The following is a 57,671-nucleotide window of genomic DNA, read 5'->3' as shown; positions in this document are numbered from 1 at the left end:
CAGCGCGCGGCCCTCGCCGACGAGCCATTCGTTGTCGGTGTGCTGGCCGGAATACCAGGTCGGATAGACGATGACGTTGTCCTTCGCGGCGTTCAGCGTGCCGAAGGTCTTGTAGGCGAGACGGCCGTTGCGGATGGTGGCGCCGTTCTGCAGAACGACGTTGCCGAGTTCGAGAATTTCATAGTCCATCGGCTTTTCCCTCCATTGTTGGGTGTCCCTGCACCCCGGGGAGCGGCATGGGTCCGTCCGGTCCTGCCGCCGCGGACGAAGCCGGGTCGCGGGCACCGTCGATTGGCTTATGGAACAAATCCAGCGATGGCGTGCCAGGCGCGCCAATCGCGTTATCGCCGGTCCGCACCGGCCGGGCAATCACAGTCATGGCGCGGCTGTTGACGTTCGCGTTGGTCCGCCGGGGAAATATCGGGTTGGCCTGCATTGTCCTGGCGGCCAGGCCGGAGCCGTCACAGGGGCTGCCGATTGGCGTCGAGCCGCTGGGATCGCAGGTCGCAACAAATCCTTCTCTGCGGGCTCTGCGCCCCGCTCTGCACACTCTGCGTTAAGAATCTGATGCCGTAACAAAGATCGGCGTCGCCAGCGAGCCGCCCAACCTGAAGCGCCGGTGGCGCCCCGGCCACCGCGATTCAACGCAGAGTTCGCAGAGCGGGGCGCAGAGTCCGCAGAGAAGGGATTGGGCCGCTTTGGCCTGACATCGACCACCGTGCCCTGGTCATCAAAGCCAGGGAAATCCCGCCCTATAAGCGAAACGAACGCCGTTGCCCTTTCCGGTTATCAGGATGACCCTCCTGCTGGTCCCTCGTGCTCCGGAACCCCTCGAGCATGATCATTCCTTTCGCGCAACACCGATTTCGTTCCGCTCATAGACCTCCACGCCCGAACCGCCCGCCACGCGGCGCCAGCCGGGACCTGCCACCGCCTCACGCAGAGCGGGCAGGGTGGCAGTGCTGTCGCGGTCGCGGCCGAGCAGCACCAGCGCCACCCGGCGCCCGGGAACCGCTACCGTCTCGCCGGGGCGCACCAGGCGCAGTTTCATCGCGGCCGGCGCCTCGATCCCGAAGGCGCCGACGAGGCCGACGCCGTCGTTGCCGCGCGGCAGCAGCACCACCCCGTCGCCGGCGAAACGCGCCGCCTCGGCCGCCGCGGCGCGCATCGGCTGCATGGTGCCCGGCGCGAGCAGCAGCCCGGCGACCCCGGCAAGCTGCAGGCCGAGCACCGCCGCCTGCAGCACCGGCGCGCCCGCCGTCGCACGAGCCAGCAGCAGCGCCAGGAACGGCAGCCCGAACGCCAGGTAGCGCAGCTCAATCGGCGTGGTGTTGAAGGTGACCCCTAGCAGCAGCAGCCCCGCCGCCGGCGCCACCACCGCGGCAAGCAGCAAACGGAACCCGCCGCCGGGCAGCGTCCGCGCCATCCGCACGGCCAGGGCCACCGCCACCAGCCCGATGGCGCCGCCGACCGCCAGCCGCGCAAGACCCTCGACATACAGTGGCAAGCCGCCGAACACCGCCGCCGCCTGGTAGCCCGCCAGGCGCAGCAGCGACGGCAGCAGGGCGAACGGCGGGAACTGGTCCGGCCGCGCGCCGTGCTGGGCGGCGAAGAACCAGGCATCCAGCGCCAGGAACGGCGCGGCGCCGAGCACCCCGCTCCAGGCTCCCGCCGCCGCGATCGCCGCCACGCCGACGAACACCGCCAGGTAATTGCAGCCGCAGGCGACGCCGAACGCCACCCCGGCCAGCACCGGCCGCCGCGCCAGCAGCAGCGCTATCCCCGCCAGGCACGCCGTCTCGGCCGGCGCGAAGCCGCGGGCGATGGCGTTGGTATAGACGAAGCCGTAGCACCCCAGTGCCAGCAGCATCGCCGCCGCCGCGCCGATGCGGCACTGCCGCGCGATCACGCCCACCAGTCTGAGCGACGCCACGCCGCACAGCACCGAGAACAGGCGGGCGGTGAGCAGGCCCGGCCCGAACGCCGCGCGCCACAGCGCCACTGCCCAGAAATACAGCGGCGGATGCACGTCGGTGGCCCGCAAATCGGCGGCGATTTGCGCGGCCGAGGCGTGCCCCGCCTGCGCCGCGGCGATCACCCCGGCCGGGAACAACCCGTCCGGCCACACCGGCCGCGGTATGCCGGCGGTCAGGAACAGCGTGTACTGCTCGTCATACTCGGCCCCGCGCAGCCAAGCGGCGGCAATCAGCACGGCCACGCCCAGCAGCAGCACGGCCCCGGGGGCGGAATTCTTCGATACGTTAACCAAATCGCAGCACTTTCCGGCTCATCCTGGCGCCGATGCTGCCATGGAATGGTTAACGGAGTGCTTATGCCCGACCTGTTTCCACAGCGGCCGGCCTGGCAGCCGGTGATCTCGGTGGTGGTGCCGGCGTGCAACGAGGCGGCCGGCCTGGACGCCTTCCACCAGCGCCTGGCGGCGGCGCTGGAGGGGCAGGAAAACTGGGAAGTCATCTACGTCGACGACGGCAGCACCGACGCCACGCTGACGGTGATGCGGGCCTTGCAGGCGGCGGACGACCGCGTCGGCGTACTCAGCCTGTCGCGCAACTTCGGCAAGGAGACGGCGATCACCGCCGGGCTCGACCATGCCGCCGGCGACGCGGTGGTGGTGATCGACGCCGATTTGCAGGACCCGCCGGAGCTGATCCCGGCGCTGGTCGCAGAGTGGCGCGCCGGCTACGACATGGTCGCCGCCCGCCGCCGCAGCCGCGCCGGCGAAACCTGGCTGAAGCGCTGGACCGCGCACGCCTTCTACCGCCTGGCGCGCGGCATGGGCGACGTGCGGCTGCCCGAGGACACCGGCGACTTCCGCCTGCTCAGCCGCCGCGCCGTCAACGCCGTAGGCCAGCTCCGGGAGCACCACCGCTTCATGAAGGGCGTGTTCGCCTGGGTGGGCTTTCCCACCACGTTCGTGCCGTACGACCGGGCGTGCCGCAGCACCGGGGTGAGCAAATGGACTTACTGGCGGCTGTGGAACCTGGCTCTGGAGGGCATCACCAGCTTCACCGTCATGCCGCTGAAGTGCGCGACCTATCTCGGGCTGGGCGTGGCGGCCCTCGCCGGCGTGTATGCGCTGCAGGTGATCGTCAAGACGCTGGTCATCGGCAACCCGGTCGCCGGCTATCCCAGCCTGATGACGGTGGTGCTGTTCCTGGGCGGGGTGCAACTGATGTTCCTGGGGGTCATCGGCGAGTACCTCGGCCGGGTGTTCAACGAGACCAAGCAGCGGCCACTCTACCTGGTGCAGCACTACGCCCCCAGCGCCGTCCGGATCGACCGGTGAGGCGGGCCCTGGCGGTTCTGCTGGCGGCGTGGTTGTGGCCCGTGGCTGCCATGACGGAGGGGGCGGTGGTGCCGTCGGCCGCCAGGACGATGGAGACGGCGCCACCGCCTTTGCCGACCACGTCGCAGATCCCCCTCCGCCTGTCCCGCGGCGTCAACCTGACCCATTGGTTCCGCTTCCCGCCCAGCCGCGACCCCGCGGCACTCGTCGCCTATCTCGGCGACGGCGCGCTGGCCGACGTGCGCGCCGCCGGGTTCGACTTCGTGCGGCTGGCGGTCGATCCGGCCGTCGTCGGCGACACCTCCGGCCGCGCCGCGCTGCTGCGCGCGATCCACCGCATCCAGCGCCAGGGGCTGGCGGTGGTGGTCGCGCCGCATCCGCAGGGCTGGCACCTGGAAGCCGATGCCGCGCCAATCCTCGCCTTCTGGCAGGCGCTGGCGCCGGCGCTGCGGCCGCTGGATCCGTTGCGGACCGTGCCCGAGGTGCTGAACGAGCCGGTCTTCCCCGGCGATCCCGCTGCCTGGGCCGCCCTGCAGCACCGCCTGCTGCTGATCATCCGCCGCGCGCTGCCCGACCCCACCGTGGTGCTGACCGGCGCCGACTGGGGCAGCATCGGCGGCCTGCTGGCGCTGGCGCCGGAGGCCGATCGCAATGTGCTGTACAGCTTCCACCTCTACGACCCGCCGGAACTGACGTCGCTGGCGGCCTGGCGTCCGGGGCTGGACCGCACCGCGCTGGCGCGCCTGCCGTTCCCCGCCTGCGACGCCGCCGCCTGCGACGCCACCACCGCCCGGGCGGCCGACACGGCGACGCGGGACGTCATGCGCGCCTATTGTCACTACGGCTGGACCGCAGCGCGGCTGGAGGCGCGCATCGGGCGGGCAACGGCCTGGGCGCGGCGGCACGGCGTCCGCCTGCTTGCCGGCGAGTTCGGCGCCAGCGCCGCGCTGAACGCGCCCGCGCGCCTCACCTGGCTGAAAACCGTGCGCCAGGCGCTGGAAACCGACGGCATTGGCTGGGCACTCTGGGGTTACGACGATAGTATGGGCTTCGCCATTACCCCACCGCCCCGCCTGCGCCCGGTCCTGGACCGTCCGGTCCTGGCGGCGCTGGGGCTTTCATTACGGATGTAATCCCACCGCATGGACAGCCTTGACCCCGCCGACTGGAGCGACCTGCGCGCCCTCGGACACCGCATGATCGACGACATGGTCGACCACCTGCAAACCCTGCGCGAGGGCCCGGTCTGGCAGCCAATGCCGGAATCCTTGCGCGCCGAGCTGCGGCAGCCGCTGCCGCGCGATCCGTCGCCGCTCGGGTCGGTGTATGCGGACTTCCGGCGCCTGGTGCAGCCCTACGCCACCGGCAACCTGCACCCGCGCTTCATGGGCTGGGTGCATGGCGGCGGCAATCCCGTTGGCATGCTGGCCGAGCTGCTGGCGGCCGGGCTGAACGCCAACCTCGGCGGCCGCGACCATGCCCCCATCGAGGTCGAGCGCCAGGTGATCGCCTGGGCGGCCGAGATGCTGGGCTTCCCGTCCGAGGCCGGTGGCGTGCTGGTCACCGGCAGCTCGATGGCCAACTTCATCGGCGTGCTGGTGGCGCGCACCGCCAGCGAGGGTCCGGCTGTGCGGCAGACCGGCGTGTCCGGCCGCGGACTGGTCGGCTATGCCTCGGCCGCCGCGCACGGCTGCCTGCCACGGGCGATGGAGATGGCCGGCCTGGGGCGCGAGGCGCTGCGCATGATCCCGTTCGACGCCGACGGCCGCATGCGGGTGGACCTGCTGCGGCAGCGCATCGCGCAGGACCGGGCAGCCGGGCTGAGGCCGTTCCTGGTCGTCGGCACTGCCGGCTCGGTGGATATCGGCGCGATCGACGACCTGGCGGCGCTGGCGGACGTGGCCGCGCACGAGTCGCTGTGGTTCCACGTCGACGGCGCGTTCGGTGCCACGGCGCTGCTGGCCCCGGCGCTGCGCCCGAAGCTGGCGGGCATCGAACGGGCGGATTCGGTCGCGTTCGATTTCCACAAATGGGCGCAGGTGCCGTACGACGCCGGCTGCGTGGTGGTGCGCGACCCCACCCGGCAGATCGAAACCTTCGGCGCCGAGGCGGCCTATCTGCGCCGCGAGCAGCGTGGCCTGGCCGGGGGCGGGGTATGGCCCTGCGACCTCGGCCCCGACCTGTCGCGCGGGTTCCGGGCGCTGAAGGTGTGGATGACGCTGTCGGTGTATGGCGCCGACGCGCTGGGGCAGGTGGTGCAGGCCGGCTGCGACCTGGCGGCGGCGCTGGCGGCGCGGGTGGACCGGGAGCCGGAACTGGAACGGCTGGCGCCGGTGGCGCTGAACATCGTCTGCTTCCGCTACCGCGCCGCCGCCGGTGACCTCGATCGGCTGAACGCGGACATCGTGGCGGATCTGCAGGAGGCCGGCATTGCCGCGCCCTCGACGACGCTGGTGAACGGCGTGCTGGCGATCCGCGCGGCGCTGGTGAACCACCGGACGACAGCGGACGATATCGCAATAATGGTGGATGCGGTGCTGCGCCTCGGCCGGGCGCGGGCGGCGGGATGAAAGAAAAATGCCCCCGGTCATGACCGGGGGCAAGTATACAGGGAGGCTTCACGTCTGGGAGACGCAGGGGCCAATGACCCCTTTCCAGCGGCCTGCGCTGGAACTCGAACAGCATTGCTGCCGTAACTCACAGGGACCATGTATCCCGCACCTGCGAAGGCGACTACCCCCTGAAACAGGCAGCCGATATGCTGAGTACGCATATCTACCGAACGGTACCGGCGTAGAGCGTATGGCTTTTGTGCGAACTTGCCAGTTTCATAACGAAACAAAAATTATATGCTGGAACCGGCGCGACCCTGCCGCCGTCATGATGGGCCTGACGCCCGAGGGGATTGCCGCCTGTCGCCCCCGGCGCGGCGGCGATCGGCCTGGGGCGGTTCGGCGGGGCGGCGCGGCGTGATCGCGGGCAAATCCGCTGTCCCCGGGCGTGGATCAAGCGCGGGATATTCGCTAGGTCATAACGATTGCGCCTCTGCCGGATCGGATCCGCGGCCAGCCGCGGTCCTGCGGCGCAAGGTCTTTGCCCTCTCCCATGAAAATGCGGTTTCGCCGGCGCCAATGGGCGCGGGGCGAGGTCCGTTGCCTCACCGTCATGGCCGGGCGTGTCCCGGCCATCTGCGCTTCGACGGTCGGGGGTAGATGGCCGGGACACGCCCGGCCATGACGATAGGGAGACGACCTTGCTCCGCCCGACGCCCTATCCTGATTCCATGGGGCGTGTCGCGGTCGTTGACGGTGAGGCCGCGCCGCTGCTCCGTCGCAGGCGACCTGCTTTGCCGTACCGTGGCGGGGCGCCGGTCCCGCCGCTAATGCCGCTCCGCCAGCCGGGCCAGCAGGAAATCGCGGAACACCGCCACCCGCTTCGAGTTCCGCAGCTCCTCGGGATAGACGAAGAACACGTCCACCTTCGGCCCCTTCAGCTCCGGCAGCACCTGCACCAGGTCGGGGTTCTCCGTGCTCGCGAAATCCGGCAGGGCGCCGATTCCCGTCCCGGCCCGGATCGCCAGCAGGATGGCGTTGATCGAGTTCACCTCCAGCAGCGCCCGCCGCGGGTTGCCGGGACGCCGCCCAGCCTCGGCCAGCCAGTTGATCTCCGGCACCGGCGGATGATGGTTGCCGAACAGGATCAGCCGGTGCGCGTCCAGCTCCTCGGCCCGCTGCGGCACGCCGTGCTTCTTCAGGTATTCGGGCGAGGCGCAGATGTTCCATTGCAGCGTCAACAGGTGCCGCTGCACCAGGTCGGGCTGCTTCGGCGCGTGCATGCGGATCGCCACGTCGGCCTCCCGCATTGCCAGGTCGAGGTCCTGGTCATCCAGCAGCAGCGAGACCGAGACGTCCGGATAGGCGTCCAGGAACGCATGCAGGCGTGGCGCCAGCCACATCGAGCCGAACCCGGCGGTGGTCGTCACCTTCAGCTTGCCCGCCGGCTTTTCCTTGCTTTCCGTCAGCAGCGCCTCGGTGATCGCCAGCTTGGCGAACACCTCCCGCACCGTGCGGTTGAGCGACTCGCCCTGCTCGGTCAGGATCAGGCCGCGGGCGTGGCGGTGGAACAGCGGCACCTGCAGCGCCTCTTCCAGCGCCGAGATTTGCCGGGACACCGCGGACTGGCTGAGGCTGAGGGTGTCGCCCGCATGCGTGAAACTGCCGGCCTCCGCGACGGCGTGAAAGACACGCAGCTTGTCCCAATCCATCACAGAACCTCTCCCCGCAGTCGGCATGATGCCTGCCGCATTCCGTCAGTCGTCCACATGGGGCCGGGGCAGCCGATCATTCCCGGGCACGATGTTCCGATTCACGAAGGGATCATTCAAGACCTTCGTGTACATTTTTCAATAGGCCGCCACGGACGGGGTTATTTCCTGCCCGGCCCCGGCGAGGAACCGCTCGGCCTCCAAAGCGGCCATGCAGCCGGTGCCGGCGGCGGTGACCGCCTGGCGGAACACCTTGTCCTGCACGTCGCCCGCGGCGAACACGCCCGCGACCGAGGTGCGGGTGCTGCCGGGCGTGGTGCGGATGTAGCCTTCGGCATCCATGTCGACCTGGCCCTTGAACACCGCGGTGTTTGGCGTGTGGCCGATGGCGATGAACACGCCGTCGAGCGGCAGGTCCGACTCGGCGCCGCTGACCGTGTCGCGCAGCCGCACGCCGGTCACGACCTCGGGCGTGCCGCCGCCCAGGATCGCCCGCACCCCGCTGTTCCAGATCACGCTGATCCTGGGATTGGCGAACAGGCGGTCCTGCAGGATCTTTTCCGCGCGCAGGCTGTCGCGGCGGTGCACCAGCGTCACGTGATCGGCATGGTGCGTCAGGTAGAGCGCTTCCTCGACCGCCGTGTTGCCGCCGCCGATGACCGCGACGGTCTTGCCGCGGTAGAAGAAGCCGTCGCAGGTGGCGCAGGCCGAGACGCCGCGGCCGCGCAGCGCCTGTTCCGACTCCAGGCCCAGCCAGCGGGCCTGCGCGCCGGTGGCGATGACCACGGCGTCGGCGGTATACAGGTCGCCCGAGTCGCCGCGGCAGCGGAACGGCCGGCGGGAGAAGTCCACCTCGGTGATCAGGTCGTGGACGATGCGGGTGCCGACATGCTCGGCCTGCGCCTGCATCTGCTCCATCAGCCAGGGGCCCTGGATGACGTCGGCGAAACCGGGATAGTTCTCGACGTCGGTGGTGATCATCAGCTGTCCGCCCGGCTGCATGCCGGCGACCAGCAGCGGCGCCATGGCGGCGCGCGCGGCGTAGATCGCCGCGGTATAGCCGGCCGGCCCGGCGCCGATGATCAGAAGCTTCGTGTGATGCGTTTCAGACATACCTGAACATATCGGCGCGCGGTCCAAAGGAGCAAGCGATGTGACTCATTTCGAGGCACGCAGGCGCTGTTTTTTGACGGATTGTCGCGGGACGAGCGCAGCGGCCCGCCGCCTGCCGGCGGGATGGGCTGTGTGATCCCCACCGACGCCAACTTGGCGGGCCGGCGGCACGGCCAATGCCACGTGTTGGCAGCACGGCCATTGCCTCCTCGTCATGGCCCGGCGTGTCCGGGCCACCTATTCCAGCACGTGTGCCGCGACAGGTGGCCCGGACGGGCCGGGCCATGACGGATAGACAACGTGCTCCGCCATGTTGGCGCCTGTGGGCGTCATCCCGCCTGCCTGCCATCCCGCCGTCTTGTTCTGTTGGCGAATCCTGTTCCCGATACCGCGCTCGCGGGGTTGTCACTCCTGCCGGTGCCGTTGCGGCGATACACCGGGGCAAACACAGGATCGACGTGACGAACCCGGAGCGTGAACTTCCGTTGATGTCACATGCAACAGCCGAACGGCGTGCATGCGGGCCTGGAGGAGCAGGGGCGGCAACCCCGGCAGTCCGTCGCGTCCGGTGGCGTCTCACCGGCCTGTTGCGGAGTCTGCGCGGTGTGCGCTGGCGCCGCCGGCAGCGCGTTGGCGCAGGCCGGGGCCGCCCTGCCGCGGCCGGCGGATACCCCGATGGATTTTGACCTCGCCGTCATCGGCGCCGGGTCCGCCGGGCTTTCGGTTGCGGCCGGGGCGGCGCAGCTTGGGGTGCGGGTGGCGCTGATCGAGCGCGGGCGGATGGGCGGCGACTGCCTCAACACCGGCTGCGTGCCCAGCAAGGCCCTGCTGGCCGCCGCGCACGCCGCGCGTGCCGTGCGTGAGGCCGGGCGGTTCGGCGTCATCGCCCTGGAGCCGATCATCGACTGGGATCGCCTGCGTGCGCATATCCGGGGAGTCGTCGCCGCCATTGCGCCGGCCGATTCCGAGGCCCGCTACCGTGCCCTCGGCGCCACGGTGCTGCGTGGCGAGGCGCGGTTCCTCGACTCCGCGACCCTGTCGGTGGATGGCCGGCGGCTCAGCGCGCGCCGCTTCGTCGTGGCGGCGGGCAGCCGCGCCGCGGTGCCGGCGATTCCGGGCCTGGACCAGGTTCCCTGTTGGACCAACGACACGCTGTTCGAGCTGGCCGAGCGGCCGGACCATTTGCTGATCCTCGGCGGCGGGCCGGTGGGCCTGGAGATGGCGGCTGCGTTCTGCGATCTGGGCTGCGCGGTGACCGTGGTGGAGGCGGCCCGCATCGCGCTGCGGGAGGACCCGGAACTCGCCGCCGGATTGCGGCGCGTGCTGGTGCGGCGCGGTGTGACCATCCGGGAAGGCGCCTCGGTGGCGCGCGTGGCCTCCGGCCCGGTGCTGGTGCTGTCCGACGGCAGCCGCATCAACGGGTCGCACCTGCTGGTTGCCGCCGGGCGGACGCCGAACACGGAGGCGCTGGACCTGCCGGCGGCCGGGATCCAGGCCGATGCGCACGGCATCGTGACCGACAGCGGCCTGCGCAGCGTCAGCAACCGGCATGTGTACGCCGCCGGCGACATCGCCAGCCCGGTCGGCTTGGGGCCGCGCGCCTTCACCCATGTTGGGTCGTACCATGCCGGCATCATCATCCGCCGCGTGCTGTTCCGCCTGCCGGCGCGCCTGGACTATACCGCGCTCCCGCGGGTCATCTACACCGACCCGGACCTGGCGCAGACCGGCCTGACCGAGGCCGAGGCGGCGGCGGCGGGGCTGCCCGTGCGGATTCTGCGCTGGACGCTGGCAGACAACGACCGCGCCGTGGCCGAACGCGACACCGACGGCCTGGTCAAGCTGGTGGCGGTGCGCGGCCGCATCGTCGGGGCCGGCATCCTGGCGCCGCAGGCCGGCGAAATGATCACCGCCTGGAGCCTGGCGATCGCCCGCCGCACCCGGCTGTCCGCCCTGGCCGGGCTGATCGTGCCCTACCCGACCCGGTCGGAGGCGGCCAAGCGCGCCGCGACCGGGGCTTTCATGGCAAGGCTGTTTTCGCCGGGGATGAAATCGTTGGTGCGGCTGCTCGGGCGGCTGCCCTGACAGCCTGCCCCGTCAGCGTGCTTCGCCGCGCCGCGTGCCGGCCAGTGGTTATCGAGCGGCCGGCATCAGCCGATGGTCAGCAGCGTGCAGATGTCGGCCTGGGTGTCGGCTGGCGACGGCTGCGGCGGGGCCGGAACGGCAAGCGGCGGCGTGGCCCTTGCCGCTGGGTGCCTGGCCGCCGGCGGCAGTGTCGTTTCCTGCGGCAGGCCGCGGGCCGGGAAGGGCAACACCACGGCACTGAAGCGGCTGGGCCGGGTGTCCACCGGGGGCTTCACGCCGGGCGTCGTCAGATCGATGATCGGGGCAGCCGCTCTGTTACCATCCGGTGCTGTCGCGCTGGCCTGTGCCGTCGCGCTGGCAGGGTGCCGATCGGCGGTGCGGGCCTGCTCGGCTTCGATCGCCTCGGCTTCCGCATCCAGATCGATGGCGAGTTCCAAGAGCATGTGCGCCAGGCGGCGATCCTCGCCCGCCTGGGCCAGCTCCCGGGCGATTGCTGCCCGCTGCCTGAAGTGTGAAGCGTCCAAAGCCAGCCTCCTGTTCTGCAACCAGAATAGGGATGAAAAAGTAAGGAAAGATATCACGTCACAGAGAGCAGTTGGCCTGCTTCGAGATCCCGTCGGTGCATTTGCAACGAAAGAGCGCACCGGGCAACCGCCGTGAGCGAATGGCCGAAGTGATTTGATGAATTTCTCGGAACTGTGTGAAAAAAACACCAATAGTCCGGCACTGCGCCAATAATAAGACAAACCTTCGCTGATCAACTTTTAGTTGAACAACTTTCCGGCGGGATACAACCCGATGCCGACTCGGCTGCCGCCGGGCAACGCCAGCCGGCGACGGGCGCGCCAGAACGCCGCAAACAGCGGAAGCGGCAGGGGGGAGGATGTCCCCGTGGCCGCGCTTGCCGTTCCGGTCATCCGGGAAAGCCGTGGCGCCCCGCCGGTGGCTCCGGCGCGGCGCGGACGGTTGGGTCAGGCGGCGGCGGCGTCGGCCCGCTTGGCGCGCGCGCGCTCGATCCGGCGCTTCAGCAGCTTCGCCTCGCCGGTCAGCTTGCTGTTGGGGGTGGCCAGCAGGTAGGCGTCGATGCCGCCATTGTGCTCCACTGTGCGGATGCCGCGGGTGGACAGGCGCATGCGCACCTCGTGCCCGAGGCTTTCGGACAGCAGCGACGTCACCTGGAGGTTCGGCAGGAAGCGCCGACGGGTCTTGTTGTTGGCGTGGCTGACGTTGTTGCCACTGAGAACGCCTTTACCCGTGATTTCGCAGCGACGTGACATCGCACATGACCCTCAGAACAGATTGGAAGCGGCGGGTTATGACGATCCGGGCGGGCGGCGTCAAGCAAGACGGGCCGCCGGGTCGGCGGCGGCCCTCCCCCGGCCGCGGGCAGGCCGGATCAGGCTGGTGTCGCGGCTTTTTGATCTGTCACAATGCCGGCGCGCCAAGGAAGAGGTAGGCAACACCTGCAACCGGACATTCCCGGCTTCCGGCGTCCCGCCCGCGGTGGGCGCAGAAGGGATCTGCATGTCTTTTCGTCTGCGTTACAAGAGAGCAAGAAGTGTCTGTGCAGGCACGGCGCAAGGGCCGTGGCCGGCGTCGCGGGATTTTCAGCCCCGGCGCGGGCGGGATGGAAGCGGGCGGTTGTGGGACGCAGGCGCGGTCCAGTCACAGGGTCTCTCGCATTGATAATTCTTTATCGATAAAAGATAACTATTTGCGACTCGGAAGAACTTCTGAGACCCGAAGTTTCACTTGTTCACGCGTGTGTGAATTTATACAAATGCACGCGCAGATGGAGAAAGCCAGATGGGGTCATTTTTTCCTGTCACGGACCGTGATCTGACAGGGCCCTTGTCATTCGCCGCCAGCACCCCGGCTGCCGGCACCGGCAAGGCCGGACTGCGTATTCCCGATTACCTGAACGAGGTCTACTGGTGGACCTATGTCCATCCGCGGGCAGTCCGGTTCTTCGAGCGGCAGTGGCTGGTGAACCTGATCCTGTGGGGCAAGTACGTCACCATGCGCGACGCCACGCTGGCCGAGATGGGCGACAGCCTGCCCGGGCGCACGCTGCAGGTGGCCTGCGCCTACGGCAACCTGACGCCGCAACTCGCCGCCCGCGTGCCGGAGGGCTCGCAGCTGGACGTGGTGGACGTGTTGCCGATCCAGTTGGAGAATTTGCAGCGGAAGCTGCCGGCGGACGCGCGGGTGAGCCTGCTGGCGATGGACAGTTCGGACCTGCAGCTGCCGGACGCCAGCTATGACCGGGCGCTGCTGTTCTTCCTGCTGCACGAGATGCCGGTGCCCGTGCGCGAGGCGACGCTGCGCGAGGCGCTGCGGGTGGTGAAGCCGGGCGGCAAGCTGGTGGTCGTGGATTTCGCCCGGCCGGCGGCCTGGCATCCGCTGAAATACCTCTGGCACCCGGTGCTGACCCGGCTGGAGCCGTTCGCCCCGGACCTGTGGACCTGGCCGGTGGAGACCTGGCTGCCGGTGACGCACCGCAACCGGATCGTCTCGCGCAGCGGCTATTTCGGCGGCTTCTACCAGAAGCTGGTGATCACGGTCTGAAAGGGGGCGGGGCGGCGTGCCGGCAAGTGCGCCGCCCGCTGTCCAGCCGTTGCTGGCCGCAGGAGAAAGACGCAGGCGAAGAGTTTGCTTCGCGTGCTTTGTGGCCTTCGGAGTCATTCGTGTTGAAATGCGATACTGCGGGCAAAGACGGGTGGTGACAGTCGTACGCCCAACGTCAGTCGCCGGTGCCAGCGGCGAAATCGCTTCAACACAAAGACACTATAGCAAACAGCAGGTCGGTTGAGACGAATGTGCGGGATCGACAGCCCGTGGAGACACGGATGCCGTCCATCGGCGGCAAGGTTGCGCCCGCGCAGCAACGGGCTGCGGGGTCGGCGGCCGATCGGCGATGTTGTAATGGCGGAGAATCCGCGGATTTCACCACAGAGTTAGCCAGCCGGCGCGCCGGCACCGCAATGGCGGAAAATGGGCGAGGGGTCCATTGCCCCTCCGTCATGGCCGGGCGTGTCCCGGCCATCTGCGCTTCGACGGTGGGGGGTGGATGGCCGGGACACGCCCGGCCATGACGATAGAGAGACGATCGGCGCCTGCCAGAGGGCATTTTCATGGTAGATACAGAGCCACAGAGATCAGAACCGCCACACCGCCGGCGGCTTCGTTGCAATCTCTGTGGCTCTGTGGTGAACCATCGTCGGCCGCCGCAGGCTCCTACGGGATGCACACATCTCGGAAACGGTCCGCCGCTGCGTTTCCCTTTCGTCATGGCCCGGCTTGTCCGGGCCACCTATTCCAGCACTTGTGCCGCGACAGGTGGCCCGGACAAGCCGGGCCATGACGATGGGGGAACGCAGCGGCGCCCAGGCAAGCACTTGATTTTACGGTCATTTCCGACTCGTTTCCAGGATGTGTGCATTGCGTAGGGACATGCCCGGCCATGACGGTGAGGCAACGACGCCTGCCATTTTCATCCATCGTGGTGCCCGCGGGCGGGCTGGGCGACTACAACGCATATCGTGTTGCGACTCCGGACGGCCAGGGTCTTGAGGTGGCAAGGCCCTGGCCGGCATGGCGTTCAGGCAGATTGACTGCGGCCGGAGGCCAGGTCTGGCCACACCAGTCCGCAGGTAGTTGGGACGCAGAAGCGGCCTGTTCACGAGCATCGCCGCTATCCCACAGGCAGCAACACGCCGGTGATGCCGCTTGCGGCGCCTGACAGAAGAAAGGCCATCGCCTCGGCCACCTCGGACGGCTGGACCCAGAGCGACGTATCCGCCCCCGGCATGGCCGCCCTGTTCTGTGGCGTATCGATCGTGGTGGGCAGGACCGCATTGACCCGGATGCGGTCGCCGCGCAGCTCATCCGCGAGGCTTTCCGTCAGCCGCATCACCGCGCTCTTCGTTGCGCTATAGGCGGCCATCTGCGCACTGCCGCGCAACCCGGCCGCACTGGCGATCGCCACCAGGGCACCGCCACCTGCCTGCCGAATGGCCGGCACGGCTGCGCGATAGATGTTCCAGGTCGTCATGACGTTCAGGCGGAACATGGCCTCCCATTGCTCCGCCCCAGCATCCGCGAGCGTGGCCATGGAGAATCCGCCGACAGTCGTGGCGACGCCGTCGAGACGGCCGCAATCGGACTGGATCTTGCCGACCAGCGCCTCCGCGGCTGCGGACCTGGTCAGGTCGTAGTCCGGCAACGCCAGATGGCCGCTGCCCTCCAGCGCCCCGGCCACGGCGGCAAGCCGGCCGCGATCGGTATCGGCAAGGACCACGCGCGCCGCGCGCGGGGCCAGCAGCTTTGCGAGCGCCGTTCCCACGTTGCCGGCGGCCCCTGTGACGAGGATGACCTTGTTGGCGAACATCCAGCCTCTCCCTTCTGGCGATAAGCATCGCGGTCGGGCTTTGCGTCCGCTCCGCAAGCGCGCCGGCCGGGCCTGCCTGGCGCCGGGCGTCGGCTGTGACAGCCAAGAAGCGCGGGCGGCCACCCTTCCTGCTGCTCCGCAGGGTGCAGCGCGTCCGGCGGCACATCAAGGGGGGAGACAATACATGGTGGGACGTGGGGATTCGCAGGGCGACCCTCCGGAAAGGATATCGCCGCCGTCTGCCATTCAGGTGGCCATTGAACGGGTCCCGTGCCCTTCGATCCTACCGCGCCGGCCGCCTCGGCGACTCCGTCCGTACCAGCGGCGTGGCCTTTCCAATCGGCGGCGGGGCGGGATCGAACATCGGCCGCAGCACCATCGTCCCTTCCGGCCCGGCGACCGTCACACCGGCCTCGCTGATCGCTTTCACGTCATAGGCCCCGATCCGCACACCTTCATCGGCGATGACCGGCTTGCCGCCCGGTGAGGCGGCAAAAATCGCCGTCCGCCGCGAGCCCGTCACCACGATTCCGGCCAGGCGCGGCAAACCGCTCACGCTGCGTGCGCCGGACGCCGCCGGGCGGCGGTCCGGGCTGAACAGCGGCCGGCCCAGGATGGTGTTCAACGGATCCTCATGGCCGTCAGGCGGCTCGGCCGGCGCAGCCGGAGCGTCGGACGGCGTGACGGAAACGGGCCGCACCAGCGCTGTCCCCTCCGGCCTCGCCTGCCAGGCCAGAATCTCCAGGCCAATCGTCCCGGACAGCCCAAGGGCGAGAGCGGCCAAGCCAGCCAGCGCGCCTCCGTTCATGCGCCTTGCCCTCCCGCCGCTCGCCGGAAGCCATACAGCACCATCGACGCCTGGATGGGCCGGTTCGTCGAATGGACCAGGATCGCCGGGCTGTGGAAATGCACGTCGGCGATGAAAAGGCGGGATGGCGAGCGCTCGATCGCGTGCATCAGGCCGATCAGCACCGGCCAGGGGGCGTTCAGGCTGATCCGCAGCGACACCTTGCGCCACCGATCGGCCTCGGTCGCCGGCGGCAGCGTCTCCACCGCCGTCAGGCTGGCGCCGGCCGCGGTCGCCATCTTCTGCACGGCTTCCTGCAAGGCCGCCGCGGCAACGGCATCGGTTGCGCCCGGCAGCATGTCGTGCTCGGCTTCGACGCCATGCCGGCTCGCCGAGGCCGCCCGCAAGGCCGGTAGCCTGGCCGCCAACCCCTGCATGTGCGCAAGCATCATCTGCCGCCGCTCCAGCAACGCCTGCCGATCGGCGTACCATGACCAGAGCGGCGCAATCGCGCCGAGCCAGATCAGCGCCAGTCCCAGCAGGCCGCAGCCGACGGCCAGCGCCTGCCCGGGCCGGCCGGTGCGCCAGGCCACCGGACTCATGGCACGATATCCCCGCCAATGGAAAACGCATCGGCCGCGGTGCCCTCGATCCGCGTCACCGGCGCGGCGAAAGCCGCATTGCGGATCGTCTGGTCCGCCGCCAGCCCCGTGATCAGCCGCGGCGCCGAGGCCGATCGGCCGCTGATGGTGAAATGCCGGTCGCGCAGGACAAAGTCGGTCAGGAACGTGTCGTCCGGCAGGATTCGCGTCAGCGTCGCCAGGACTTGCAACACATCGGCCGTGTGCTCGGCTTCGCGCGCCAGCACCTCGCGCCCGGCGTTGCCGGCGACGATGCCCCGGCGCAATGCCTCGACCTGCGTCAGTGCCGGTTGCAGGTCCGCGATTTGCGTGTTCACGCTCTGCAACGCCACTGCCTGCAGGACAAACGGCAATATCAGCGCCACCACGGCCAGGCCGGCACATCCCCAGGCCAGCCCGCGCAGCAGCGCCGATCGGCTGGGATCCTGATCCGCCATCGGCAGCAGCAGGCAGTGCCCGCCGGCATCGACCTCGACGGCGCCCGGCGCGATGCCGGCGTCCGCCAGTGTTTCCAGCGCTGCCGCCACGGTCGTTTTCGGCACCATCGTCAGCACGATGTCCAACCGGCTGCGGTCTGCCGGCTTCGGCCGCCCATCCCACCGCCAGTACAACGCCTGGGCCGGGAACGGCGTCACCCGCGACAGATCGTGGCGCAGCATCTGGTCCAGGTCGCGCCGTGGCGCCGTGGGAACGGTGTAGCGCTTTTCCAGCACCATGCCGGCCGCCGGCCGCAGCACCACCGGCTCGCGCGCCGCCAGCCGGGCTGCCGCGCCGAGGCCGATGGGTTCCACACGACCCTTGTGGCGCCGCAAGGCCGTTACTTCACCATTCTGATACGCCTCGATGACGACGGCGTCGGCCGTGCCGGCGCTGCCGCGCATCCACGATGCCGGCAGCAACTCGGCGATCCGCGCGGTCCACCAGGCGATAAAGTCAGCGAGCATGCATCAGGCTCCCATCAGGAACCGTGATCCGCCCGGCGCCGCAGCGCCAGTCGCGCGTGTGGGCGTTCGGCGCCGGAGGACGGGCCTGGTACGGCATCCGTCAGTGCCCCTCCAGGGCGCTGGCACGCACGCGCCCGGTCAGCCAGTTGACGGTCATGGCGATTCTTTTCTGCCCCGCAGCAAGCACGATCGTTCCGCCGGAGGATCCGCCATCCGGCATGAAGACGATGCGCGATGCGCTCAGCGCCTCATGCGCCGGCAGCGCCCTGACTGGACCGCCGTCAACCGAAAAACCGGCGGCTCCGGTCAGGATTGAAACGTTCCGGCCTTGCGCGATGGCGCGCGAGCGGGCCAGGTGCAGGGCATCGGCCAGTGCGCGTTGCGTCGCCTGCCTTTCAAATCCGGCGCTCGTCCAGGGCTGCCGTATCAGTACCAGCCCGGCGACCAGGCCAACGATGGCAATCACCACGATCATTTCGATCAGGGTGAAACCGGCTTCGCCGCGCCTGGGGGGATGGGTCGTCATTGCAGATTGCGTACGACGAAGCCAGCCGGCACGATGCGCACCTCGAACGCGTGCGCCAGACATTGCGGGACCGGGCGGTCGCCGAAGCGGGTCATCTCGTACGGAGCGACCAGAACGCAGACCTGGCACCGCACCACATCGGCAACGGACGTGGCCTGTTCCGTCACCAGGCTCGGATCGACCCATGCGTAATAATTCTGATTTCGCATCTCACGCGCCATCTCGTCGATCACCGTCGGTTGCCGGCACACCGGTCCACGCTCCCACGCGGCAGCCGGCTGTGTCGCGGCGAGCGCAGCCGCCGCCGTTGCGAGCATCGCGATCCACCGTTCCATCCACTCCTCCCGGCCCCAATGCCCGCGCAAAGGTTGGGTTGCAACAGGTCTCACCGTCGTGCCATGTCCCGCCGGCAAGCTCGCCTGGGCCCATTGGTGGTGCATCCGGTCCGCAGGCAGGTCCCGGGAGCTGATGTAACGAAACCGGCCGCTGTCCGTTTCAGTACAACCACACCACCCAGAATGCCAAAGCGATACAGGTGCCAAACGGTATCCGCGTCCTGGATGTCACCGCGCGGCCCGTCAGCGCCAATCCCAAGACCGCGAGCAACCCCAGCGCCGCGCTGGCAAAGACGATCCAGGGCAACGCCTCCAGCCCGCACCAGGCGCCTGCCGCGGCGATCAGCCTGGCATCGCCGCCGCCCAGGCCTTCCCGGCCGCGCAGGCGGCGATACGCCAGCGCAATGCCGGCAAACGACAGATAGCCCAGGGCAGCCGCCAGGCAATGATCCGCCAGCGCCTCCGGCTGCAACATGACTGTAACAACAAGACCCGCGAGCAACAGCGGCAAGGTCAGCACGTCCGGCAACAGGAAGCTGTCCAGGTCGATCCAGCCGAGCGCCAGCAACGTCCAGCCCAGGCCGCAGGCGATCCAGAGCCACGCTGGATCCGTCTCCGCCCAGCCGGCCCAGGCGGCAACCGCCACGGCGGCCAGTTCCACCGCCGGATGGAACCAGTCGATGCGATGCCCGCAGTGGCGGCAGCGTCCGCGCAACGCCAGGAAACTCACCACCGGCACAAGCTCCGCCGCGCCCAGCCGCGTTCCGCACTGCGGACACGCCGATCGGCTGAGGACGACGGGTTGCCCCAGCGGCAGGCGCGTGATCAGGACGCCCAGGAAACTGCCGGCGAACGGTGCCGCCAGCAGCGGCCAGACCCAGGCCGGGATCAGGGATTGCATCATCGATGGCTCCGCGAGCCGGGCCTCATCGCTGACCTGTCATTTGCCTGTGATCGCTCGGGCGACCTATTCGACCAGTCCGTGCAGGGGGGCGGCAACGATGGGGACAACCGTCACCGATCAGCAGCTTGACGCGCTCGCCGGCATCCTGCGTCAGCTTGGCCATTGTGACCAGAGGACCCTCGACCGCGCCCGCCGTGCCGCGGCCGACGCCGATCGGCGGCTGGATGCGATCCTGATCCAGCTCGGCCTGGTGTCGGAACGCGGCCTTGCGGACGCCTATGCCCGGCTGCTGTCCGTGCCGATCGCCGCTGCCGACGGCTATCCGGTTTCCGAGCCGGTGCTGCCGGATGTTCTTGCCCCCGCCTTCCTCCGCCACGCACGCGCCATCCCGCTTGCGGCCGATGCCGAGACGCTGGTGCTGGCCGCGGCGGACCCGCTGGACCCGTTCACCCCCTCGGCCGTCGCCGCCGCCACCGGCCGCCGCGTGCAGGTGCAGGTCGCGGTGCCGATCGAACTGGAAGCGGCGATGAACCGGCTGTACCCGGACGGCGCCGAAGCCGCGCCCGCCACCGACCCCGACGTCCCCCTGGAAGACGACGCCGATCGGCTGAAGGACCTGGCGAGCGAGGCGCCGGTGATCCGGCTGGTCAACCTGCTGATCACCCGCGCGGTCGAGACCCAGGCGTCGGACATCCACATCGAGCCGTTCGAGGACCGCCTGCGCGTCCGCTACCGCTATGACGGCGTGCTGCACGAGGCGGAAACGCCGCCGCGCCACCTGGCCGCGGCGATCACCTCCCGCATCAAGATCATGGCCCGGCTGGACATCGCCGAGCGCCGCATGCCGCAGGACGGCCGCATCAGAATGGCGGTGCGCGGCCAGGACGTGGATTTCCGCGTCTCGACCATTCCGTCTCTGTATGGGGAGACGGTGGTGCTGCGCATCCTCGACCGCACCGCCGTCGTCTTCGACTATGGCCGCCTCGGCCTGTCGCCTGCCGTGATCCGCCGGTTCGGCGCGGCGTTGGATCTGCCCAACGGCATCGTGCTGGTCACCGGGCCGACTGGCAGCGGCAAGACCACCACGCTGTATACCGGGCTGCTGGCGCTGAACGCGGTAACGCGCAAGATCATCACCGTCGAGGACCCGATCGAATATCACCTGCATGGCATCAACCAGATCCAGGTCCGCTCCCAGATCGGCCTGAGCTTCGCCAGCCTGCTGCGCTCCATCCTGCGCCAGGACCCCGACGTCATCATGGTCGGCGAAATCCGCGATGGCGAGACCGCGCAGATCGCGGTGCAGGCGGCGCTGACCGGGCATCTGGTGCTCTCCACCCTGCACACCAATTCCGCCGCCGCCGCCGTGACAAGGCTGCGCGACATGGGGGTGGAGGACTACCTTCTCACCGCCGTGCTGCGCGGCGTCATGGCGCAGCGCCTGGTGCGCCGGCTGTGCCCGGAGTGCCGGCAGCAAGCCCCGGCGGCGCCGGAACTGGTCCAACGCTTCGGCCTCGATCGGCGGACCAGCGCCAGACCAATTACCCTCAGTTACGCCGTCGGCTGCCCCGCGTGCCGGCAGACCGGCTATCGCGGCCGGGCGGCGATCGCCGAGTTCCTGCCGATGGGGCCGGAGATCGAGCGGCTGATCTTCTCCCGTGCCGATCACAGCGCCATCGAGCGGGCCGCGGTCGCCGAGGGCATGGAAAGCATGTTCGACGCGGGCCTGGCCGCCGCTCTCGCCGGGGAAACCACTATCGAGGAAGTCACCCGCAGCATTCGGGCCGATCCGTGACCACGTTCCGCTACACCGCCATCGGCCCCGGCGGCGAGCGGCTGGCCGGGGTCATGGAAGCCGCCACCGCCGACGAGGTGATCGCCCGCCTGCAACGCCAGGGCAGCCTGCCGGTGCGGGCCGAACCGGCAGGGCAGGGGCGGCGCTGGTCCGGCTGGCTGACCCTCGACCTCGGCGCGCGGCGGGGGTTGCGCAAACAGGACGTCGCGGACCTGATCCGCGAACTGGCGACGATGCTGACCGCCGGCCAGGACCTCGACCGCGCGCTGCGCTACATGCAGGAGACCGCGCCCGCCCGGGTGCGGCCGACGGTGACCGGACTGCGCGACGCGGTGCGCGACGGTGCGCCGTTGTCGGTCGCCATGGGGCGCTATCCGGCCAGTTTCCCTGCCATGCATGTCGGCCTGGTGCGGGCGGGGGAGGCCGGCGGCAACCTGGGTCCGACGCTGGCGCGCCTGGCGGATCTGCTGGACCGCCAGCGGGCCCTGGCGTCCACCATCACCTCGGCCATGATCTATCCCATCGTGCTGCTGATCGCGATGGTTGGCGCGGTGACGCTGCTGCTGACCGAGGTGCTGCCGCAGTTCGTGCCGATGTTCGAGCAGAGCGGCGTCGCCCTGCCGGCCTCCACCCAGTTCCTGATCGATGCCGGCAATCTGGTGCAGGCAGACGGGCTGCCGATGCTGCTCGGCCTGCTGGTCATGCTGCTGCTGGCGCGGGCGGCGCTGCGGCAGGATGCGGTCCGGCTGGTGGTGGACCGCCTGCTGCTGCGCCTGCCGATGATCGGTGGCCTGACGCGGGAGGTGCTGGCGGCGCGGTTCAGCCGCGTGCTGGGGACGCTGCTGCTGAACGGCGTCGCGCTGATCCCGGCGCTGGGCATCGTGCGCGACGCCATGGGCAACCGCGCCGGCCGAGCCGCGGTGGAAAGCGCCAGCCTGGCCGCCCGCGGCGGCGGCGCGCTGAGCCCCGAACTGGAGGCCACTGGCATCTTCCCGCCGCGCACCATCCACCTGCTGCGCCTGGGCGAGGAAACCGCGCAGCTTGGCGCCATGGCCCTGCGTGCCGCGGATATCCACGAGAACAGCACCCGCCTGGCGACGCAGCGGCTGACCGCGCTGCTGGTGCCGGCCATCACCATCCTGATGGGCATTGCCGTCGGCGGGATCGTCGCCTCATTGATGACGGCGATGCTCAGCCTGAACGACCTGGCGTCAGGATGAGCCAACGTGGCTTCACCCTACTGGAGGTGATTGTCGCCCTGGTCATTGCCGGGCTGGCGGCGGTCGCGCTGATGCAGGCGGTAGGAACCGGTCTGCACGCGACTCGCACGGCGTCGATGGTCGATCAGGCCATTGTCCGGGCGAAGTCGCACCTGGCGGCCGCGGCCTACGGCACGCGCCTCGTCCCCGGCAACATGCGTGGGGACGACGGCGGCGGTTTCCGCTGGCGCCTGCGCATCGTGCCGGTGGCGAGCGCCGCGGTCCGTCCGCTGCTTGCCGGGCCACGCGCGCCCTCGGCGGTGGCGGTGACGCTGTACGGCATCAGCGTCTGGATCGCCTGGAACGAAGGCGGCCGGGAACGGGCGGTGCACCTGTATACCGAGCAGGTCGGCGGGTGAGATTGGCGGCCTGCTCCGTCGTCATGGCGGCTATCCGGGACAAGAGCCCGGGCACTGGCTCCGGGCCTGCACCCATGCGTATCATGATAAGGCGGCCAACGGGGAAGGGTTCGGCAGCTCGGTCCCCTCACCGTCATGGCCATGGCGCCTGCGCCCGATATGACGGTGGGACCAGGATGAGGCAGCACGGCTTCACGCTGCTGGAACTGCTGGTGGCCCTGGCCGTGTTCGGCCTGTTGCTGGTTAGCCTGAGCCAGACCATCCGCTTCGGCCTGACCGCGTGGCGGCAGGAGGCGCGGCTGTCGGACGGCCCGGACGACATGGAGGCGGTCGATCGCAGCCTGCGGTCGATCATCGAGAACCTGGCGCCGGGCGACGACACGGTCCGCGCCGCGATCACCGGCTCCGCCACCGAGCTTGCCGGCCGGACCCGGCTGCGGCTGCCGGGGGCGGACCTGGAGCCGGTACCGATCGAAGCCGGCCTGGCGGTGTCGGGCTCGCGCCTGGTGCTGCGCTGGCGGCCCTATCACCACGTCACCCTGCTGCGGCCGCCGCCACCGCCGCAGGAAACCGACCTGATGGAGGGTGTCGCGTCGCTGCAGATCGCCTACTGGCAGCCTTCGGGCACCTGGGTTTCGTCCTGGCAGCAGCCTGACCTGCCGCTGCTGATCCGCCTGCGGCTGCGCCTGACGGGCAACCGGCGCTGGCCCGACATCGTCGCCGCGCCGCTGCTGTCGCGGCCATGAGCAGGCTGCAGTCCGGCTATGCCCTGCTGATCGTCCTGTTGACGGTCGGCTTTCTCGCGCTGGTCGGCACCCGCCTGGTTGCCGCCAGCCGATCGGCGGTGCAGCTTGCGGATAACCTGAAGCAGGAGGCGGTGCTTCAGGCGGCGGCCGACGGCGCGGTGGCGCGGGCCATGTTCGCACTGCAGGCGGCGCACGACCCGGCGTTCCGTCCAGACGGCGTGGCCCGCATGGTGCGTATCGGCCAGACGCCGGTGCTGCTGCGGATCAGCAACGAATACGACCGGGTCAACCTCAACACCGCCTCGGTTGCTCTGCTGCGGGCCCTGCTGATCGCCACCGGCCTGGAGCCCGCCCGGGCCGGTGCCCTGGCGGGATCGATCGTGGCCTGGCGCTCGGCCGGGATGGCGGCACAGCGGGCCGGGGCGACGGCGCCGGACTATCAGGAGGCGGGACTCGGCTACGTGCCGCCGGGCGCACCGTTCGAAAGCGTGGATGAACTGCGCGACGTGCTGGGCATGACGCCCGCGCTGTTCGCGCGCCTGGAGCCGCATGTGACGGTGCTGACCGACAGCGATCCGGACCTGTCCACGCGCGACCCGGTCGTTGCCCTGGCCCTCACCGAAGCCGCCGGCATCGGCGACGACTCGGGCGGCGACCAGCGGGGGCTGAACGCGATCATGCGGATCACGGTGATCGCCACTGGGACGGGCGCAGCGCGCTATTCGGAAGTCGTCGTGGCATCGGCGGACTTCCAGACTCGCCCGCCACGGGTGGCGATCCTGTCGCGACAGCGCGTCACGCCGACGGCCGGCGCCATGGTGGTGGCGGGTGGTTCTTGAAGAATTTCGACTTCAGGTAGAAATTCTTTCGTTGAGCATTTATAAAACGAGTATTTTTGTGTCTTCTGGATCACTTTGTCACTCGATATAGGTGTCCTTGCCCTTATTTCAGCAATGTGAAGTTGTGGAAAAATCCAGCGCAGACCTGAACCACTCCGTTGCGGGCACGAATGAAAAACCGACTGATACGAGATGGCACAACAGCGTGAGTCTTCAAACTGCAATCCACCTGTCAGCCGCGCGACCCATAATGGGTGCAAGACGGCCACCGGCCCAATATGGCCGTCACCGGGGATAGGAAATGCAAAAAAGAACCCTTCGCATGAAACTGTTCTTGTGCTCGTCGCTTGTTGCGATGTCGAGCCAGGCGATCGCACCCGCGGCCATAGCCGGGGAGGTGCCGCTCGGCACGAACGACCTGAACACCAAGACGCCGATCAAGCATGTGATCGTCATCATTGGTGAGAACCGCAGCTTCGATCATCTCTTCGCGACCTATACGTCGCCTTCCGGCGACTCCGTCATGAACCTGCTGTCCGAGGGCATCATCAAGCAGGACGGCACGCCGGGGCCCAACTTCGCCAAGGCCATGCAGTACCAGGCGGACGGAACCGGCAGCTACAGCGTCAGCCCGCCGAAGGCCTCGGCCTACAAGACCCTGCCACCGCCGATTGTCGGGGGGGCGCAGTCCGCCAGCGACACCTCGCCGCCGCCGTTCGCAACGATCCAGGCGGCCGCCAATGCTGATTATGGCCTGCTGCCGCATGCCCTGCGCCTGCTGACGACTGGCGCGACAGGGCTGCCGAAAGGATCGGTCGATACCCGCATCGCCAATGTCTACTCACTGCCCAGCGGCCCGTTCCAGCTGACTCCCGGTGTGCCGTATGACGCCTACGCGGCGAGCCCGGTGCATCGCTACTACCAGGGGCGCCAGCAGGGCGACTGCGACGCCTCGAAGGCGACCGACCAGAATCCGTCGGGCTGCGCCAATGACCTGTATCCGTGGGTCGAGGTGACCATCGGTGCGGGCAGCAACGGCAAGCCACAGCCCAGCCCGTTCACGGACGCGACGACCGGCGAGGGGGCCGCGGCGATGGCGTTCTATAACGTCGCCGAGGGCGACATGCCGTACTTCAAGTCGCTGGCCGACGAGTACACGATCGATGACAACTACCACCAGCCTGGTTGGGGCGGCACCGGCCTGGACCACATCCTGGGCTTCTTCGGCGATGCGCTCTGGTACAGCGACGGCAAGGGCAATGCCACGACGCCGCCCACGGACCAGATCGAGAACCCCAACCCGCAGTCCGGCACCAACAACTGGTATACGCAGGATGGCTACTCCGGCGGCTCCTACAGTGAGTGCGCCGATACCAGCCAGCCCGGCGTCGCTTCGGTCGCCGCCTACCTGCAGGCGCTGCCGAAACCGGTGGCAATGAACTGCGAGGCCGGTCACTACTACCTGCTGAACAACTACAATCCCGGCTATTTCGGCGACGGGACGGTCGACACCAAGGACACCTACACCATCCCGCCGGTGCCCACCCCCAGCATCGGCAACGTGCTGCTGGCCGGCGCGGTCTCGTTCCGCTGGTATGGCGAGGGCTGGGACCAATATGTCCAGAATCCATCGGCCTCGACGAACGTGTATTGCAACATCTGCAATCCGTTCCAGTACCAGACCTCGATCATGACCAACGAAACGATACGGGAGCAGGTGATCGGGGACACGGCCGACCTGTACACGGCCTTGCAGTCCGGCGAGCTGCCGGCGGTGTCGTTCGTCAAGCCGGGCGGGCTGAACGACGGCCATCCGGCGTCCTCGAAATTCAGCATCTTCGAAGCTTTCACCAGGAAGATCATCGTGGAGCTTCAGAAGCACCCGAAGCTGTGGGCGGAGACGGCGGTGTTCATTACGGTGGATGAAGCCGGTGGCTACTACGACTCGGGCTACATTCAGCCGCTGGACTTCTTCGGCGACGGCCCGCGCATTCCGCTGATCGTGGTGTCGCCATACACCAAGGGTGGCCATGTCTCGCATGAGTATTCGGATCACGTTTCGATCGCCAAGTTCATCGAGGCCAACTGGGGCCTGCCGACGATCTCCAACCGCAGCCGAGACAACCTGCCCAATCCGGTGCAATCCGGAAGCAACCCGTATGTCCCGACCAACGGGCCGGCGATTGGCGACCTGACGTCGCTGTTCCACCAATAGGCGGTTTCGCAGCCGCTACCGCAACCGGGGCGCCCGCGGGCGCCCCGTCTTGCTGGCATTACTATTCTTCACGCAAACTCGCATTTCGATCACAACGGATTGCGTCGCGTCCGACGGATGCCCGGGTCCATCAGGGAGCGCGAAACCGATGGGGCAGGGCATAGCGTAGGAATGCAGTCGAACGTTGCTTGCGCAAGGCGGTTGGGCCTGTCGCGCCGATGCCTGGCGGTTTTTCTCAGCCTCGCGCCGCTCGTGGGCTGCAACCATCCGTCGCCGCCGGCCATTGCCGCGCTGCCGCCGCTGCCCGGGGGCGCCACGCGCGCGCCGCCGCGCATCAACGGCTCCGTCGGTTCACCGGAGGCCTTGCCGCCGCCGCAGGTGTCATACGGCACCGCTGCCGCGCCGGTAGCCTCGACAGTGGGGGGCAGAGGCGGCGCCGCACCCGCCGCCGGCGATATCACGCTGGACTTCGCCGACACCGACATACGGGAGGTGGCGGCGCAGATCCTGGGCTCCATCCTGAAGGTCAACTACACCATCGACCCGGCGGTGCGCGGCGCCGCGACGCTGCACACCGTCCGCCCGCTGGCCCGGTCGGAGCTGATTCCGACTCTGGAATCGTTGCTTGCACAGAATAGTGCCGCATTAGTTACGAATGGAGCATTATACCGCGTGGTTCCGATCGCCCAGGCGGTGGGAACCGCGGCCAGTGGCCCGGGAACCGCCGGCGCGGTCGTGGTCCCGCTGCGCTATGCCTCGGCCGAGGAACTGGTCAAGGTCCTGCAGCCCTATGTCGGCGACGGCGGCAAGATCACCGCCGATCCTGGCCGCAACGCCCTGCTGGTCTCCGGCGACCCGCAGGCCAGGGAGGGGCTGATCGGCCTGATCCAGGCGTTCGATGTCGATATGCTGGCGCACCAGTCCTACGCGCTGCTGCCGGTCAGCGCGGGCGACGTCAAGGACTTCGCCTCGGCCATGCAGGATGCGTTCCGCGGCCAGAACGGCGGCGCGCTGGCCGGCCTGGTGCGGGTGATCCCGCTGTCGCGGATCAACGCCGTGCTGGTGGTCTCGCCGCAGCCGCGGTACATCGACCAGGCGCGACGGGTCTATGCGATGATCGATCGCGGCCGGCGGATGACGTTACGGAGCTGGCACGTCTATTACCTGCAGGACAGCCATTCGGAGGACGTTGCCTATGTGTTGCAGCAGGCGTTCACGCCGAACAACGTGACCGCGCAGCCGTCGGGCCAGAACCGGTCCCAGCAGGGTTTCCTGGGGCAGCCGAACGGCGGCGGCATGCTCGGCGCCAATGCCGGGGCTGGTGGCATCGGCGGAAGCATGACTGGTATGCTTGGGCGATCCAGCCTGTCGGGCGGCATCACCGGCGGCGGCATGGGCCAGCCGCTCGGCGGCCAGCAGGCCGGAACAAATCTGCCGTCCGCCGGATCGCAGGCCGCTCCGGCCGCGGGGGGCGCCAATCCGCTGCTGGGCGGGCTTGAGCCGGGCGGCGGCGAGCAGCAGACCAATGCGCTGCGGGTCATCCCGGACGACCAGAACAACGCCATCCTGGTCTACGGCACCGAGCGCGAGCAGGGCACCGTCGAGGCGATGCTGCGCAAGATCGACATCCTGCCCTTGCAGGTTCGCATCGATGCGGTGATCGCCGAAGTGACGCTGAACGACGCGCTGCAGTACGGCACGCAGTTCTTCTTCAAGTCCGGCGGCATCAACGGTATCCTGAGCAACAACACCCAGACCGCGATCGCCAATCCAGCGGCGGCCAACCTGAACCTGAGCTTCCCGGGCTTCTTCCTGGGCGGCACCGGCGCCGGCGGCGCGCCGTTCGCGATCCAGGCGTTGCAGCAGGTCACCACGGTGCATGTGCTTTCCTCGCCGCAACTTCTGGTCCTGGACAACCAGCCGGCGCGGTTGCAGGTCGGCGCGGTGGTGCCGTACCTGAGCCAGACGTCGCAGAGCACGATCGTGTCCAATGCGCCGGTCGTCAACTCGATCAACTATCAGCAGACTGGCGTCATCATGGAGGTCACGCCGCGGGTGAACAGCGGCGGGCTGGTGACGCTGGACATCATGCAGGATGTCAGCAGCGTCGCCCAGGGCCTGACGACGCAGGGGATCACCTCGCCGACGTTCAACGAACGTAACATCAATTCCCGTGTCGTGGTGCAGGACGGGCAGACGGTCGGGCTGGCGGGGCTGATCACCGACTCGGCGTCCACCGGCAATAGCGGCATTCCCTGGCTGAAGGACGTGCCGATCCTGGGGCTGCTGGCGGGCGATCAGAACAACCAGCGGCAGCGGACGGAACTGCTGGTGCTGATCACGCCGCACGTGGTCCACGACCAGCGGGACGCGCGGGCGCTGACCAACGATCTGCGCGAGCAACTGATCAACGCGGCCGCCGTGCCGGAGTTGCTGAACAACCTGCGTCCTTCCGGCCAGTCGGATCCATCAGCCCGCCTGCGGAAGCAACTGCACTTGCAGCAGTAGGTTGTAACGACCAGATCTACTGGTTGCAGATCATATCACTGCCGCCACTGCCGGCCGGGCCGTTCGAGCACAGGTCAAAGTCATGGCCCGCCCGGGTGGAAGGCTCGCGGTAAACGTAGGCGTGGTTCCATGGATCGACCGGTACGTTGCCTTTCACATAGGGACCGTTCCAGCCGGTGACGCCCGTCGGCTGCTCGACGAGCGCGCGCAGGCCCTGGTCGCTGCTGGGATAGCTGCCGACGTCCAGCTTGTACATGTCCAGGATCGAGGAGATCCGCTCGATCGACTGCCGCGCGACCGAGGTCCGCGCGCTGCCAAGCTGGCGCAGCGCGGCGGGTGCCACGAGGCCGATCAGCAGGCCGAGGATGGCGATAACGACCAGCAGTTCAAGCAGCGTGAAGCCGCGCTCGTCACGGCGGGATTGATTGCTCATGAGGTAGCCTTTTTTTCGTGCGGGCGTACTGTGCTGATGGTTGTATCCAGAACGGATTGATCTGCATACCTCGGATCGGCAATTCCACGTTGATTTACACCGACGAGGCCGGGCGCCCGCGCGAGACCGTCTGGACTGCCGGCGGCACCCGCGGCGGGAGGTTGAGGGAAGCCGCTGCCGCTGTCATGCAGGCCAGATACGTCATGCTCATGGCGTGACCGCACTGCGGCTTGTTGCGGCCGCTGCCTGGGCGGGCCAATGTCAAGGGACCCGGCTGCTTCGAAAAATGCGGTTCCACAGGGTCATCGCCCTATCGTCATGGCCGGGCGTGTCCCGGCCATCTGCGCTGCGACGGCGGGGGGTGGATGGCCGGGATACGCCCGGCCATGACGGAAGGGCAACGGCGCCTGCCATTTTCATCCATGGTGGTGGCCGCGCGTGGCCAGAGGGACTGTGATGAAAAGGCATGACGAGGCTCGCCCCGGACCATATCCACCTGCGCTCACTCGATCGGGAGGCGACTGCAAGGTGTAAGGACAAGGCCGGCGCCCAGGTGGTCAAATCGCCGCGGCCGATGGATCGCCGTGTCTCGATCTTGGTTTCAGGGGGGCAGAAGATGTTCATTGCCAAGGCCCTGCTCCACAGCAAAATGGTCAAGAGGCGGCGGCTCGCTGGCGGTGGCCGTTACTTTCGCGTCGTGTAAACTGTGGGCAATTCAAGACAAATGCCGGGAATTCTTCTCCACTCGAAAAGCCGTGAAGTAAATGCCGGACAACACGTTGCAGGCCGCGAACTTCCGTAAGGTGTCACCCATCGCACATTACACACACTTTGACTTTCGGTTAATGTCACGACAGTCGTTTGGCGTATCGGCCGGTTCGCTCATGCAGCTTCGACGCGAAAATTCGAAAGGATTGCGTTCCGATGACCCATAAGAGACTGCTGGTGATGACAGGACTTGCCGTGAGTCTGCTCGTCATGCTTGGGCAGGCCGCGCCTTCGCTGGCCGATGATCAGGTTTCCTCCGAGCCGCGACTGACGCTCGCCGAGAAGGTGAACCTGCTGCGCAAGAAGGTGAAATACGTTTTCGTCATTTTCCATGAAAACGAATCGTTCGACCACTTCTTCGGCACGTTCCCGGGTACGAACGGATTGTTCACAGCGCCCGACGGCTTCAAGCCCGCCAAGAGAACGCGGAGCTTCGTCCAGACCTACCTCGACACCGGCCTCAACGTTGCAAAGATCTCGCCCTTCCTGATGCCGCAGGCCGTGACCACCGCGGGCGGGAACGTCGTGCCGATCTATCCGGCTGACGAGATCTCGGTTGACCACAGCCACCAGGGCATGGACAACGGCCTGCATGTCGACCCGGCGACCGGCGTTGCGGCCAACGACCGTTACGCGATGGACCAGGAGGGCCTGACCACCGACGACGTGGGCAATATCGTAACGCCCAGCGGCGCCGCTCCAACCTCGGTCACGCTGGCCCAGCGGCAGAAGGCCGAGACGGATATCGGCCACATCGACTGCGACACGATTCCGTTCATGTGGGCCTGGGCGAAGCGCTTCGTCCTGTTCGACAATTTCCACCAGACCATCGTCGGGCCGTCGACTCCCAACGCCATCGCGCTGATCGCCGGGCAATCCGGCGAGACGCAATGGGCGCTGCACAACGACCAGGGCGCAACCGTAACGTACACCAACACGAACTTTCCGAACCCGCTGGGCGCCAGCTACGGCTCCAACGTCACGCCGTCGAACAGCAACGCCTACGTCCCGGTGGTCAGCGATCCGGGGCCTTTCCCGGGATCCAATCTCGACAAGAGCACGGTGAAGCCGCCGTACAACTTCGACGAGGATGCGGCCACCCCGACGCTGAACCTGACATTCGCCACCCAGCCGCTGTCGTTCATGGGCGCGAACATCAAGCGGATCATCGCCAACGATCCGAATCCGGCGGCGGATCTGCTCGACGTGCAGCAGGACATCGAGACGATCGCCAGCAAGGATCCCGCCGTGAACTGGGGCTGGTACCAGCAGGGCTTCGACGCGAACGACGCCCCCGATCCCTATGAGCCGCAAGGCACGGGAACCCCGAACCCGAACAATGACCCGGGGCTGTACACCGGCTACATTCTGCACCACAATGCTCCGCAGTACTTCGCCTACCTTGCCGACAATCCGCAGGTGCTGAGCAGCAACCTGCACGGCGCCCGGGACTTCATCGACGCGGTCGAGTGCCAGACACTGCCCGTCAGCGGCGGCGTGTTCTATCTGCGTGGCGGCTACGACAACAACGATGGACTGGTGCCGGTCGATCCCACGCCGGCGATCCAGCAGGCGTTCCTCGGCAACGACGACCATCCCGCCTATTCGGACCAGCAGATCTCCGAGGCCTTCGCCGCCAAGGCGATCAGCGCCATCGCCAGCAGCCCGTACTGGCAGAACAGCGCGATCATCATCACGTATGACGAGACGGACGGCTTCTATGACCATGTCTCGCCCAAGCGGCGCAGCACCTTCGCCGACGGGTCGCAACTGGCCGCCGGCCCGCGCGTCCCGACGCTGGTGATCTCGCCCTTCGCCAGTGCGGGCATGATCTCGCATCGTTACAGCGAGCACGGTTCGATCATCAAATTCATCAATGAACTGTTTGGACTGGTGCCGCTGGCCGATCTGCCGGACGAGCAGCGCGGCCGGGCGGTCGGTGCGCAGACGCTGGGCCAGCCGAACCTCGGTCCGTCGGATGATCCGAACAACGAACTTGGCGACCTGACGGAGGCCTTCGACTATGGCATCCTGTCCGGGGCGAAGGCGCCGCTGCCCGCCTCGGACGCCGTGTTCACGCCGGAGCAGATCAAGACGCTGCCGCATCTGGCGACCGCCAACTACGCGCCGAACGGCTATACCAACGGCGCCTGCGCGGCGATCGGCATCCTGCCGACCGACTTCCCGTCATCGCATGCCTATCAGCAAGGCCAGCCGATTGATCCGTACCCGGCCTCGGTGAATCCGCGTCCCACCCAGTCGCCCGGCATACCGGCCTCGGGCAACTGGACGCCTTGATCCGGTCCGGATCAACGTTCGCCCAGGCAAACCGGTCGAGCTATTGGAGAGACGGAAGCCAAGCTTCCGTCTCTCCTTCCGTGAAAGAGCCAGGACCATCCATGTCTCGATTGCTGCGCCGTTTTCTCGTTGCCGGCTTGCTGGCGACAGGCAGTGCCGCCCAGGGCCAGACCCTGGCCAGCGTGCGCGCCACTCATCATCTGGACTGCGGCACCGTCCAGGAAGCGGATGACTGGAACGGCCAGGACATCCACGGCAATCTGTCCGCCCTCGGCGCCGAGATCTGCCGTGCCGTCACCGTCGCCATTCTCGATAGCCAGGACGGGCTCAAGGTCACGCCCTTCCCCGCCGAACCCGAGGCGCTGAACGCGCTGAAGGCGGACACTGTCGCGTTGGCGGTCGGGATCTCGCCGTCCGCCAGGACGGCTGTGCAGTACGGCGTCGGCTTCGGGCGTCCGGTCTTTTACGACTCGCAACGTATCATGGTCGCCAGGAGCAGCCGGATCACGGACCTGTCCGGCCTCCGCGACCGGCTTGTCTGTGCGCTGGACATGACCCCGCCCGAGCGGACGTTGCGGGATGAGATGACGGCGCGCGGCATCCGGTACGCCCTGGCGTCGCATTCGGAACAGGGCGAGATGGATGCCGCGCTCGCCGTCCGGCACTGCGTCGCAGGCACCGGCATGGAGACGCGCCTGGCCCAGTCGCGGGCGAATTTCCATGCCCGGGCCAGCGATTTCGTATTTCTTCCGGAACGGTTGACGCTGAATCCGGTGGTTCCTGCCTATCGCTACGGCGACCAGGCTTTCGGGCTGATCGTTGACTGGACGATCGGTGCGCTGATCGAGGCGGAAGCGCTGGGGATCACGCAGCGCAACGTCTCCGAAGCCACCCGACGCGAGGACATGCGGGCCGAGCAACTGCTGGGCCACGATTTCGCGACCGCCCAGGCTCTCGGCTTGGCCCGCGACTGGGCCGCCAAGGTCATCGCCGCGACCGGCAACTACGGCGAAATCTTCCAGCGCACCACCGGGAAGCTCTACCACCTCGAGCGGGGGCTGAACGCGCTTTGGACCGACGGCGGTTTGATGACGCCGATGACGATGCAATGATCGGGGCGGCCTTGGCCGGCGTCGCCACGCCAGGCTGACGTTCCTGCATGGCCCTTGTTCGGTGCGGATAGCCTGCGCCTCACCAGCTTTCAGTTGCAGTGGCGCAATTTCATTCGCTTGTCATCGTGATGCCATGACGCCGAGGGCCCGTTTGTCTTACTGCGTCGGCCCGTGCCGGAACCGAGGAGCGACAATGAGTCACGCGACAACCATCGGTCGGACGCCCGCGACGCCAACCGTTCAGCAGGCGTCGCAGGCAACCCGGGACAATGAGGTCATTTCCGATCTTCGGTTCATGGAAGCCTGGGAGACGAACCGCTTGATGCATCCAGGTATCATGCTGCGTGCCCGGCAGATTCGACGCGCCAATCCGCATCACCTGGCGACGGGCTTGCGTTGCGAAAGCACGACGCAGGGCGCTGGATGCCAGGCCATCGAACGGCCAGGCGAAATCGGACCGCGGCCGGACATTGCAGCGAAAAAGGTCCAGTCGGCGCTGCTCGCTGGCTGACGGCGACTGCGTCACGGGCGCTCTATCGAAGGTCGCCATCCGATCACGACGCCCATCCGGTCCCGCCTGACCGTTGCAGGTCCGCCGGGGCAAGGTTTCCAAACGCTCGCATGATGTCCGGTGCTGCATCGCGGCACGGCAACCGGGCTTACCGAACACGCCTGACACGGCCACCGCTCGGGCTGGCGGTGACCAATCGCGCATCAGCCGCCTGCGGCTTCGGTCCGCAATCCTGTTGCAGTCGCAAACGCGGCGGAGTAGCCATGCGGCCACGCGTTTGCCGGCGTGTTTCCCGAAGGGGCGCGCCATCCGGCTGGAGATGCGATATCAGAAGAGCGGCGGCCTTGCGATACGATTGCAATCAGGCGATGGCTGCAGGCACGCTTCCGCTTGCCTTGCTCATGGGGCTGCCGGTTGGTTGCGCATCGTCACAAACGCCCATGAGCGGGCCGGTCGAAGCGATGACGGAAGCGTGGGGGCCGTTCGCGCGCCAGTGCGCGACCACGCGCCTGTCCCACTTCGTGTCCCATCCTCGCCTGAGCCCGGAGGACGTCACGGAAACCTACATACGGTGCATCGGGTTCACCACGACACCCGGAAGCGAAGGCAGCGACGCCGTCGCCATCACAGCGAGCCTCGGCACAGGCAGCGAGTTTTCGTCTCCGCGCATCCTCCGCTTTGTCCGGGACAGGCGTGGCGCCGCGCGGCCAGCGGCACCGGGCGATACGGGCCTGCTTGCCCAGGGATCGGACGATGCGGCTGCCGCGGCCAGGCTGGCACAACGGATCGGTCTCTCGAAACAGCAAATGATCCGATCGGGGCAGACCGTGGGCTTCACGGTTCGGTTCTCCCTGCCGACGCCCGTGGACGTGCGCCTGTCATGCCGGCCGGATGGCGGCGGGCGGATAGACGGCAGGGATACGTTGGTCTTTTCCTGCACGGGCAGTGCAACGGTGCACACCGATGATTTCACCGGTCAGCTGCAGGTGTCCGGCGTCGAGGAACTCGACGTTCGCACCGGCGTTCGCCTGGCAAGCGAGCTGTCGGGACGCCTGGATGGCGACAGCCTGTCGCCCGACGGACACCATCGCGAGGCTGAAAGCGATCGTTTGCTGTACAACCTGGATACTGAATTCGAATAGACTGAAGCGGCACGACTTGCCGCGGGTCCGCCATTGCCGGGCTCCGGAGCAGCATGCCGGCGGGCTTCAGAACGTAATCGTCGCCCGCACCCCGCCTATGACGCCGTTCTTCAGCGGCATGCGGCTATAGATGCTCGGCATGCCGGCGCCCGGATTGATCACCACCTGCAGATCGGGTTGCAGCGCCAGCCATGGGGCCGCCTGATACAGGTAGGTCAGCTCGACCACCGTCTCGTTGCCGGCATAGGGGAAGCCGGTGCCGGTATAGAACACCTGGTCGCTGCCGAAGCGCACGGCGGCCGGGCTGATGCCAAGATACGCAACGCCCAGCCGAAAGCGTCGTTGTCGCGTCCGCTGAGCGGCGCGGTCCAGTTCAGCCCGCCCTCGATGAACAGGTTGCTCAGGTTGCAGTTTCCCGGCGCGCCCTTGACCTGAAGGAACACGCCGATGCCCTTGTCCTTGCTTCCGGGGTTTCGCCGGACAAGCTGATCGACGATGCCATACACGGCATAGTCGGTTGCGTGCCCGAGCGGCATGCCGCTGCTGGCCGGGCTGGCCAGCGGGAGCCCGTTGGAGGCAAGAACGGGACTGTTTAAATGTCCCGAAGCGAACCAGGCGCCCAGCTTGTAGGTTCCCGGCAATCCCGGCGCGCCCTCTTCCTGGTTCAGGGCGTACCACAGCTCGGTGAACACCAGCACGTGGTCATTCAAGCGGAACGCAACGCCGCCTTTGTCCCGCATATCCGGGTCCCCCAGTCCGGATCGAGCCGGATCGGCGGTGAACACCGCGCCGATTGCGGTGATCTTGCTTGTCGCCTCATATTGCGCACGCACGAATGGCGCCGCCAGCGGGTAGTTCGGGCCGCCATCCGGCAGGTCGACCGCCGCAAGCGCCGGATAGCCGAAGCTCGCGTTCAGGAACAGCGCGCCATACTGGGTGATCATCATCTGGTCATTGGCGCCCTCCTGGCCGAGCCGCAGCGTGAGGCGCCCACGCAGGAACTTCTGCTCCAGCCACAGCGCGTACAGCTTGGTGTCGCGGGTCGCCTCGACATTGCTGAGGAACTGCAGGTTGCCGACCAGGTTCTCGGACGGCCCACGGCCGTGGATCTGGTAGCCGGAGACGAAGAAGGTCATGTCGTCCCAGCCCAGCAGCCGCCCCAGGTCCAGCTGGACGCTGGCCGTGGTCAATCCGTCATAAACTACGCCCTGGCGCAATCCGCCGGTCATGTTGCCCCAGAGCTCGCTTTGCTCCTGCAGGCCGAGGACGACGCCGGCGTCCAGCAGCCTTTTACGCCAGCCATTCCAGTCGTCGGTCAGCGTGTCCTGGTTCCAGATGGAGAGAATCAGGTTGCCCGTCGGCTGCGCGCCGGGCTGCGCGGTCGGGGTCTGCTGGGCGGGCGGCTCCGCGGGCAGGGTTTGCCCACCCGACCCGGGGGCGGTCTGAGCGCTCGCCGCTGCCGAAACGAACAGCAGAAGGCTGCCGACGGCAAGGGACCGGGGCCGGCGATTCAGGAAGCCGCGCCCTTGCCACAGTGGGGCAACCGCATTGCGCATTGTCCCGTGCGTCTCGCGAGCCATGACGGAAGCCAGCTTCGGGTGTCTTTGCTGCCAAAAGCTCCAGGCCATGCGGCGCCTTTTTCGGGCAGCGCGAGGCCCATCGGCGGCGGCATCCTGTCCGCCCGCAGATCGTCCATCGCGCACCGCGGCGGCGGAACCGGCGCTGCCGCCGGCGCCCGCGGCTCCACCGGCCCGCGCCGGGTCATGTTGGCGGAGATGTCATCCATCATCGCCGCGGGGTGCGGGTCGAGGGCGCGCATCCTGTTCAGCGCCTGATGATCAACGTCGTGGAAATTCAGGTTGCGCATGGCGGGGCGCGCGGGATCGATCGCGACCGCGCCACGGCCAGCGAGGTTCTGGTTCCCAACGCCGTTCGCCTGGACGTGGCCGGACGAGGTTGCGGTGCTCATGTCCACGTCATTCCGCTTCGCGCAGCGGCAAACGTGCCGCGGTGCTGGTGACCAGGACTATCATTCGTCATTTTCGGTGCGCGAAGAGCGAGGATCGCTTCCCGCAGGATCAGTGGGATCGTGTCCTCGCTGATATGTAACGGGCGGTGGTGCGCTTTGTGTGATGATTGGATGACAAGACTTCTTCCCGCCATGCTGCCCGCGGGGCGGCAGTGGATATCTCTCGATGCCTGGTTGGCGACCCCGCTCTGATGCTGCGGTGAATTTCCCGGTTTGGCCGCCGAGGAAGGCGATGGCGCGGGCAGGTCTGCACGGCGTCCGCCGGTTCGCTGCCGGATCAACGAGTCGTGCCGGAGTTCGCTGTATGGACGCGTGCATAGGCACCTGAAATCCGAAAGCCATGCCTCTGATTTTGGCTCTTGTTGGATTTCGGGGTGGTGAGACGCTTCACCGCCCATCCGGAACCCGGCAGGAGCCTTGAAAACCGCAACCGAGCGCCCTGGCAACGATCGGCGCGCGGCCGACAGTACGTTCGGAGGTCCGTTTCACCACCGGGCCATTTGCGTTCATTTGCGTTCATCTGCGGTTCCTGAATCAGCGTGGCGGCGGGAGGGATGTTCCAACGCGTGCGTGCTGCGCCAAAGGAGAAATGGAACCGCAGATGAACGCGAATGCAGCAGGGCTGTTGCCGCAGCGGGGGCGCACGTCATCCGACAGGGCAGTGTCGTGGCCCTTTTCAACACGGTTCCGGTTGGATTTCGGGCCGTGGAACGCCTCACCCGACCACCCCGGAACCCGACAGGAGTCTTGATTGTTTCCTAGTGGAACTGCGGCGCATGGATTGCGCAGAGGATCTTGCACAAGAGACACCGGCCTTGTCTGGTATTTTCGACCAGGGGCGGTCATTGGATTGTGAAATCCGGACTGTCGCTATGCGGATGGCCGGTTCATAAATCGCAGACTACTGTCATCGTTCCGTCAAAAAAGGTCAGCACGGCACCGGTCGAAAGCGTGCCTGGAAACCGATTGCGCCTGGCGATCGGTCGAGGCGTGACGGCCAGAGACTTGATGAGGTTGACCTGGGACGGTTAGGAACGGAGAACGGTATGACCGTGCCGAGGGATCTTGCAGAAGGCGTCATCCCGGCGATGTTGCGATCGGCCTCAGCGCGGCGTTGCCCGCGCCGCTGCCTCCTCGACCCTGCATCCGGCGGCCAAAGCGGTGATGCGCACCGGCGTCACGCTCCACCGCAGGGGCGGTTGGTGCCGCAGAGGGCACGTCAGTGACCGAGGCGCAACTGGAACCGGCGGCTGGTGCCAGACCGGCAAGCCACAAGCGGCCGCATCGTCGCCGCCTTCGAAGCAGTCCCCCTGGCCGCGCGTGGCCACCACCATGGAAGAAAATGGGCGAGGCTCGTTGCCTCATCGTCATGGCTGGGCGTGTCCCCATACGCATCAGGATAAGGCGGCAGGCGGAGAAGGATTTGGCGCCGCGGCCGTTCTCTCACCGTCATGGCCGGGCGTGCTCCGGCCATCCACCCCCCGCCGTTGAAGCGCAGATGGCCGGGACACGCCCGGCCATGACGATGGGGCGATGACCCTGCGGAACCGTATTTCCGTACCAGCATGCGGGCAGCGGCCGCCGCTAAGGCGCGCCTCTGGGCACCCAACGCCGATCTGATCACAGGAGATAACGCACATGGCTCTCGAAGACTTTTTCAAGGGCGGCAACATCGTCACCGGCCTGGCGATCGGCATCGGTGCGACGATCCTTGCGCCCCTGGTCGCGCCGGCTGTCAGCACGATCCTGCGGCCGGCGGCCAAGACCGTGATCAAGGGGGGCATCCTGGCCTACGACTGGGGCCGTCAGGCGGCGGCCGAAGTCAGCGAGGCCGCGAGCGACATGGCCGCCGAGGCCCGGGCCGAAGCGCAGCATCCGCGGCCGGCAACCGCGGCGAAACCCGCTGCAAACGCAACAACGGCGAAATCGGACCCGCTGAAGCCGGACCTCAAGTCCCAACCGGTGTAAGCGATCCGGGGCTTCGGTAGCGTCATGGGTGTCATGGATCGCCCGGGCGCGGTGTCGCCCGGCACGGGACACCGCGTCCTTCAGCAGGCCGTTCGGCCGTGGCATCGATCGTTGCTGCGCCAGTTCGGCCCGGGCCTCGTGACCGGCGCCGCGGATGACGATCCGAGCGGCATCGCCACCTATTCCCAGGCCGGCGCGCAGCTTGGCTGCGCCGGATGCTGGATTCTGTTGCTGTGCTATCCGATGATGGTCGCCACCCAGGAGATCAGCGCCCGCATCGGCCGTGCGACCGGGGGCGGCATCGTCGCGGCCTTGCGCACGCGGTATCCGCGCTGGGTGGTTTACCTTGTGGTGGCGATGATTGCCTTCGCCAACACCGTCAACCTTGGCGCCGATCTGGGCGCCATGGCCGAGGTGTCCCGGCTGCTGATCGGCGGACCAAGGCTGGCCTACGCCGCGCTGTTCGGAACCCTGTGCGCAGGGCTGCTGATCCGGCTGCGGCTCAGGCTCTACGTGCGGTTTGTGAAGTGGGCGGCGCTTTCGCTGTCGGTTTATGTCCTGGCGGCAATTCACGCCGCGTCGTCCTGGAACGCCCTGCCACGGCTTCCCGCCCCGTCGATATCCCTGGACCGGTCCTCGATCGTCATGCTCATCGTCGCGGTCATGGGCACCACCATCAGCCCCTACCTGTTCGTCTGGCAATCATCGCTGGAGGGCGAGCGGGCGTGTGGCATGCCAAGCCTGCGAGAGCGCGACGCTGCTGTCGTGGCCGGTGAAGAGGCAAGGCGGATCAGGGCGGACACCTGTGCCGGCATGGCGGTGGCGACGATCGTGGCTTATGCCGTGATCGTCACCGCCGCCTGGACCTTGCATGCCGCCGGCATCACGGCGGTTGAGACAACGGCGCAGGCGGCGGAACAGCTGCGCCAGCTTGCGGGACCGTTGACGCATGTGCTGTTTTCGCTCGGCATCCTGGCCACGGGGCTGCTGGCAGTTCCCATGCTGGCGGGTTCCGCGGCGTTCGCGGTCGGGGAGGCGCTGGGCTGGCCCGTCGGGCTTGCGCGCATGCCCAACGAGGCTCCCGCGTTCCATGGCTGCATCCTGGCTGCCACGGCGGCTGGTATCGTCATGAACATATTTGGCGCAAACGCGATGCGGGCGCTGCTCTGGAGCGCGGTGATCAATGGCGTGCTGGCTGCCCCGGTGCTCGTGGCAATGATGCTGGTCGCGACCCGGCGCGAAACGATGGGCTGGCTGGCCCTTTCGCCCGTGCTTACGATGCTCGGCTGGGCAACGGCAGCGGTCATGGCAGCGGCCGCGCTGACGTTGCTGGTCATTCTGGGGCCGTGACTGCCTGGTGATCGGCGCTTCGATGTGAACGTCCCGAGGCCGGCTCGCCGGCAGCGTTGCCACGGCAGGGCCGGACCACTTCCGTAATCATGCGACGGAATTGCCGCCGACGTACGATCCGCCGCGGATCGTTCGCCGTCGTCCGTACTGTCGGACAATATCGGCCGCCACCGTGGCAGGCGCCGCCGGAGTCCAGGTCCGCAGGACTTGGCACAATGCTTGCTGCAATGCGGGACAGCCGAGCGGGCTTCGTATCGACGCCCTCCCGTTGCACCAACGTTGTTTTGTTACCAGGAGATATCGACATGCCGCGCCAGATCGCGTTCTACGGCAAGGGAGGCATTGGAAAGTCCACCACCTCCCAGAACACGCTCGCCGCCCTCGTTGAAATGGGACAGAAGATCCTGATCGTCGGCTGCGATCCGAAGGCTGACTCGACCCGCCTGATCCTGAACACCAAGATGCAGGACACGGTGCTGAGCCTCGCCGCCGAGGCCGGGTCGGTCGAGGATCTGGAACTCGAGGATGTGCTGAAGGTCGGCTATCGCGACATCAAGTGCGCTGAATCGGGCGGTCCGGAGCCGGGGGTTGGCTGCGCCGGCCGCGGCGTCATCACCGCCATCAACTTCCTCGAGGAAAACGGCGCCTACGACGACGTCGACTACGTCTCCTACGACGTGCTCGGCGACGTTGTCTGTGGCGGGTTCGCGATGCCGATCCGCGAGAACAAGGCGCAGGAAATCTACATCGTCATGTCGGGCGAGATGATGGCGCTGTATGCCGCCAACAACATCGCCAAGGGCATCCTGAAGTACGCGCACTCCGGCGGCGTCCGCCTGGGCGGGCTGATCTGCAACGAGCGCCAGACCGACCGCGAGGAGGAACTGGCCGAGGCGCTGGCGAAGCGGATCAACACCAGGCTGATCCACTTCGTGCCGCGCAACAACATCGTGCAGCACGCCGAGCTGCGGAAGATGACGGTGATCCAGTATGCGCCTGATTCGACGCAGGCCAGGGAGTACCGGACGCTGGCGGAAAAGATCCACAACAACTCCGGCAAGGGCACCATCCCAAGCCCGATCACCATGGAGGAGCTGGAGGACATGCTGCTGGAGTTCGGCATCATGAAGAGCGACGAGCAGGCCCTGGCCGAGCTGCAGGCGAAGGAGGCTGCCCTGGCCGCTGGCTGATCGGTATCGGCCCGGCGGGTAACGCATACGCGCTAACTTAACGGGCTGGCGGCATGGTCGTTGCTACAACGTCATGGTGGGCGCAGGCCCGCCATCCACGCCTTCTGCTGGTATCGGCACCGCAAGGCGTGGATGGCGGCCCTGCGGCCGCCATGACGACGGGACGATCACCGTGCCCGGCCGCCCAAGTTAGCGCCTATGCGGACAAGCCGGGCCATGACGGATAGGCCAACGTGCTCCCCTATGTTAGCGCCTATGCGGCGGTAACGGCCGCCGGGCCGACGCGAAGGCCATGGGCGTGCCGGCAGTTACGCCGGCACCACCATCACCGGCCCATCCAGCACCTGCATCAGCCGGCGGCGTATCCCACCCAGCGTCTGTCCGGCGCTGGAACACGTGGTGCAGCGGCCGGACAGCCGCACCCGGACGGCGATGCCCCTCCACCGCCACCAGTTCCACGTCGCCACCGTCCTGTTGGATGGCAGGGCGCACGGCGGCGATTATCGCGGCGATGATGGCGAGCCGTTTCGCCTCCGTCATACCCGGATGCCCCTGCGGGCACCGGCGGAGCCGTAGCTGGTGGCAAAGAAACGCAGCCCCTGCTTCAGGCCGGCGGCGGCATCGGCGAACGGCGCCACCTTCTGCACCAGCGATGCCCAGCCCTGGTAGCCGATGGCCACCAGGTGGTTGCGCATGTCACTGTGGTCGACCTGGCCCGAGCCGCCCAGCACGGCCTGCCCTGGCTCGTCCAGGTGCACCAGATCCAGGCGCCGGGCCAAGGCGGCGAACGTGCTGTGCCCCATCTCGCGGTTCGCGGTAAGCGCCGCCGCGCCCAGATGCAGGCCGAAGGATCTGTGCCCGATGGCGTGGCTCAGCATGGTGCACTGCCGGGCGCGGGCGCAGAAATCGCCTTCCGCTGGCGCAAGCGGCGCGAAGCACAGCACGGTGCCGTGGCCTTCGATGCGTGGCAGCAGGTCATACAGGAAGCCGCGGCACTGCAGCCACGCTTCCCGCTCGGCGATATCGTTGCGCCAGCGGCTTTCCAGGACCAGCGTCCGCCCGCCCAGGTCGCGGCACGCGGCCGAAAGCTGGACCAGCAGTTCCAAACTGCGGGCGCGCTTTTCGCCGGTCGTGAACAGCCCGAGGTCAGGACGGTGGCGGAACAGCCCGTGCATGCCGATGACCGACAGTTCCGCTGCCTCCACCGCCTTGCGGTAATCCCTGACCATGGCCGAGGTGACACGGTCGGGCCAGGTATGCGTCGGCACGATCTCCAGCCCATCCACCCCGAGGCTGTGCACGCAGGGCAGCATCCCAAGATGGTAGTAGGCAGGCAATGCCAGGTTGGAAATGGCCAGTTTCATCCCGTTGCTACTCCATTTCGTCAATGGAACTCATCAGCACGTGCCGTGGCGCGCCGGCGACGGCGGCTGCCACACGCGGTGTATCGCGTGCCTTGGCCTTGGCGCGGTCGACCCAGGCGAGGCCACCGTGGATCAGCGCCAGCGAGACCTCGTTCAGCAGGTCGAGAATGTCATGACCATTGTCGACAATGATCGGCTGGATCCCCAGTTTCATCAGCCTGCGGATCGAAGAACTGCCGATGGAGGCAGCGTAGACCGCGGCGCAGCCGTCGACGAAATCCAGCTTCGGCAGCACCTTGTCGTGCACCGTGCCGGTCAGCCCGGCTCGCCCGGACTCGCCAATCTGTTCGGCCTTCATGAATTCCGCGACGCCGACCAGGTCGGCCTGACCCGGTGACACGTCATAGATCATCAGGCTCTCGGCGCCACCGAAATGAAGATCGACCGTCCTGCGGTCGCTGGAGGCGAAGGCGATTCTCAGCATGGCAGCTCGCTTCCGGATTCGTCCGCGCGTGGCGTGCCTTGCCAGTAGCGGGAGCGGTATGGGCGGATTTCCTGGTAATGCGCCGCCAGCAGGTTGGCGGTTTCGAACAGAAGCTGGCGGGTGCCGGCATAGCCGACCCAGGCGCGGGCGTGGGCGCCGTAGCAGTCATAGATCGGGAAGCCGGCCCGCAGCAGCGCCGTTCCCTGGCGCCGGGCGATTTCCACGCCATGCGAGTTGGTGACAATCATGTCCGCGCGGCCTTCGCGGGCCAGGATTTCCAGGTCCTCCAGGTCGCCGATGACCACCGATGCCAGCGGCAGGTCCGCAAGATGCGATGCCCGGGCGGTGGCGACCGCGGCGACGATCCCGGAACCCATGTCGTTGAAGAAACCTGTCAGCGCGCTCAGAAGATCGGCATCGGCGGCGATTGCCACACGTGCGCCGCCAAGCTGGAACTGGCAATCCACCATGGCATCCTGCAACTGGTCCCGCTGGCGCCGGATGCCAGGCGGTACCGGGCAACCGGCGATTTCCGACAGGGGCCGGCAGAACGCGTCGCATGCCTCCAGCCCGATCAGGCTGGCAAAGCGGTAATCCGGCACGCCCGTCCGGTTACGTAACAGATCGGCCGCCTTGTTCAATGACGGCCCGATGACGAGCGTGGCGGCCGATCGGCTCATGTCCGGAATGGATGCCGGGGGCGTGCCGCCATAGGTCAGGGTGGAGAACCCCTGCTCGATCAGATGGCCATCGAGCGAGTCCGCAATGTCGGGCAGCATGATGGCGCTCAGGCCGAATGCGCCGATCAGGGTCTTGACCGCTTCGATGTCGCCCGGGGTCAGCATCGCCGACGCCAGCACGTTCACGCGCTTCCTGTCGCGGCGCACGCCTGGCGTCTCCGGCACCAGAGCCGTAATGATAGCCTCGACTGCCCGGGCAAAGCCGCTTTCCAGGCAGCCGATGGTGTCGGTCGTTGCAACCGGGATGACAATGACGTCATCGTGCGCCGGATACTGCGACCGGAACATTGCAACGGTGCGCTGGATGTCCGCGCCCTGCATTTCCGAAAGCCCCGTGGTGATCAGGCCGATGACGGAAGGCCGATCTTTGGCGCAGATCGTGGCAAGCGCTTCCACCACGTTGGCATCGGCGCCCATGACGGCAATGACATGGTCCATCGCCGTCGTCTGCAAGGCGATCGGCTCATGGAAATGGCGCATGAAAAACAGCTTGTTGAACGATGTGCAGCCGCGCGCGCCATGCTCCAGCGGCATCGAACGAGCCAGCCCGAGGAACGCCAGCGAGGCGCCGATCGGCTGGCTGGTCTTCAGCGGGTTGACGGCGAGCGCCTTGGTGGGGGTCAGGATTTCAGCCATGTAATGGTCCCTTCAGGCCGCCTGCCGCGGTTCCGCCGCATCGCCCCGCAGCCTCGCCCAGATCGGCGAATGCACGGTGTGCACGAGATTCGTGGCAAGCTCGATCATGCCGTCATAGCCGGCATAGCCGATGCGCCTGACATGATCGATGTCCAGGAACGGGATGCGCGACTTCAGCGTCGGATAGATATAGCGGTCGCCGGCGATCAGAATGTCACCGCGGCATTCGTGGAAGGTCCGCAACAACGCCGTCTGGTCGTTGTCGGAGATCATCCGGGCGTCGGGTCCCATCAATTCTCGGATCCGGGCCTTGTCTTCCTCGGTGGATTTCTCCGTTCCCGTGGCGACCACGTCCAAGCCGAAATCCTGCATGGCAGAAACAATCGACCAGGACTTGTAACCGCCGGTGAAGATCAGCACCCGCTTGCCGGCCAGGCGCGGACGCAACGGCGCCAGCGCAGCCTCGACCCTGGCTTCCCCGCGCGCGATCAGCGCCTCGGTCCGCGCGACGAGATCCGCATCGTCCAGCAGCCGCGCCAGGTTGCGGAAGGCACGGGAGGTGTCGGCAATCCCGTAGAAGCTGCCTTCAAAGAACGGCGTGCCATGATCCGCCTGCAGCTTGCGCGCGACGTGGATCATCGCCTTGGAGCACACCACCATGTTGGCCTCTGCCCGATGCATCGTCTGCACGTCCCGGAACCGGGAGTCGCCGGAGAATGTGCACAGGACGCGCAGGCCAAGTTCGTCGAACAGCGGCGCGACAGACCAGAACTCGCCGCCAACGTTCCATTCCCCGATCAGGTTGACGTCGTGGGTGACGATGCCCGGCCGCCGCGCGGAGGCGGGCACCGGGTCCGGCTCGCGCGTGCCGATGACGTGCTTGTAGACAGCGTCGCCGCCGATGCGATTGCCGAGGTTCTTGTTGCCGTAGAAGCCGGCGCAATCCACCGGCACCACCGGCACGCCGAACCGTTCCGCCGCCAGCCTGGCGACGGCCTCGATGTCGTCGCCCTGCAGCGCGGGCACGCAGGTGTTGTAGATGAACACGCCGGCCGGATTATAGGTCTCCACCGCCTGGCGCACGGCGTTGAACAGCCGTTTCTCCCCGCGTCCCATGACGACGTCCATGTCCGACAGGTCGGTTGTCATGCCGATGCGGAACAGATCCGCCCCGCTGGACCGCGAGCCGCGATTGTCCCACGACGATCCGGCACAGCCGATCGGCCCATGTACTATATGAGCCGCATCCGCTATAGGCAGCAGGGCATTACGGGCGCCATCGAAGCAGCACCCGCCCTGGGTGGCACCCGGCTGCGGTTTGGCACAGCCCGACTTGGCCTTCGCGTTCTGCGCGCAGGCCGGTTCGTTCATCAGGGCAAGCAGTTCGTCGGCTTTCATATCCGGCCTCACTGGCTGTGGTGGCGCGCACAGCAGCGTAGCAATCCGCGGGCCAAGATCGTGCGAATCCGGCTATAGCGGTGGTGTCCTTGCGGAACCGTCGTCCTGGAAGAAATTTGGCCTCAGGACATCGTACATAAGCCGCTTCTTCTTTGGATTTCGTACACCATGGAACATATCCGGCCGATGTCGGAAAAGCGACCAGACCCATTATGGTCCGCAATCCGACAATAGCGGTTCGTATATAAATCAGTGGTTTATAATATTATGATCCTGGCATCGGGATTGCATCCATCGTAGCGGGCTATCGCAAGGATACAGCAGGCCAGACATGGACCAGTCAGTCGCCATCGACGTCGAGGAATTCACGCATTGCTTCACCGGCGAATGCCGCGTGAACATGCTGCCGATCCTGTTTCAGATCAGCCAGATCATTGCTGAAAACCAGGATCTCGCCACGTCACTGACCGTCATGCTGCAGGTGATGCGCCAGCGCCTGAGGATGCGCCGCGGCATGGTGACGCTCTACGACAACCAGTCGGATGCCACCTTTATCCATGAAAGCTTCGGCCTGACAGGCGTGGAAAAGGCCAAGGGCCGCTATGCGCCGGACGGCGACATCAACACCAGGGTGGTGGAAAGCGGGCGCGCCGTCATCGTGCCGCACCTGCGCGACCAGCCGGGCTTTGTGGACGATGCCGCCAGCGACGGCGAATCCAGCAACGCCAAGGCATCCTTCATTTGTGTCCCGATCATGCACGCCAGGAAAGTCGTAGGAACAATCGGGGCCGAACGCGTGTACCTCAACCGCGGTCTGCTCAAGCAGGATGTCGAGCTGCTCGCCACCATCGCCTCGATGATCGGGCCTGCGGTGGAACTGTATCTGCTGGAGAATGTCGCCAAGGTGCGGCTGGAGAACGAAAATCGCCGCCTGAAGAACGCGTTGCGTGAGCGCTTCAAGCCCTCCAACATCATCGGCAAGTCCAAGCCGATGCAGGAGGTGTACGAACTGGTCGACAAGGTCGCGGCGACCAAGGCGACGGTGTTGATCCTGGGTGAAAGCGGCGTTGGCAAGGAACTGGTCGCCGGCGCCATTCATTACCACGGCGCCAATGCCGATGGACCGCTGGTCACCTTCAACTGCGCGGCGCTGCCGGAAAACATCGTCGAGAGCGAGCTGTTCGGCCACGAAAAAGGCGCCTTCACCGGCGCCGCCATGATGCGCAAGGGACGCTTCGAGCTGGCCGATGGGGGCACCATTTTCCTCGACGAAGTCGGCGAGCTCAGTCCGCCGATCCAGGCCAAGCTGCTGCGGGTGCTGCAGGAAAGAACCTTCGAACGCGTCGGTGGCAACCGCCCGGTGAAGGTGGACCTGCGCATCATCGCCGCGACCAACCGCAATCTGCCGGAGATGGTGGCGAAAGGCACGTTCCGCGAAGATCTCTACTATCGCCTGAATGTTTTCCCGATCACCGTCCCGGCGCTGCGTGAGCGCGGCAGCGACGTCATCCTGCTGGCGGACCATTTCGCCGCCCGCTGCTCGGCGCAGGCGGGCAAGGAGGTGAAGCGGATCTCCACGCCTGCGCTGAACATGCTGATGGCGTATCACTGGCCAGGCAACGTGCGTGAGTTGGAGAACGTGATTGAGCGCTCCGTGATTCTCTCGGACGATGCCGTCATCCATGGCTACAACCTGCCGCCGTCGTTGCAGACGTCGGCCGAAACCGGCACCGCCTTCGGCTGCGGTCTGGAAGCGAAGATCCACGCCGTGGAATACGAGATGATCGTCGAGGCCTTGAAGACCCATCAGGGCAACATGACGGAGGCAGCCAGGGAACTGGGCCTGACCCGGCGGATCCTGGGCCTGCGGATGGAAAAGCACGCCATCAGCTACAAGACGTTTCGCCGCGCGGACTCGCGCCACTAGAGGACAACTGCCATGGCTGCCCGGACCGACAACCAGCACTATCACCTGATTCTTGCTGACATCGCCATGATGGCTGCGATCAACACGTACGATCACCAGTCCGCTACCGAAACCGGCGCCGGCTATACGCCAGGATCGATCCGGGACGGCTGGCTGGCGCGCACCGCTGATCCGGCCTTGCGTAGCCGCGTGACGGCGATGGCGGCCGCGGCCCTGGGGTCGCTGAAGAACATGGCTGCAACGCAACTGGCCGCGGTGGCACGGACTTATGGCGTGCCGCTGGCCGCTGACGAGGCCGAACGGATGGAGCAGCACTTCAACGGCAAGCGAAATGCCGTGCTGACCTATCAACGCACGCGGGGCAACGCCGTGTCGGCTTGATCGCCGTCGGTGCCACCGGCATGAGTTATGACGCGATGGTACCGATTGCGCCGCGTGCTCCGTCCGGTTGGCGGCGATGCGGCCACGTGACGCCATGACGATGGGGCGGCGATCGTGCCGCGCTGTCTCCATGCCGGCAGGGCAGGGACAACGCGCGATCGTTCCTGAATCGGCATATCCGGCTGTTGACGCGCAGATCCCGCCGGCATCGCTCGTGGACGCGATGCGCAGCTTGTCAAGCAAGGCCCTCCGCTTCGTCGGCCCTGCGCGCCGCCGCATCCCGCAATGCCGGGTCGCCCCAGCCGCCGCCGCCGCCGGAGCGCACATGGATCACGCTGCCGGTCGGGACCGGCACGTTGACTTCCTTGCTCTTCAGTTTCCGCGGCGCCGCCCCCGGCGCCAGCAGCGTGTAGTCGTGCGGCGCGCCATCCTGCCCGCCGTTGATCCCGCGGGCGCCGTGCACGACGCCTTCCCCGGCAGTGTTGGCACAGGTGACGCCCGCGGCCTCCACCCGCAGCCGCATGTCGCCGCCGTAGCCGCCGCGGTACTGCCCATCGCCGGCCGAGCCGGGACGGTATTCATGCGTCTCGAACACCAGCGGGAAGCGTGTCTCCGCCACCTCGATGCTGCCAAACTTGATGCCGCCGGCGGAGTGCCACTCGCCGATGGTCGAATAGCCGTCGCCCGCCGCCGAACCGCCGCCGCCGGGCCGCGCCTGGAACATGTGCCAGATGAAGCGGCGACCAGTGCGGGGATCGGTGCCGGTCAGCGCGATCCGCAGGCGCCGTCCCCACCCGCCCGTGACGCGCTCGGGGCACGCCTTGGCCAGGGCGACGATGATCGCCTCGATGATCTCGTTCGAGCAGTGACTGGTGCACATCGTCACCGGCGCGCCCTCGCGGGCCCAGACGATGGTGCCTTCCTTCAGCGTCACCGTCAGTGGCCGGAACGCGCCGTCGTTCTTGGCAATATCCGGATCGAGCAGGAAGGCAAACGCCATCGTCACCGCCGACTGGGTATTGGCATGCGACGAGTTGACGAACCCGGTGACCTGAGGATCGGATCCGCTCAGGTCGATCGTCACGTCGCTGCCCTGCTTGGTCACCCGCGCCCGGACGACGATGTCCTTGCGATCGAAACCGTCGTCGTCCAGCACCGCCTCGCCGTCGTAAACGCCGTCGGCCCATTCCGAAACGATCCGGCGGGCGTGGCGCTCGGCGGTGTCCAGCATCGCCTCGATCGAGGCCGACAGGGTTTCCCCGCCGAACTCCCGGATCACCGCGGCCAGGCGTTGCTCGCCCAGGCGGGCGGCGCCGATTTGCGCGGCCAGGTCGCCGCGGAAGTCGCGCGGGTGGCGGACGTTCAGCGCCAGCATCTCCAGCAGGTCCTCGCGCAGCACGCCGTTCTCGGTCAGGCGCATCGGCGGCAGGCGCAGGCCCTCGTGCCAGATTTCCGTGGCGGCGGGATTGTAGGCGCCGTGCGTCGCGCCGCCGATATCGGAATGATGCGCCCGGACCGCGGACCAGAACATCAGCGCGTCGCCGGCAAAGACCGGCACGAAGATGGTCAGGTCCGGCAGGTGCGAGCCGCCGCGATACGGATCGTTCAGCAGGTAAACATCGTCCGGCGCGGGAGACGGGAACCGCCCGGCTATCGCCTTCGCCGCCCAGGACATCGCCCCGACATGCACGGGAATGTGGTCCGCCTGCGCAATCAGCCGGCAGCGCGCGTCGATCAGCGCGATGGAAAAGTCGCGGGATGAATTCAGGATCTGCGAATAGGCGGTGCGCAGCATCGCCTCGCCCATTTCCTCGGCAATCGCGCTCAGCCGGTTCTGCAGCACGGCGATGGTGATGGGATCGGTCATGCCATGATGGTGGCGCATCCATGGCCGTCGCGAAAGCCGTCCGTGGTCCATACTTTGTGATCGCAGGACCGCGCGGAATCCCCATGTTCTCGTTTACGCGATGGCCGTGACGATGCTTTGTCAGGCAATCGGGCAAAACTGCCTGACAGGCTCTGCGACCTCGCGAACAATAATACGGAGGAGTGGCCAGATGATCAGAACACCGCCGGGCTGGGGCGCGGATATGCTGACCCAGGCCTATCGTTCGTTGACCACGACAACAGAAACAGGAAGCTGGGAGGCGGATCGCCTGTCCGGCCATCTGGGCGTCCGGCGCCTCAATTTCGATGACCTGCGGTGGGCGCTGGCCCGTGGCTGGGACGATTTCGGCCAGTCGCGGACCGACGTGATCTTCCTCTGCGTGGTGTATCCCCTGGCCGGCCTGCTGCTGGCCCGCCTGGCATTCGGCTATGAGATGCTGCCCCTGGTGTTCCCGCTGGCATCGGGCTTCGCGCTGCTCGGGCCGCTCGCCGCGGTCGGCCTGAACGAACTGAGCCGGCGGCGGGAGCTTGGCCTGTCCGCCGGGTGGAGCGACGCCTTCAAGGTGTTCCGTTCGCCATCCTTCAACAGCATCGCCCTGCTGGGCCTGATCCTGATGGGGATGTTCGTGTTCTGGCTGGTGCTCGCGCAGCTTGTCTATAACCTGACGTTGGGGCCGGAGCCGCCGGTTTCGTTGGGCAGTTTCGCGCATGACGTGCTGACGACCCCGGCGGGGTGGGTCATGGCGATCGTCGGCACCGGCGTCGGCTTCGTGTTCGCGGCGATTGCGCTGTCGATCAGCGTCGTGTCGTTTCCGATGCTGCTGGACCGCCATGTCTCGCTGGAAACCGCCGTGCGCACCTCGATTAATGTGGTTCGCCACAATCCGGTGGTGATCGCGGCGTGGGGGCTGGTCATCACAGCCGGGCTGGTCATCGGCTCGATTCCTCTGCTGCTTGGGCTGATCGTGGTCATGCCGGTCCTCGGACATGCGACGTGGCATTTGTATCGCAGGGTTGTGCGGTACTGAGGCGGGGTGCCGGCATCGGCGCTACAGCAAACCGCAGATAGGTTGAGACGACCCGACGGCGCGCCTTCATCGTCATTGCCGGCGCAGGCTGGCCATCTACGCCTTGCGGTGCTGATACCATCAGAAGGCACGGATGGTGGGCCTTCGCCCACCATGACGTTGTGGAAATGGCCGTGCCGCCGGCCGCTGGGGGTACGGCAATTCCACCGGCCGCTGTGGCAGCGTAATGTGGCGGCGGCGCCGGAAAGGGAACAGGGTGCTTCGACAGATAGCCGCAATGCTGCTGGTGGTCGCGTGCCTTCTTCCAACCGGCGCCCGTGCGGCCTGCTCGGTGGAGGCGAAGGCCACGGTACCACTGGGCACAGCCGACAACGTGCTTACCCTTCCGGTGCAAGTGAACGGCATCACCGCCACGTTCGTCCTGGACACCGGCGCGCAACGCTCGCTGGTCAGCATGGAGGCGGTTCAGCGCCTGGGATTGACGCGGGACCCCTGGGTTGGCACCACCATGAGTGGCATCGGCGGCATCGATCGCCGTCCCAACGCCGATCCGCGCAGCCTCAGCCTGGGTGGCGTGACGCTGGTGCGGCGGACACTGAACCACGACAACAGCCTGACGGTTGGCATCCTGCCGCGCCCGCGTGTTGGCAACCGGGTCATCGACGGGTTGCTCGGACGCGATTTCCTGTCGGTGTTCGATCTGGACCTGGACATGCCCGGCGCCCGCCTGACGCTCTTCCACGTGCATGACTGCGCCGGCCGCTTCCTGCCGTGGCAGGGCGACTATACATCCGTCCCGGTTTCCGTCCCGACCGGGCAGGCGCTGGTCCTGCCGGTGACGCTGGACGGGACGCCGCTGCGGGCCTTGCTGGACACCGGCTCCAGCGCCAGCCTGGTGGCGAGGCCGGGGATGTTCCGGCTGGGGCTGCAGCCGTCACGGCTTGCGGCGGACCCGGCCAAGGCATTCAGCGGCCTCGGACCGCGTTCGGTCGTCATGCGTCTTCACAGGTTCCGGACACTCCAGGTCGGGCAGCAGGTCATCCAGGCGCCGTTGCTATGGGTGGCCCCGATCCGCCTGTCGCCGATTGTCGACATGCTGCTGGGCGTTGACTGGCTGGTCGGCCGGAGGATCTGGATTTCCTTCGCGACACGGCAGATCTTCGTGGCTGGCCGATAGCCGCCGACGGCTCCTATGAAAATGCGGTCTCGCAAGCGCCGGTCGTCTCTCTATCGTCATGGTTGGGCGTGGCCGGCCATCTGCGCTTCAACGGTGGGGGGTGGATGGCCGGGACACGCCCGGCCATGACGGAGAGGCAACGGCCTCTCACCCATTTTCGGGCCCCACGGTGCCGGCGCGCCAGCTGGCCAACTACCATGCCGCATCCAGCAGCGCGCGCACCGTCGCCGAACCATCGATCTTCCGCGGATTGGTGTGAACCCAGCGGTCGTGCATCGAGCCCTTTGCGATCACATCGAGCTGGTCAGCCGTCACGCCCACCTCCCGCAGCGTGCGCGGCAGGCCCAGGCCGGCGATCAGGGCCGCGACCGCGTCCGCAGCCGGCTGGTCCGGCTGCCCGAGCGCCTCGCTCACCCATTTCTGCCGCGCGGCGTTGACCGGTTCGTTGAAGCGCAGCACGTGCGGCAGCATCACGCAGGAGGTATAGCCGTGCGGCACGTTGGCGGTGCCGCCCAGCACGTGGCCGATGCCGTGGCTGGCGCCTTTGCTGACGCCGTTCTGCGATCCCATGATCGACATCCACGCACCAAGCTGGCAGTCCAGCCGCGCGTCCAGGTCACCCGGGTTCGCCTTCACCCGCGGCAGACCGGTGGACAGCAGGCGCAGCGCGTGCAGCGACGTCCCGTCGGAGAACGGTGCGGGGTTGATCGAGCAGATGTCCTCCACCGCATGATCGACGGCGCGGATGCCGGTGGACAGGAACAGCCACGCCGGCGTGTGGACGGTGACGGCCGGGTCGAGGATTACCGTATGCGGCATCATCAGCGGATGCGCATAGCTTTCCTTCACATGCCGCACCGTGTCGGTGCAGCCGGCCATGGCGGTGTATTCACCGGCCGACAGGGTCGTCGGCACGTCGATCGAGCGCAGGGCCGGCGACCTGACCGGCGGCCGTTCGGTCTTTCCGTCCGCCGTAATGACGGCGCGGAATGCATCGAGCTGCGCCGGCGCCGTCACGTCGTTGCCCAGGCACAGGCCGATCATCTTGGCCGCGTCGGTCACCGATCCGCCGCCGACGGTCAGCAGCCAGTCGGCCCGGGCCGCCCGCGCCTCGTTCGCCGCGGCCACGACGTCGGTGCGCGGCGTGTGCGCGCCGATGCGGGCACACAACCCGGCCAGACGGTTGCCCAGGACATGGCGCACCGTGTCGACGACATCCGTCTCCCGATTGAGCGTGCCGCTGGCCAGGACATACACCGCGCGGGCACCGAGGCGGGTGATCTCGTCAGCCAGGGCTTCGGCGAGGGGAATGCCATAGACGACGCGGTCCATCGGCGGCGTGCGGTGAATGCCACGGATCATGGGGTTATCCTCCTGCTTTGGCGCCAGCATGGCGGAGGCGGGCACGGGCGGAAAGGGGCGGGCGGTGTTGGTTGCAATTTGAACAATTGGTTAACTTGCCAACCCGCATGGTTTCGGCGCAAACTTCGGGGATCGTCGCAACAACTGAAAGGAGGTGATCCAGTGTCTCATTGTTCGGTGGCTTCCATTGCCATGACCTGGATTGCCGGCGCCATTCCGTCGGCATAGAACTCTCCGGTCCGGCAACGGACAGCTGCAAACAATGTGAAAGCCCCGGGCCTCGTCCGGGGCTTTCTGCTTTCTATGATCAAGATGCGGTTCCGCGGGCGCCGGTCGTCTCCTTGTCGTGACGGCCGGGTGTGTCCCCACGAGTATCAGCATAAGGTGGTGGACGGAGAAGGATTGGGCGCCAGGTCCGTTGCCTCACCGTCATGGCCGGGCGCGTCCCGGCCGTCCACCCCCCACCGTCTGTGCGCAGATGGCCGGGACACGCCCGGCCCCTATCGGTGAGGGAGAAGCCCTTGCTCCGCCAGACGTCCTATCCTGATACGCGTGGGGACACGCCCGGCCATGACGGTGAGCCAATTGCGCTACCGTCGCCGCCGGCTGGCTTACTCGGCCCGGGGCCAGGCTGTCAGCGATCGGTCAGCCGCAGCTCGATCCGGCGATCCTTCGCATAGGCATCCGGCGTGTCGCCGGGACCGAACGGCTGGTATTGCCCGAAGCCCGTCGCGGCCAGATGCTCCGGCGGCACGCCATCGGCAATCAGCAGCTTCACCACCGTGATCGCCCGCGCGGCCGACAGCTCCCAATTCGATGCGAACGCGCCGTTCTTCACCGGCTGCGGATCGGTATGGCCATCCACCCGCAGGACCCAGTTCACGTCGCTCGGGATCTCCTTCGCGATGTCCTTGATCGTGACCGCGAGGGCCGTCATCTGCGCCTGCCCGGCGGGAGTCAGATCGGCGCTGCCGACGGGGAACAGCACTTCGCTTTGGAACACGAACCGGTCGCCGACGATCTGGATGCCCGGGTGGTTGGCCAGCACGCTGCGCAGCCGGCCGAAGAATTCGCTGCGGTACTGCTGCAGTTCCTCCACCTTCTGCGCCAGGGCCATGTTCAGCCGCTGGCCCAGGTCGGCGATCTTGACATCCTTCTCCTTGTTCTGCTCCTGCGTCAGTTCCAGGCTGCTGGAGATCGCCGACAGCTGGTACTTCAGCTGGTCGATCTGCTGGTTCAGCAGCGCGATCTGGGCCTTGGCGCTGTCGCCGAGCTTCTTCTCGTCCGACAGCTGCAGTTCCACCGCCTGACGCCGCTGCTGCTCGGTCATCGCCCGGGCGGCGGCATCCTGTGCCTTCTGTTCCAGCTGATCGCGCAACGCCGCCAGGGCACGTGTCTGGTCCGCCAGCTTCGCCAGATCCGACAGTTTGGCCTGCAACGTGTCCTTGTCGACCGCGACGGTCCTGTCCAGCGTGGCGATCTGCTTGTGCATCTCGTCAAGCTGGCGCTGCGCGTCGGCGAGTTGTGTGTCCGCCTTGTCGGCGTGCTGCGACGCCTCGCCCAGTTGCGCCTGCAGCCGAGCCGCGGCGGCATTGGCGGCCTGCACCGCCAGGCTGGCGTCGTTCAGCTTGCCCATCAGCCGCTCACGCTCGGCCGTGCGGTTGGCCAGCTCGACCCCAAGCTGGGCCACCGATTGCTGCAGGTCGGTCTCTTTCCCGCGTTCCAGCGACAGGGCGTCGGCCAGTTGCGTCAGTTGCTGCCGGGCCTTGTCCAGTTCGTGGCTGCGGCCGGACAGCGCCGTGCTGAGGAAGGCCTGCGCCAGGACGAACACCAGCAGGACGAAGATGATGACCATCAGCAGCGTGGACAGCGCGTCCACGTAGCCCGGCCAGGCCTCCAGGCCGTTGCTGCCGTTGCGGCGGGTGCGGGCGGCCATTACCGCGGCGGCTCCGCCAGCGCCGCGACCGTGCGGGTCAGCAGCCGCAGGTCGTTGCGCAGCTCCGCCGTCGAGCGGGCGCGGCCCTGCTCCGATTCGGCCAGCAGCCGCTGCAGGGCATGTTCGATATTGCGCAGATGGTTTCGGGTAATATCATCGCCTCCCTGTGCCTCGCCCAGCCGCTGCAGCGCCGGGCGCATCGCCGTCTGGGTTTCCGCGATCCGCAGCATCAGCTGCTGGTTCGCCCGCATGGTGTCGGCCAGCATGCCCAGGCGTTCGTTCAGGGCCAGGACCGCCTGGTTCATCTGGATGCGGTTCTCTTCGTCCCGCACCAGGACCTGCTGCAATCCTTCCATGTTTTCCGCCGTCTGCTCAAGCAGCGCCTGGACGTAGACCGGCACCGACCCTTCGCCTTCCGACAGCGCGCCGGACGGCAGCCGCGTCAGGCCCGCCAGCCACTCCTCCAGCTCATTGAAGAAACGGTTCATCGCCTGGCCTGCGGTCAGGTCCAGAAAACCCAGCACCAGCGCGCCGGCCAGGCCGTACATGCTGGCCGAGAAGGCGGTTCCCATCCCCGCCAGCGGCTTGACAAGGCCCGACTTCAGCTGGTCGAACATCATGGTCATGTCGCCGTTGCCCAGCGTCATGTCGCGAATGACCTCGGACACCGCGCCGACGGTCTTCAGCAGGCCCCAGAACGTCCCGAGCAGGCCCAGGAAGATCAGCAGCCCGGTCATGTAGCGCGACAGTTCCCGGCTCTCGTCCATGCGCGACGACAGCCCGTCCAGCAGGCTGCGCATCGCCGAGGCCGACAGTGTGAGGTGGCGGTTGTCGCTGCGCTTCTGGCCTTCCCGCATCGCCAGCATGCTGGCCATCGGCGCCAGCAGCTTCGGCGAGGGCAGGGCGGCGAGGCGGCTGCGCGAGGTCTGGTAGGTTTCCAGCCAGATGACCTCCGGCCGCAGCCGCAGGACCTGGTTCAGGTTCCAGAGGATGCCCAGCAGCAGGATCAGCAGGATCAGGCTGTTGAGAACGGGGTTGTTGTAGAAGGCGGTGATCAGTACCGGAGAAAGCAGGCCAGCCACGATGCCCACCGCGATCAGGAACAGGATCATCCGGATCAGGTAGGCCGAGGGCTTGGTCATTTCTGCGCCGCCTGGTTGCCAGTGCCTTCAACGCTCACGTCGGCCCTGTCGGCCGGTCCATCGCCAAACTTTGCGCCCAGCGCTCGCACAAAGATGCGAGCCGACGGAACGCCGTCGGCGATCAGGGCGCTTCGGACCGCCATGGCGCGCGACAGGGAAAGCCGCCGTGCGGTGGACGGGTCGTCCGGCGTTCCGGGCGCATAGGCATCGACATTGAACGTCGTGGCATCGCTGGATGGCACGGAGGCGGTCAGTTGCTTGATGGCGGCCACGCTTTCCGGGCTCAGGTCCGACTGGCCCGAGGCAAACGTCAGGCGCAGGCCCGAGGTCGTCGGCGCGGCGGTGGTCGCCGCCTTGTCGGAAACCGGCGGTGGCGGGGGCGGGGCTGAGC

49 protein-coding genes and 1 pseudogene (1 of these 50 running past the window's edge) are annotated in these 57,671 nt (G+C 67.3%); 24 read left to right on the top strand and 26 right to left on the bottom strand.

Features of this window, described 5'->3' with window-relative positions; translation table 11 throughout:
- Positions 1-189: the 5' portion of an alpha/beta fold hydrolase gene (locus CCS01_RS07960; RefSeq protein ID WP_104518291.1), read on the bottom strand. The gene continues 825 nt to the left of window position 1, outside the view; 189 of the gene's 1,014 nt are visible here — the first part of the coding sequence; it begins with the start codon at positions 187-189; its stop codon lies beyond the left edge, outside the window.
- A gap of 652 nt (positions 190-841) precedes the next feature.
- On the bottom strand, positions 842-2,269 hold the full coding sequence (locus CCS01_RS07955) for a glycosyltransferase family 39 protein (protein WP_104518290.1): 1,428 nt from the start codon (positions 2,267-2,269) through the stop codon (positions 842-844).
- Positions 2,270-2,332: 63 nt separating this feature from the next.
- On the opposite strand from CCS01_RS07955, the gene CCS01_RS07950 reads away from it, so the two are divergent.
- Genes CCS01_RS07950 through CCS01_RS07940 form a run of 3 tightly spaced genes read left to right on the top strand, consistent with a single transcriptional unit; the run spans position 2,333 to position 5,877 of the window.
- Entirely contained in the window at positions 2,333-3,307 is a 975-nt protein-coding gene (locus CCS01_RS07950) for a glycosyltransferase family 2 protein (protein ID WP_104518289.1), read from the top strand.
- Positions 3,308-3,357: 50 nt separating this feature from the next.
- Positions 3,358-4,440: a glycoside hydrolase family 5 protein gene (locus CCS01_RS07945; RefSeq protein ID WP_239992052.1), complete on the top strand. Its 1,083-nt coding sequence runs from the start codon at positions 3,358-3,360 to the stop codon at positions 4,438-4,440.
- A gap of 9 nt (positions 4,441-4,449) precedes the next feature.
- Positions 4,450-5,877, top strand: coding sequence for a pyridoxal phosphate-dependent decarboxylase family protein (locus CCS01_RS07940; protein WP_104518287.1), 1,428 nt, complete (start codon positions 4,450-4,452; stop codon positions 5,875-5,877).
- Between the two features lie 809 nt (positions 5,878-6,686).
- Here the strand turns inward: CCS01_RS07940 and CCS01_RS07935 are convergent.
- Entirely contained in the window at positions 6,687-7,571 is an 885-nt protein-coding gene (locus tag CCS01_RS07935; protein WP_104518286.1) for a LysR family transcriptional regulator, read from the bottom strand.
- Positions 7,572-7,709: 138 nt separating this feature from the next.
- The gene (gene trxB, locus CCS01_RS07930) at positions 7,710-8,684 is read right to left on the bottom strand and encodes a thioredoxin-disulfide reductase (RefSeq protein WP_104518285.1); all 975 of its coding nucleotides are present in this window, start codon (positions 8,682-8,684) and stop codon (positions 7,710-7,712) included.
- 495 nt (positions 8,685-9,179) lie between these two features.
- Here trxB and CCS01_RS07925 point away from each other — a divergent pair, with 495 nt between their 5' ends.
- Positions 9,180-10,769, top strand: a complete 1,590-nt coding sequence (locus tag CCS01_RS07925) for a dihydrolipoyl dehydrogenase family protein (RefSeq protein ID WP_239992051.1) — start codon at positions 9,180-9,182, stop codon at positions 10,767-10,769.
- Between the two features lie 65 nt (positions 10,770-10,834).
- On the opposite strand, the gene CCS01_RS07920 is transcribed toward CCS01_RS07925, so the two are convergent.
- Both CCS01_RS07920 and rpmB read right to left on the bottom strand, forming a co-directional pair.
- Entirely contained in the window at positions 10,835-11,293 is a 459-nt protein-coding gene (locus CCS01_RS07920; protein ID WP_104518284.1) for a hypothetical protein, read from the bottom strand.
- 447 nt (positions 11,294-11,740) lie between these two features.
- A complete protein-coding gene (gene rpmB, locus CCS01_RS07915) occupies positions 11,741-12,046 on the bottom strand; it encodes a 50S ribosomal protein L28 (RefSeq protein ID WP_104518283.1) in 306 nt (101 codons plus the stop codon).
- 574 nt (positions 12,047-12,620) lie between these two features.
- Between rpmB and rquA the strand changes: the two genes are divergently transcribed.
- Positions 12,621-13,337: a rhodoquinone biosynthesis methyltransferase RquA gene (gene rquA / locus CCS01_RS07910; protein WP_204848178.1), complete on the top strand. Its 717-nt coding sequence runs from the start codon at positions 12,621-12,623 to the stop codon at positions 13,335-13,337.
- A gap of 1,126 nt (positions 13,338-14,463) precedes the next feature.
- Here rquA and CCS01_RS07905 read toward each other — a convergent pair.
- The 7 genes from CCS01_RS07905 to CCS01_RS07885 all read right to left on the bottom strand — a co-directional run bounded on the left by CCS01_RS07905 (position 14,464) and on the right by CCS01_RS07885 (position 19,296).
- A complete protein-coding gene (locus tag CCS01_RS07905) occupies positions 14,464-15,159 on the bottom strand; it encodes an SDR family oxidoreductase (RefSeq protein ID WP_104518281.1) in 696 nt (231 codons plus the stop codon).
- 283 nt (positions 15,160-15,442) lie between these two features.
- Positions 15,443-15,967, bottom strand: a complete 525-nt coding sequence (locus CCS01_RS07900; protein WP_104518280.1) for a general secretion pathway protein GspN — start codon at positions 15,965-15,967, stop codon at positions 15,443-15,445.
- A complete protein-coding gene (gene gspM, locus CCS01_RS33535) occupies positions 15,964-16,548 on the bottom strand; it encodes a type II secretion system protein GspM (RefSeq protein ID WP_158258284.1) in 585 nt (194 codons plus the stop codon). The genes CCS01_RS07900 and gspM overlap by 4 nt, the downstream gene beginning before the upstream one ends.
- Complete coding sequence (locus CCS01_RS33530) at positions 16,545-17,531, bottom strand: PilN domain-containing protein (protein ID WP_158258283.1); 987 nt, start codon at positions 17,529-17,531, stop codon at positions 16,545-16,547. The genes gspM and CCS01_RS33530 overlap by 4 nt, the downstream gene beginning before the upstream one ends.
- A gap of 100 nt (positions 17,532-17,631) precedes the next feature.
- Positions 17,632-18,057, bottom strand: a complete 426-nt coding sequence (locus CCS01_RS07890; RefSeq protein WP_158258285.1) for a GspH/FimT family pseudopilin — start codon at positions 18,055-18,057, stop codon at positions 17,632-17,634.
- Positions 18,054-18,392 (bottom strand): hypothetical protein, encoded by a 339-nt coding sequence (locus tag CCS01_RS33525; RefSeq protein ID WP_158258282.1) that lies wholly within the window; start codon positions 18,390-18,392, stop codon positions 18,054-18,056. Before CCS01_RS33525 ends, CCS01_RS07890 begins: the two co-directional genes overlap by 4 nt.
- 160 nt (positions 18,393-18,552) lie before the next feature.
- Positions 18,553-19,296 carry a prepilin peptidase gene (locus CCS01_RS07885; RefSeq protein ID WP_239992050.1) on the bottom strand — a complete coding sequence of 248 codons (744 nt, stop codon included), beginning with the start codon at positions 19,294-19,296 and terminating at the stop codon, positions 18,553-18,555.
- 97 nt (positions 19,297-19,393) lie between these two features.
- On the opposite strand from CCS01_RS07885, the gene CCS01_RS07880 reads away from it, so the two are divergent.
- The 7 genes from CCS01_RS07880 to gspD all read left to right on the top strand — a co-directional run bounded on the left by CCS01_RS07880 (position 19,394) and on the right by gspD (position 29,017).
- Positions 19,394-21,091: a GspE/PulE family protein gene (locus tag CCS01_RS07880; RefSeq protein ID WP_104518278.1), complete on the top strand. Its 1,698-nt coding sequence runs from the start codon at positions 19,394-19,396 to the stop codon at positions 21,089-21,091.
- On the top strand, positions 21,088-22,311 hold the full coding sequence (locus tag CCS01_RS07875) for a type II secretion system F family protein (RefSeq protein WP_104518277.1): 1,224 nt from the start codon (positions 21,088-21,090) through the stop codon (positions 22,309-22,311). Before CCS01_RS07880 ends, CCS01_RS07875 begins: the two co-directional genes overlap by 4 nt.
- Complete coding sequence (locus CCS01_RS07870; RefSeq protein WP_104518276.1) at positions 22,308-22,709, top strand: type II secretion system protein; 402 nt, start codon at positions 22,308-22,310, stop codon at positions 22,707-22,709. The genes CCS01_RS07875 and CCS01_RS07870 overlap by 4 nt, the downstream gene beginning before the upstream one ends.
- Before the next feature lie 176 nt (positions 22,710-22,885).
- Complete coding sequence (locus CCS01_RS07865) at positions 22,886-23,455, top strand: prepilin-type N-terminal cleavage/methylation domain-containing protein (RefSeq protein WP_158258281.1); 570 nt, start codon at positions 22,886-22,888, stop codon at positions 23,453-23,455.
- Positions 23,452-24,294 (top strand): type II secretion system minor pseudopilin, encoded by an 843-nt coding sequence (locus CCS01_RS07860; RefSeq protein WP_104518274.1) that lies wholly within the window; start codon positions 23,452-23,454, stop codon positions 24,292-24,294. The genes CCS01_RS07865 and CCS01_RS07860 overlap by 4 nt, the downstream gene beginning before the upstream one ends.
- Before the next feature lie 322 nt (positions 24,295-24,616).
- Complete coding sequence (locus tag CCS01_RS07855) at positions 24,617-26,509, top strand: alkaline phosphatase family protein (protein WP_204848177.1); 1,893 nt, start codon at positions 24,617-24,619, stop codon at positions 26,507-26,509.
- Between the two features lie 171 nt (positions 26,510-26,680).
- Positions 26,681-29,017: a type II secretion system secretin GspD gene (gene gspD, locus CCS01_RS07850; RefSeq protein ID WP_104518273.1), complete on the top strand. Its 2,337-nt coding sequence runs from the start codon at positions 26,681-26,683 to the stop codon at positions 29,015-29,017.
- 16 nt (positions 29,018-29,033) lie between these two features.
- Here gspD and gspG read toward each other — a convergent pair whose 3' ends face one another.
- Complete coding sequence (gene gspG, locus CCS01_RS07845) at positions 29,034-29,450, bottom strand: type II secretion system major pseudopilin GspG (RefSeq protein WP_104518272.1); 417 nt, start codon at positions 29,448-29,450, stop codon at positions 29,034-29,036.
- Positions 29,451-29,916: 466 nt separating this feature from the next.
- On the opposite strand from gspG, the gene CCS01_RS07840 reads away from it, so the two are divergent.
- The 5 genes from CCS01_RS07840 to CCS01_RS07820 all read left to right on the top strand — a co-directional run bounded on the left by CCS01_RS07840 (position 29,917) and on the right by CCS01_RS07820 (position 35,281).
- A complete protein-coding gene (locus CCS01_RS07840) occupies positions 29,917-30,153 on the top strand; it encodes a hypothetical protein (protein WP_104518271.1) in 237 nt (78 codons plus the stop codon).
- Between the two features lie 221 nt (positions 30,154-30,374).
- The gene (locus CCS01_RS07835) at positions 30,375-32,516 is read left to right on the top strand and encodes an alkaline phosphatase family protein (RefSeq protein WP_104518270.1); all 2,142 of its coding nucleotides are present in this window, start codon (positions 30,375-30,377) and stop codon (positions 32,514-32,516) included.
- A complete protein-coding gene (locus CCS01_RS07830) occupies positions 32,513-33,628 on the top strand; it encodes a type 2 periplasmic-binding domain-containing protein (RefSeq protein ID WP_146101608.1) in 1,116 nt (371 codons plus the stop codon). Before CCS01_RS07835 ends, CCS01_RS07830 begins: the two co-directional genes overlap by 4 nt.
- A 193-nt stretch (positions 33,629-33,821) precedes the next feature.
- Positions 33,822-34,139, top strand: coding sequence for a hypothetical protein (locus CCS01_RS07825; protein ID WP_104518268.1), 318 nt, complete (start codon positions 33,822-33,824; stop codon positions 34,137-34,139).
- A gap of 368 nt (positions 34,140-34,507) precedes the next feature.
- The gene (locus CCS01_RS07820) at positions 34,508-35,281 is read left to right on the top strand and encodes a hypothetical protein (protein WP_146101607.1); all 774 of its coding nucleotides are present in this window, start codon (positions 34,508-34,510) and stop codon (positions 35,279-35,281) included.
- A gap of 66 nt (positions 35,282-35,347) precedes the next feature.
- Here CCS01_RS07820 and CCS01_RS07810 read toward each other — a convergent pair.
- Both CCS01_RS07810 and CCS01_RS32600 read right to left on the bottom strand, forming a co-directional pair.
- Positions 35,348-36,510, bottom strand: a pseudogene (locus CCS01_RS07810) (carbohydrate porin).
- Between the two features lie 281 nt (positions 36,511-36,791).
- Positions 36,792-37,256, bottom strand: a complete 465-nt coding sequence (locus CCS01_RS32600) for a hypothetical protein (RefSeq protein WP_146101606.1) — start codon at positions 37,254-37,256, stop codon at positions 36,792-36,794.
- 1,692 nt (positions 37,257-38,948) lie between these two features.
- On the opposite strand from CCS01_RS32600, the gene CCS01_RS07800 reads away from it, so the two are divergent.
- The 3 genes from CCS01_RS07800 to nifH all read left to right on the top strand — a co-directional run bounded on the left by CCS01_RS07800 (position 38,949) and on the right by nifH (position 41,818).
- The gene (locus tag CCS01_RS07800) at positions 38,949-39,278 is read left to right on the top strand and encodes a DUF5132 domain-containing protein (RefSeq protein WP_104518264.1); all 330 of its coding nucleotides are present in this window, start codon (positions 38,949-38,951) and stop codon (positions 39,276-39,278) included.
- Positions 39,279-39,389: 111 nt separating this feature from the next.
- The gene (locus CCS01_RS07795; protein WP_204848176.1) at positions 39,390-40,628 is read left to right on the top strand and encodes an NRAMP family divalent metal transporter; all 1,239 of its coding nucleotides are present in this window, start codon (positions 39,390-39,392) and stop codon (positions 40,626-40,628) included.
- Between the two features lie 299 nt (positions 40,629-40,927).
- Complete coding sequence (gene nifH / locus CCS01_RS07790) at positions 40,928-41,818, top strand: nitrogenase iron protein (protein WP_104518296.1); 891 nt, start codon at positions 40,928-40,930, stop codon at positions 41,816-41,818.
- Between the two features lie 308 nt (positions 41,819-42,126).
- On the opposite strand, the gene CCS01_RS36005 is transcribed toward nifH, so the two are convergent.
- From CCS01_RS36005 to nifE, 5 genes are all read right to left on the bottom strand, one after another.
- Positions 42,127-42,240 carry a hypothetical protein gene (locus CCS01_RS36005; RefSeq protein ID WP_408887478.1) on the bottom strand — a complete coding sequence of 38 codons (114 nt, stop codon included), beginning with the start codon at positions 42,238-42,240 and terminating at the stop codon, positions 42,127-42,129.
- Positions 42,241-42,354: 114 nt separating this feature from the next.
- A complete protein-coding gene (locus tag CCS01_RS07775) occupies positions 42,355-43,182 on the bottom strand; it encodes a sugar phosphate isomerase/epimerase family protein (RefSeq protein WP_104518262.1) in 828 nt (275 codons plus the stop codon).
- Positions 43,183-43,189: 7 nt separating this feature from the next.
- Entirely contained in the window at positions 43,190-43,666 is a 477-nt protein-coding gene (locus CCS01_RS07770; RefSeq protein ID WP_104518261.1) for a NifB/NifX family molybdenum-iron cluster-binding protein, read from the bottom strand.
- On the bottom strand, positions 43,660-45,042 hold the full coding sequence (gene nifN / locus CCS01_RS07765; RefSeq protein WP_104518260.1) for a nitrogenase iron-molybdenum cofactor biosynthesis protein NifN: 1,383 nt from the start codon (positions 45,040-45,042) through the stop codon (positions 43,660-43,662). Before nifN ends, CCS01_RS07770 begins: the two co-directional genes overlap by 7 nt.
- A 12-nt stretch (positions 45,043-45,054) precedes the next feature.
- Positions 45,055-46,440: a nitrogenase iron-molybdenum cofactor biosynthesis protein NifE gene (gene nifE, locus CCS01_RS07760; protein ID WP_104518259.1), complete on the bottom strand. Its 1,386-nt coding sequence runs from the start codon at positions 46,438-46,440 to the stop codon at positions 45,055-45,057.
- A 331-nt stretch (positions 46,441-46,771) separates the two neighbouring features.
- Here nifE and CCS01_RS07755 point away from each other — a divergent pair, with 331 nt between their 5' ends.
- Both CCS01_RS07755 and CCS01_RS07750 read left to right on the top strand, forming a co-directional pair.
- Positions 46,772-48,367: a sigma 54-interacting transcriptional regulator gene (locus tag CCS01_RS07755; protein WP_104518258.1), complete on the top strand. Its 1,596-nt coding sequence runs from the start codon at positions 46,772-46,774 to the stop codon at positions 48,365-48,367.
- 12 nt (positions 48,368-48,379) lie between these two features.
- Positions 48,380-48,748, top strand: a complete 369-nt coding sequence (locus tag CCS01_RS07750) for a hypothetical protein (protein ID WP_104518257.1) — start codon at positions 48,380-48,382, stop codon at positions 48,746-48,748.
- A gap of 235 nt (positions 48,749-48,983) precedes the next feature.
- On the opposite strand, the gene CCS01_RS07745 is transcribed toward CCS01_RS07750, so the two are convergent.
- Positions 48,984-50,615: a hydantoinase B/oxoprolinase family protein gene (locus CCS01_RS07745; RefSeq protein WP_104518256.1), complete on the bottom strand. Its 1,632-nt coding sequence runs from the start codon at positions 50,613-50,615 to the stop codon at positions 48,984-48,986.
- A 190-nt stretch (positions 50,616-50,805) separates the two neighbouring features.
- Between CCS01_RS07745 and CCS01_RS07740 the strand changes: the two genes are divergently transcribed.
- Both CCS01_RS07740 and CCS01_RS07735 read left to right on the top strand, forming a co-directional pair.
- Complete coding sequence (locus tag CCS01_RS07740; RefSeq protein ID WP_104518255.1) at positions 50,806-51,663, top strand: DUF2189 domain-containing protein; 858 nt, start codon at positions 50,806-50,808, stop codon at positions 51,661-51,663.
- 256 nt (positions 51,664-51,919) lie between these two features.
- Positions 51,920-52,840 carry a retroviral-like aspartic protease family protein gene (locus CCS01_RS07735; protein WP_158258277.1) on the top strand — a complete coding sequence of 307 codons (921 nt, stop codon included), beginning with the start codon at positions 51,920-51,922 and terminating at the stop codon, positions 52,838-52,840.
- A 192-nt stretch (positions 52,841-53,032) separates the two neighbouring features.
- Here the strand turns inward: CCS01_RS07735 and CCS01_RS07730 are convergent, their stop codons facing one another.
- From CCS01_RS07730 to CCS01_RS07715, 4 genes are all read right to left on the bottom strand, one after another.
- Complete coding sequence (locus CCS01_RS07730; RefSeq protein ID WP_204848175.1) at positions 53,033-54,202, bottom strand: iron-containing alcohol dehydrogenase; 1,170 nt, start codon at positions 54,200-54,202, stop codon at positions 53,033-53,035.
- 634 nt (positions 54,203-54,836) lie between these two features.
- Positions 54,837-56,138, bottom strand: coding sequence for a peptidoglycan -binding protein (locus CCS01_RS07725; RefSeq protein ID WP_104518253.1), 1,302 nt, complete (start codon positions 56,136-56,138; stop codon positions 54,837-54,839).
- Positions 56,138-57,280 carry a flagellar motor protein MotA gene (locus CCS01_RS07720; protein WP_104518252.1) on the bottom strand — a complete coding sequence of 381 codons (1,143 nt, stop codon included), beginning with the start codon at positions 57,278-57,280 and terminating at the stop codon, positions 56,138-56,140. The genes CCS01_RS07725 and CCS01_RS07720 overlap by 1 nt, the downstream gene beginning before the upstream one ends.
- Positions 57,277-57,671 (bottom strand): OmpA family protein (locus CCS01_RS07715; RefSeq protein WP_158258276.1); only part of this gene is annotated, 395 nt, incomplete at its 5' end. The genes CCS01_RS07715 and CCS01_RS07720, both read right to left, overlap by 4 nt.

The sequence above is a fragment of the Rhodopila globiformis genome (genome assembly GCF_002937115.1).
GTDB classification, from domain to species: Bacteria; Pseudomonadota; Alphaproteobacteria; order Acetobacterales; family Acetobacteraceae; genus Rhodopila; species Rhodopila globiformis.
The sequence above is the reverse complement of the archived record's forward strand: the minus strand, read 5'-3'. Positions and strand labels throughout refer to the sequence as shown.

Excerpts from the sequence above, each read along its gene's own strand:
- CCS01_RS07750 (WP_104518257.1), top strand. The coding sequence starts at position 48,380 with ATGGCTGCCCGGACCGACAACCAGCACTATCACCTGATTCTTGCTGAC.
- CCS01_RS07865 (WP_158258281.1), top strand. The coding sequence starts at position 22,886 with ATGAGGCAGCACGGCTTCACGCTGCTGGAACTGCTGGTGGCCCTGGCC.
- gspM (WP_158258284.1), bottom strand. The coding sequence starts at position 16,548 with ATGAGTCCGGTGGCCTGGCGCACCGGCCGGCCCGGGCAGGCGCTGGCC.
- CCS01_RS07775 (WP_104518262.1), bottom strand. The coding sequence starts at position 43,182 with ATGAAACTGGCCATTTCCAACCTGGCATTGCCTGCCTACTACCATCTT.
- CCS01_RS07835 (WP_104518270.1), top strand. The coding sequence starts at position 30,375 with ATGACCCATAAGAGACTGCTGGTGATGACAGGACTTGCCGTGAGTCTG.
- CCS01_RS07825 (WP_104518268.1), top strand. The coding sequence starts at position 33,822 with ATGAGTCACGCGACAACCATCGGTCGGACGCCCGCGACGCCAACCGTT.
- nifE (WP_104518259.1), bottom strand. The coding sequence starts at position 46,440 with ATGAAAGCCGACGAACTGCTTGCCCTGATGAACGAACCGGCCTGCGCG.
- CCS01_RS07905 (WP_104518281.1), bottom strand. The coding sequence starts at position 15,159 with ATGTTCGCCAACAAGGTCATCCTCGTCACAGGGGCCGCCGGCAACGTG.
- CCS01_RS33525 (WP_158258282.1), bottom strand. The coding sequence starts at position 18,392 with ATGGAACGGTGGATCGCGATGCTCGCAACGGCGGCGGCTGCGCTCGCC.
- rpmB (WP_104518283.1), bottom strand. The coding sequence starts at position 12,046 with ATGTCACGTCGCTGCGAAATCACGGGTAAAGGCGTTCTCAGTGGCAAC.
- trxB (WP_104518285.1), bottom strand. The coding sequence starts at position 8,684 with ATGTCTGAAACGCATCACACGAAGCTTCTGATCATCGGCGCCGGGCCG.
- CCS01_RS07950 (WP_104518289.1), top strand. The coding sequence starts at position 2,333 with ATGCCCGACCTGTTTCCACAGCGGCCGGCCTGGCAGCCGGTGATCTCG.
- CCS01_RS07890 (WP_158258285.1), bottom strand. The coding sequence starts at position 18,057 with ATGACGACCCATCCCCCCAGGCGCGGCGAAGCCGGTTTCACCCTGATC.
- CCS01_RS07925 (WP_239992051.1), top strand. The coding sequence starts at position 9,180 with ATGCAACAGCCGAACGGCGTGCATGCGGGCCTGGAGGAGCAGGGGCGG.
- CCS01_RS07820 (WP_146101607.1), top strand. The coding sequence starts at position 34,508 with ATGGCTGCAGGCACGCTTCCGCTTGCCTTGCTCATGGGGCTGCCGGTT.
- CCS01_RS07870 (WP_104518276.1), top strand. The coding sequence starts at position 22,308 with ATGAGCCAACGTGGCTTCACCCTACTGGAGGTGATTGTCGCCCTGGTC.
- CCS01_RS07855 (WP_204848177.1), top strand. The coding sequence starts at position 24,617 with ATGAAACTGTTCTTGTGCTCGTCGCTTGTTGCGATGTCGAGCCAGGCG.
- CCS01_RS07730 (WP_204848175.1), bottom strand. The coding sequence starts at position 54,202 with ATGATCCGTGGCATTCACCGCACGCCGCCGATGGACCGCGTCGTCTAT.
- CCS01_RS07935 (WP_104518286.1), bottom strand. The coding sequence starts at position 7,571 with ATGGATTGGGACAAGCTGCGTGTCTTTCACGCCGTCGCGGAGGCCGGC.
- CCS01_RS07745 (WP_104518256.1), bottom strand. The coding sequence starts at position 50,615 with ATGACCGATCCCATCACCATCGCCGTGCTGCAGAACCGGCTGAGCGCG.
- CCS01_RS07740 (WP_104518255.1), top strand. The coding sequence starts at position 50,806 with ATGATCAGAACACCGCCGGGCTGGGGCGCGGATATGCTGACCCAGGCC.
- CCS01_RS07940 (WP_104518287.1), top strand. The coding sequence starts at position 4,450 with ATGGACAGCCTTGACCCCGCCGACTGGAGCGACCTGCGCGCCCTCGGA.
- CCS01_RS07770 (WP_104518261.1), bottom strand. The coding sequence starts at position 43,666 with ATGCTGAGAATCGCCTTCGCCTCCAGCGACCGCAGGACGGTCGATCTT.
- CCS01_RS07860 (WP_104518274.1), top strand. The coding sequence starts at position 23,452 with ATGAGCAGGCTGCAGTCCGGCTATGCCCTGCTGATCGTCCTGTTGACG.
- CCS01_RS07945 (WP_239992052.1), top strand. The coding sequence starts at position 3,358 with ATGACGGAGGGGGCGGTGGTGCCGTCGGCCGCCAGGACGATGGAGACG.
- CCS01_RS07800 (WP_104518264.1), top strand. The coding sequence starts at position 38,949 with ATGGCTCTCGAAGACTTTTTCAAGGGCGGCAACATCGTCACCGGCCTG.
- CCS01_RS07900 (WP_104518280.1), bottom strand. The coding sequence starts at position 15,967 with ATGAACGGAGGCGCGCTGGCTGGCTTGGCCGCTCTCGCCCTTGGGCTG.
- CCS01_RS07885 (WP_239992050.1), bottom strand. The coding sequence starts at position 19,296 with ATGATGCAATCCCTGATCCCGGCCTGGGTCTGGCCGCTGCTGGCGGCA.
- CCS01_RS07755 (WP_104518258.1), top strand. The coding sequence starts at position 46,772 with ATGGACCAGTCAGTCGCCATCGACGTCGAGGAATTCACGCATTGCTTC.
- gspD (WP_104518273.1), top strand. The coding sequence starts at position 26,681 with ATGCAGTCGAACGTTGCTTGCGCAAGGCGGTTGGGCCTGTCGCGCCGA.
- CCS01_RS07720 (WP_104518252.1), bottom strand. The coding sequence starts at position 57,280 with ATGACCAAGCCCTCGGCCTACCTGATCCGGATGATCCTGTTCCTGATC.
- gspG (WP_104518272.1), bottom strand. The coding sequence starts at position 29,450 with ATGAGCAATCAATCCCGCCGTGACGAGCGCGGCTTCACGCTGCTTGAA.
- CCS01_RS07840 (WP_104518271.1), top strand. The coding sequence starts at position 29,917 with ATGACGAGGCTCGCCCCGGACCATATCCACCTGCGCTCACTCGATCGG.
- CCS01_RS07725 (WP_104518253.1), bottom strand. The coding sequence starts at position 56,138 with ATGGCCGCCCGCACCCGCCGCAACGGCAGCAACGGCCTGGAGGCCTGG.
- nifN (WP_104518260.1), bottom strand. The coding sequence starts at position 45,042 with ATGGCTGAAATCCTGACCCCCACCAAGGCGCTCGCCGTCAACCCGCTG.
- CCS01_RS07880 (WP_104518278.1), top strand. The coding sequence starts at position 19,394 with ATGGGGACAACCGTCACCGATCAGCAGCTTGACGCGCTCGCCGGCATC.
- CCS01_RS33530 (WP_158258283.1), bottom strand. The coding sequence starts at position 17,531 with ATGCTCGCTGACTTTATCGCCTGGTGGACCGCGCGGATCGCCGAGTTG.